Genomic DNA, 47,198 nt, shown 5'->3' with positions numbered 1-47,198 from the left:
TTCCCCCCCCCAGCGTTATTCAGGAATCTAAGGTTAAAAGCGGCGCGTTAAATTTTAAAAGGCCGCTTTCGAACGGGCCCACTTTTTTATTTTTAAACCCGCCACTTTTAACTGTCTCTAGTAAATCGGCGGAAACTGCTCCGGGTTTGCCTCGCCCATCAACTCATATACCGTGTCGAACACGTCCTCCACGTTGGGTTTGGAGAAATAGTCGCCGTCGGAGCCGTAGGGCGGGCGGTGGGCCTGGGCGGCGAGGCAGCGCGGGGCCGAATCGAGGAAGCGGTAGGCATTCTGCTCGTCGAGCACCTGCTGCATCATGTAGGCCGTGGCGCCGCCGGGCACATCTTCATCGATGAACACTACGCGGCTGGTTTTCTGCAGGCTGTCGGCGATGAGCTGCTCGGTGTCGAAGGGCAGCAGGGTTTGCACGTCCACTACTTCGACCGAAATGCCGACTTCGGCCAGCTGCTTGGCGGCATCCAGCACGATGCGGCACATCGAGCCGTAGGTTACTACGGTCACATCTTCGCCCGGGCGCAGCACCTCGGGGCGGCCCAGCGGCAGGGTAAACTCGCCGATGTTGGCGGGCACTTTCTCCTTGAGGCGGTAGCCATTGAGACATTCGATGACCAGCGCGGGCTCGTCGGAGCGCAGCAGGGTATTGTAGAAGCCGGCGGCCTGCGTCATGTCGCGCGGCACGCAGACGTGGATGCCGCGGATGCTGCCCAGAATCATCTGCATGGGCGAGCCCGAGTGCCACACGCCCTCCAGCCGGTGCCCGCGGGTGCGGATGATGAGCGGCGCCTTCTGCCCGCCCTTGGTGCGGTACTGCAGGCAGGCCAGGTCGTCGCTCAGAATCTGGATGGCGTAGAGCAGGTAGTCAAGGTACTGGATTTCCGTAATCGGGCGCAAACCACGAAGTGCGGCGCCGATTCCCTGCCCCACGATGGTGCATTCGCGGATGCCGGTGTCGGTGACGCGCAGCTCGCCAAACTTATCCTGCAGGCCGGCAAAGGCCTGGTTCACGTCGCCGATTTTACCCACGTCCTCGCCGATGGCGAAGATGGTGGGGTCGCGCCGGAAATTGGCCTCGAAGCAGGCCTGCAGCACCTCGCGGCCGTCCACCACGGGAGCGTCGGCGGCGTACTGGGCGGGCACTTCTTCGATGTTGCCCACAGCCCACTCGCTCTGACTAAACAAGGTGGAGTTGTAGCGGTCGGCGTTTTCGGCCAGCAGCTGCTCGAGGTGCTGCTGCACGGCACGACGGCCGCGGCTGCGGGTTTCGTGACGCAGCTCGCGCAACACCCGGCGCAGGGTGCGCACGATGTCGGCGCGGATGGGCGCGGGATTATTTTTGAGTTGCGCCACCAGCTCGTGCAAGCTGTTCTCGGCGCCGAGGCTGGCTACCAGCTTATCGAGCAGCGCCACGGCTTCGGCCTGCTCAGCTTTGATGGGGTCGAAGAAGGCCGCCCAGGCGGCGGTGCGGGCCGTTTTGATGGTGGCGGCAGCGTCCTTTTCGATGCCGTCGAGCTCGGCGGCTTCGGCGTGGCCTTCGGCCAGCAGCCACTCGCGCATTTTGTGGATGCAGTCGTGGGCTTCTTCCCAGTCGAGGCGCTCGCGGCTCTTGTAGCGCTCGTGCGAGCCGCTGGTACTATGGCCCTGCGGCTGCGTCACTTCCGTCACGTGGATGAGCACCGGCACGTGCTGCTCGCGGCAGAGGGCGGCGGCTTTCTGGTAGGTGTCGGTGAGGGCGGCATAATCCCAGCCGCGCACCACGAAAATCTCGAAGCCCTGCTCGCCTTCGCTTTCGCGCTGCAAACCCATCAGGATGGCCGAAATGCTTTGTTTGGTAGTCTGATATTCGGCCGGCACGGAGATGCCGTAGTGGTCGTCCCACACGCTCATCAGCATGGGCACCTGCAGCACGCCGGCCGCATTCAGGGCCTCGAAAAACATGCCTTCCGAAGTGCTGGCGTTGCCGATGGTGCCAAAGGCTACCTCGTTGCCGTTCACCGAGAAGTTCTTCAGCTCGTGCAGTTCGGGGTTCTGGCGGTAGAGCTTGCTGGCGTAGGCCAGGCCCAGCAGGCGGGGCATCTGGCCGGCGGTGGGCGAAATGTCGGCGGAGGAGTTTTTGCGGTCGGTCTGGGGCAGGAAATTCCCGTCGTCGTCGAGCAGGCGGGTGGCGAAGTGGCCGTTCATGGCGCGGCCGGCGGTAGCGGGCTCGGCCTCCACGTCGGTGTGGGCGTAGAGCTGGGCGAAATACTGCTGCCAGCTCAGCTCGCCGATGGCCACCATGAAGGTCTGGTCGCGGTAGTAGCCGGCGCGGAAATCACCGTTCTGAAAGGCGCGAGCCATGGCCAGCTGCGGCACTTCCTTGCCGTCGCCGAAGATGCCGAATTTAGCCTTGCCCATAAACACTTCCTTGCGCCCGGCCAGCGAGGCGTGGCGACTTTCCCAGGCCAGGCGGTAATCACGAAGCAGGTCGTCTTTGGTGAGCGGCGTGGCCAGGGTGGTCGCGGCGGTTTCGGCAGGAGACATAAACAGAAATTGGAAGTGGGTGGGGTCGGAGAAGAACGGGACCGGCACAAAACCGGTGGACAAAAATACGGAATCGGCACCGGGTGGGTGGTGTGACGAACCGACGGGCGTATATTTGGGTTGTTTTGGCAGCTATTGTTGCAAGTTGGCCAGATTTTGGAATACTTCACCGGCCGGCTCCAAACAACCGTTCCGACTCCAACCTGTTCTTATGAAACGTTTCCTTACCATCGGCCTGCTGGCTATTTCGGTGGCTGCCCGCGCTCAGGGCGTCATCCAGTTTGAGAAAGAAAACCACGAGTTCGGCAACGTGCCCGAAGGCACGGTGGCCACGCACGAATTCAAGTTCAAAAATACCGGCAACCAGCCGGTTATCATCTCCAACGTGCAGGCCAGCTGTGGCTGCACCACGCCCGACTGGACCAAAACGCCGGTAATGCCCGGCAAGTCGGGCATCGTGAAGGCGATGTACAACAGCGCCGGCCGCCCCGGCATGTTCACCAAAACGGTGACCGTGACCAGCAATGCCAGCACGCCCAGCACGGTGCTCACCATCAAGGGCGCAGTGCTCACGAAGGCCGAAATCAAGCCCACGCTCACCCCCGCACAGCTGGCCAAGTCGCCGCACCTCGAAGTAGACCGTACTACGCATGACTTCGGCAAAATGGAATCGGGCCAGCAACAGACGGCGCGTTTCACGGTGCGCAACACCGGCAAAACGCCCCTGGAGTTGGGCGGCCTCACCTCGGGCTGCTACTGCGTGGGCTACAAAAACCCGCCCAAGCCCATCGCGCCCGGCCAGAGCGCCGTTATCGAGCTGCTCTACAGCCAGCGCCAGATTGGCCAGATTTCCGACGCCGTCACCATTGCCTCAAACGATGTGAGCGGCGACACTAAAATCACCCTCAAGGCCAATATCGTGAAGGATTTGGCCGGCGGCAGCATGCTGAAGGAGAGTGGCACGGCGGTGCCGTTCAAGTAAGAATTACTGATTTTGCCTTGATTTAACTAATGCAAAGGCCCCGCTGATTTTTTCGGCGGGGCCTTTTTGTTGGGATTATTTGACCGGTCAGACGCCCTAGGCGTCCGACCGGTTGACGGTAGAACAAAGACAGCCGGATGAAAACCGGTCGGACGCCTAGGGCATCTGACCGGACCCGCGTCGTATCTTTGCCCCACGAATTTTCCACCCATTTCCAACTTCTTCATTTCACCCCTCCGCTCATGATTATCGGCGTTCCCAAGGAAATCAAAAACAACGAAAACCGCGTGGGCCTCACGCCCGCTGGCGTAGCCGAGCTGCGCAAGCATGGTCACGAGCTGTATGTGCAAGCCACGGCCGGCGAGGGCAGCGGCTTCAGCGACGCTGAGTATCAGGAGGCCGGGGCCACTATGCTGGGCACTATCGCCGAGGTGTATGAAACGGCCGAGATGATTGTGAAAGTGAAGGAGCCGATTGCCGAGGAGTATCCGCTCATCAAGGAAAACCAACTGCTGTTCACCTACTTCCACTTTGCCAGCGGCGAGGAGCTCACCCACGCCATGATTGAGCGGAAGGCCGTATGCCTGTCGTACGAAACTGTGGAACTGCCCAACCGTGCTCTGCCCCTGCTCATCCCGATGAGCGAAGTGGCCGGTCGTATGGCCCCGCAGGAAGGCGCTAAGTACTTGGAGAAACCCCTGAAAGGCCGCGGCATCCTGCTGGGCGGCGTGCCTGGCGTGAAACCGGCGCACGTGCTGGTGCTGGGTGCGGGCATCGTGGGCACGCAGGCTGCCAAGGTAGCCGCCGGCCTCGGCGCGCAGGTGACGGTGATGGACATCAATCTCAACCGCTTGCGTGAGCTGGACGACTTCATGCCCAAGAACGTGGTGACGCAGTACTCGAACGAGTATAACATCCGCGAAGCCATCAAAACCGCCGACCTCATCGTGGGCGCGGTGCTGATTCCGGGCGCCAAGGCCCCTCACCTCATCACCCGCGACATGCTGAAAACCATGCGTCCCGGCACCGTACTGGTAGACGTGGCCGTGGACCAGGGCGGCTGCATCGAAACCTGCCGCCCCACCACGCACGAAAACCCCACGTTCATCATCGACGACATCGTGCATTATTGCGTGGCCAACATGCCCGGCGCGGTGCCCTACACCTCCACCCTGGCCCTGACCAACGCCACGCTGCCCTACGCCGTGAAGCTGGCCAACCTGGGCTGGCAGGAAGCCTGCCGCCGCGACGAAGCCCTACGCCTGGGCCTCAACGTGGTGCACGGCGAAGTGGTGTACAAAGGCGTAGCCGACGCCTGGAACCTGCCGCTGGTAGACGTGCAGAACGTGCTGGAAACGGCCGCCGTTTAAGGCAAACGTTAGTAATTGAAAGTTAAAAGCCTTCCTGACGTAGTGTCGGGAAGGCTTTCTTCTTAAAGTCAATTGTCATGCTGAACGCAGTGAAGCATCTTATCAAGTTAGAGCGACGCAGTAACTTAATAAGATGCTTCACTGCGTTCAGCATGACAGCCTAAATAATACCAAACCTTGTTTCCCTCCCCTGCCCTACGCCTGTTGCTCCGTCGTTTCAGCCTGCTACTGGGGCTGTACCTACTACTGCGCCTGGGGTTTTATGCCTCCAATTACAACACCTTTCAAGGCATTGGCCTCGGTCCGGTGCTGCTGGCATTTTGGCACGGGTTCCGGTTTGATATTGCGGCGCTGCTGTGGCTGAATCTGTTGCTGGTGCTGGCCTCGCTGCTGGTACCGGTGGCAGCGCGGCGGGGGCAGCAGCTGTTGCGCGGGCTCTACGTGGCGTTCAATGTGCCGGGCATCGTCGTGAATGTTATTGATTGGGAGTATTTTAAATTTATTGGCCGGCGTACCAGCAGTGAGCTGACGACCATCGGCGACGACGTGCTGCGGCAGGCGGGCCAGATGCTGGCGCACTACTGGTACTTGCTGCTGCCGGTGCTGGGGCTGGCGGCACTGCTGTGGTGGCTTTGCCCCATGCCCGGCCCGCAAGGGCCTGACGAACTGCCCCGTGGCCGCCGTCTGACGCAGTGGGCTATTGAGTTTGCCATAGTGGCCGGATTGGTAGTGCTGGGCGTGCGTGGCGGCCTGCAATTGAAACCCTTACGCCCCGGCGCAGCTTTCGAGCAGCAGCCCGCCGTGCTCGGCCATCTCGCCCTGAATAGCACATTCACGCTACTCAAAACCTTTGACCTACCCGCCACCGAGCGGCTACATTATTTTGCCAGCGAAGCGGCGCTTCGACAGGCCTTGCAAGTGCCCACGCTGCCCCAGCGGCCTGCTCCCACCTCGCCGCCAGCCAACGTGGTCGTGCTACTGCTGGAAAGCTTCGGCTCGGAATATACGGGCGTGGAAAACGGCGGACGCGGCGGTTACACGCCATTTTTCGACTCGCTGGCTACGCACGGCGGCGTCTTATTTCGGGATAATTATGCCAATGGGCGGCGCTCCATTGAAGCACTGCCCGCTGTGCTGGCGGGCCTGCCCTCGCTGCTGGAGGAACCGTTTATCACCTCTACTTTTCAGACCAATGAAGTGCACGGGCTGGGCGAAATTCTGGCCCGCCACGGCTATACCACGGCTATGTACCACGGCGCCACCAACGGCACGATGGGCTTCGATATGTTTGCCGGACTGGCCGGCATGCAGCGCTACTACGGCCTCAACCAATACCCACAAGGTGATAAAAGCCCCGACTACGACGGACACTGGGGCATTTTTGACGAGCCTTATCTGCAATACTTTAACCGGCAACTGTCGGCCACGCACCAGCCTTTTTTTGCCACGCTGTTCACCCTTAGCGCCCACGACCCTTTCACCGTGCCCGCGCAGTACCGGGGCAAATTTCCGAAGGGAACGGAACCCATTCACCCCACCATTGCCTACACCGATATGGCCTTGCGGCGCTTTTTCGCCGCCGCCAGCCAGCAGCCGTGGTATGCCAATACCGTGTTTATTCTCACTGCCGACCACACGTCGCAAAGTGACCAACCTGACTACCAGAATACCCTCGGCCACTACAAAACGCCGCTGCTGATTTTCCGGTCCGGCCAGCCATTGCCTGCCTCTAAAGGGCACCGCATCACCTCACAAACCGACGTGCCCGCTACCGTGCTCGATGTGCTAGGCCTGCGGCAGGACCAACGTTACTTGTTGCCTTTCAGCCATTCGGCGTTCGATACCACTAGCACGGGTCGGGCAGTTTTCAGCGCTGGCGGCTCCTATTTCCTAGTGCATTCCGATTTCGTGACTGAGCTGCGAACCGACGATTCGGTAATACTCTATCCTTATCGAACGCATTTTATTCCTGCTGAAGCTCTGGCCCATCCTAACCCGGCTTTGGTCAAAAAATATGGCGACGAGCTGCGGGCGCTGCTGCAGTTCTACGTCAATGGCTTGGTAGACAATCGACTGTATAAGTAACTTACCGCGCAATGGCTTCCGCAAAAGCTGGAATTTCGGCCAGCCGCTGGTTGCTGCGGGTTGTAAAATCGACTTGCCAGCAGTAGTGCACCATTCCATTGGTAATGAGCAAATACGGTGCACCAATCGTTTGATTATAAACGCTGGCCTGCTGGGCTACTTCGGCGGTAATTGCCACGGTAGGCGCTTTGCACTCCACTAGCAGCAGCGGTTGCCCATTAGGGTCGAGGGCCAGCAGGTCGGAGCGCTTCTGGCGCTGGTTGTAGCGCAGGCCGCGCTCTAGTGAGAGCAGGCCGCGGGGGTAGCCAAGATGGTTGGCCAGGTAGTGCACGACGTGCTGCCGCACCCACTCTTCGGGCGTGAGCACGACGTGTTTACGCCGCAGCGCATCCCAGATAAGCGGCTGATTCGTGGCCGATGTTGTAAGTTTGGCCTCGAAAGGCGGCAGGTCCAGAGCTTGCATCACCTCCAAAGGTACGGGTTGCGCCAATGAGCGAATTGGTGTCTGAGTGAATGAGTGAAGTGGCCAGCGGGCCGCTTTTTCCCAGTCGCTTAGCTCTCCTATTACCCCAACCGCTCAACCCATCACTCATTTAATCAATCACTAACCCATTCATTGAATATGAAAACCAAGGAGGAAATCGTCGAAAATTGGTTGCCGCGCTACACCGGCGTGCCGCTGGGCGACTTCGGGCAGTACATCCTGCTCACCAACTTCAGCAACTACGTGTACATGTTTGCCGAGCAGTTTGGCGTGGAGGTGCGCGGCACCGACAAGCCCATGCAAACCGCTACGGCTAACGGCATTACCATCGTCAACTTCGGCATGGGCTCGCCGATGGCCGCCACGGTGATGGACTTGCTGTCGGCCATCAAGCCCAAGGCGGCCCTGTTTCTGGGTAAGTGCGGCGGGCTGAAAAAAACCAAGCTCGGCGACCTCGTGCTCCCCATCGCGGCCATTCGCGGCGAAGGAACTTCCGACGATTATCTGCCGAAGGAAATCCCGGCCCTGCCGTCGTTCCGCTTGCAGCGCGCTGTTTCTTCGATGATTAAGAAGCACGAGCTCGACTACTTCACCGGCACCGTGTACACCACCAACCGCCGCGTGTGGGAGCACGACTCGGAGTTCAAGGACTACCTGCGCCGCGTGCGCGCCCTGGCCGTGGACATGGAAACGGCCACCATTTTCGTGGTCGGCTTCATGAACGATATTCCCCACGGCGCCCTGCTGCTGGTGAGCGACAACCCGATGACGCCCGAAGGCGTGAAAACCTCAGAATCAGACTCCCGTGTGACGGCCAACTTCGTGAAGCAGCATCTGCAAATCGGCATCGAGTCGCTGCAGGAGCTGCAGAACTCGGGCGAGTCGGTGAAGCACATGCGCTTTGAATAAGCACCGTAGATGCAAACGGATTGAACGAATACGCCGCTACGCGGCTGGCTGATTTTGGTACATGCTGCATGTGAAGGCCACATTGATTGTTGCTTGGGCTTTTTGCTTGGGTGTGTTATTGAGCAGCTGCTCGACTCGTCGCGAAGCGATTGATTTGGTGGTGTATAACACCACTGTTTACACCGTTGATTCGGCTTTTTCCAAAGCAGAGGCTTTTGCGGTGCGCGATGGGCGCATTGCTTTTGTGGGTAGTGCAGCCGAGGTGCGTGGAAAGTATCGTGGTGCTCAGGAAGTGGATGCTGGGGGCAAGTTTATTTACCCCGGTTTTTACGACGCGCATTGCCATTTCTACCGTTATGCACTAGGGCTGCGCGAGGCTAATCTGGTGGCGGCCAAGTCGTGGGCCGAGGTGCTGGCGCGGCTGCGGGCGCACCGCCAGCAGCGGCCGCAGGATGCCTGGCTGCTCGGCCACGGCTGGGACCAGAATGACTGGCCCGGCCGCCAATTTCCGACCAAAGATTCATTAGACCGGCTGTTTCCTGATGTGCCGGTGTACCTAACGCGCATCGACGGCCACGCCGCTCTGGCCAATCAGAAAGCGTTGGATTTGGTAGGAATTACGGCAAAAACCGTAGTACCCGGCGGTAGTCTCGGGCACGATGCACAAGGTCGGCCCACCGGACTGCTGGTTGATAACGCGAAAGGTCTGGTAATCCGTCTCATCCCCGAGCCTAGTGCCGCCGAAGCAACCACGCTACTCAAGCAGGCCGAACAGGAATGCTTGGCGCTGGGCCTCACCAGTCTGGCCGACGCCGGCCTCGACCGACGCGATATCGAGCGCATCGACTCGCTGCAAAAGGCCCGGCAGCTACGCCTGCGGCTGAACTGCATGGTGAGCGCCACGCCTGCCAACCTTGACCACTACCTGAAGCGCGGGCCATATCGCAGCGATTATCTGAAGGTTAATTCTTTCAAAGTGTACGCCGATGGGGCATTGGGCTCGCGCGGTGCCTGCCTGCTGGCCCCCTACTCCGATAGTCCGCACGAGCGCGGCTTCCTGCTGCAATCGGCCGCCACCTACCGCGAGCTGGCCCGGCGCGTTGCTGCCAGCCCGTTCCAGATGAATACCCACGCCATCGGCGACTCGGCCAATCGGCTGCTGCTCGACATTTGCGGCGCGGCCTTGCGCGGGCAGCGCAACCGGCGCTGGCGCATCGAACACGCGCAGGTAGTAACGGCCGCTGACGTGGCCAAATTCGGTCGCTTTGGGCTGGTGCCATCCATCCAGCCCGCTCATGCTACGTCCGATATGTACTGGGCCGGCGGGCGGCTGGGCACGGCGCGGCTAAAAACCGCTTACGCTTATAAAGCCTTGTTGAATAGCGCCGGCCGCGTGGCGCTGGGCTCTGATTTTCCGGTCGAATATCTCAATCCGCTGTTCGGCTTCCACGCCGCTGTGGCCCGGCAGGATGGCAAGAACTATCCGGCGGGCGGCTTTCAGATGGAAAATGCGCTTAGCCGCGAGCAAGCCCTGCGCGGCATGACTCAGTGGGCTGCTTGGGCGGGCTTCGAGGAAAAAGAAAAAGGCCAACTGGTAGCTGGCCAATGGGCTGATTTTGTGGTGCTGGACAAGGACTTAATGACGGCTCCGAAGCAGGAACTACGCGGCACTAAGGTGCTGCAAACCTGGATTGCGGGGCGGCGGGTGTTTAGTTCGCCAGCAAAATAGAACTGTCATGCTGAGCAAAGCGAAGCATCCTCTCACGCCTGAATAAATCGTTCAAATGTGAGAGGGTGCTTCGCTTTGCTCAGTATGACAGCCGCGAGGGCGTGACAAAAACCTCTATTTCTCGTCCGCACTTGGCCCATAGAGGCCGGGCACCGGAATATCGAGCAGGCGTAGGTACACCGTGAGTTGGCCGCGGTGGTGGATACTGTGGTTGAGGCCCATAATGCGAATGGCTGTGCCTTTGGGTCGGTCAAAAATCACGTCTTCACCGCGGTGCAGCTTAAATTTATGCGTCATTGCCTCGTCGCTGCTGGCTTCCAGTTCTCGGCGCAGCACGGCACTGTACTCGTCAAAGCGCGCTAATAGCTCCTCCAAACTGGTGGGCGTGGGGCCGGGCTTGGGTGCGTTAGGGTCGAGAAAGTCGCGTGAGTTGTGGGTAACGAATAGCGTATTGAAGGCCAGCAGATTTACGACGTGAGTAGCCAGTTGCCACAGTGACATGCTCTTGGGGTGAGGCTTATAATCGGCCTGCTCATAAGGCACGCGCTCCAGTACGCGGCGGGTTTGGGCCAGCTCGTGGTGAAGCTCGGCAAGGATGTTTTGTTGGACGGAAGAGGTGTACATAGGAGATTGGTGGACAGAATGCAAAATCACGGCACAAAGAAAGGGCGGCAACTGCGATAGTTGCCGCCCTTTGGTGGGCTTAGCCCAGCTTGCTATTATTGGTCAGGCCATTATTCTTTGTGAGTAGCCGGAGTGCTGGCCACGGCCGAAGCTGGCAGCGGGCCGGGGATGGTGGCATCAGACGGGCCAACATCTTCCCGTAGTTTACGGCCCCGCAGCTGGAACAGGAAATACAGGCCCAGAATGAAAAACACAATCAGTGATAAAATGCTGTTACGCATCGAGCCGGTGAGTTGGGCAATGACGCCGAACACGGCGGTTCCAATCACAATCGAGAGCTTTTCGGTCACGTCGAAGAAGCTAAAAAAGGCGGCCGTATTGGGCGTATTTTCGGGAATAATCTTAGAATACGTACTCCGTGAGAGGCTTTGTACGGCGCCCATGGTGAGGCCGATAACGGAAGCCAGGGCGTAGAAGCTCCAGCCAGCCTGCACAAAATAGCCGCCCACGCAAATCAGCATCCAGATGAATACGGCCCAGCTCAGGGCGCGCGTATTGCCGATGCGCTCCGAGAGCTTGGCGAATAGGTAAGCGCCCAGAATACCCACAATTTGCAGCAGTAGAATGGTAATGATGAGGGCCGTACTTTCGAGTTTCAATACCTTGTCGCCGAAGATGGTGGCCACGTACATCACCGTTTGCACGCCCATGTTGTAGGTGAAATAGGCCAGCAGGAAGCGCTTGAGATTGGGCAGGTCCTTGAGTTGCGCCCACACCTTGCCCAGTTCGCGAAAGCCGTTCAGCACCCAGCCGTCGGAGCTCACCGGCGCGTCGGCCGGGCGGCCGGTATCGGCGGGCAGGGTAAAGAAGGGAATCTGCGCGAAGCCCACCCACCACAAGCCGGTGAGCAGAAAGCTTAACCGGGTGGCCTGTCCGGTGCTCATGCCAAACAGCGCCACACCTTCCGGCCCGCCCATGATGGCCGGCCCCTGAATGATTACCAGGCAGATAATCAGCAGCAACACTGAGCCAATGTAGCCCATTGAGAAACCACGGGCCGAAAGCGAATCGAATTTTTCCTCACTGCTGATTTCGGGTAGGTAGGAGTTATAGAACACAATACTACCACTAAAGCCAACCGTGGCGGCAATGAAAATAAAGGTTGACAGCGTGAGGGTGTCCTTGGTAAAGAAGTACAGGGCCGCGCAGCTAGCGGCACCAATGTAGCAGAAAATCTGCAGGAACAGCTTTTTGCGGCCCGAATAATCGGCCAACGACGTTAGAAACGGGCTGACCAGCGCGATAATGAGAAAGGCCGCCGAAATGGCGTAGGTCAGCAGCGACGAGCCGGGCACGTCGAAGCCCAGGAAATTGACGGTATTGCCCTCGGCCGGATTGATATCGGCGGTGACAGCACCCCAATAAATAGGGAAGATGGAGCTGGTGATTACCAGCGGATAAACCGAGTTGGCCCAGTCGTAGAACGTCCAGCCGGTGGTGATGCGCTTGTTGTCTTTTTCGACGCCGGGCGCGGCGGCAACAGGGGTTTGGGGCGAAGCCATGAACGATGGGCGCGGAAGGGTTGAAGAAGCGCCGGGCAAGATAACGGCTTTTGCGCCGCCGCGTTGCCGGCCGGGGTAGCTACGGCTGCGCCAGCAACTGCTGATACTGCGCCACCGTGTCGACATCCACCGCGCCACCAGGAAAATCGACCGCCGGCAAATCAGCGTACTGGCGCAGCAATTCCCGCGCTCCCGCCGGGCCCTGCAACGCATGCAGGGCCAGAAACAGCGTCTGGCCGAACAGCGCCGGTACGCCGCGGGTACCGCCATATTCACAGGCCACCAACGGCTGGCCGGTGGCTTGAAACTGTGTTACCAACTGACGCAGAATGCCGGGCGTGAGCAGCGGCTGGTCACAGAGCATCACGATGGCGGCATCGAGCGGCGCGGCTTTAGTCTGCATTTCGAGCACGTCGAGCCCGGCTTGGATGGAGGTGCTCATGCCCTGCGCCCAGTCCTCGTTGCGCACTACGTAGAACGGTAGACCCGCCACCTCCGGCAGCAGCTCGTCATGTAACGCTCCGGTCACCAGCACCAGCGGCGCACAACCTGATGTCGCCGCTACTTCGGCCGCTTGGCGCAACAGCGTACGCTGCTGGTAGGGCAGCAGCTGCTTGGGCTGCCCCAGCCGCGACGAGCTGCCCGCCGCTAACAATATCAGGCCGATACGCTGCATACGGCGGCTACGGGATTGGTGGCTTCAAACTCCTCGCCCACCCGATGCAACGGCGCGTGAATGGGCCGCCCCGACTCGCGCATAAAGCCCGCCGAACGCCCCGCTACCACCGCCTGAATTTCAGCCACGATGGCCAGCGCAATTTCCTCCGGCGTTTCGCCGCCCAGGTTCAGGCCGATGGGGCTGTGCAGGCAGGGTTGCAACCGGGCAGCGGCATCGGGGGCGTCTTTTTCTAAATCCTGGAGCAGCCGCTCGTACTTCTTGCGCGGGCCCAACAGCCCCACGTAGGCCGGCAGCTGGGGCAGCAGCCAACGTAGCGCGGCTAGGTCGTAGTGGTAGTTGTGCGTCATCAGCAGCACGAAGCGGCCGTCGTGCGGCAAGGCGGCAACCTGCGCCAGCGGCACTACCCGCACATCTTCAGCTTCAGGGAAGCGGGTGAGCTGGGCCTGGGCCGGACGCCCATCGATGACCTGCACGCGCCAGCCCAGCCCGGCGGCCAGATGCACCAGCGGCTGCACGTCGTTGCCGGCCCCGAAGATGGTGAGCCGCACCGGCGGCCGCAGAATTTCGAGGCTCACGCGCACCGTGCCGAGGCCGGCCGGGTAGCTATAGGTAGCAGGTCGGTTGACCACCAGCGCCTCGCGGGCATCGGCCACAATCTGCTCGTACAAAGCCGAGGCCTGCGTGAGCGTGCCTTGGACGCTGCCATCAGCTTTCAATAGCAGCCGCTCGCCCATGCGGGCGGGCGCGCTGGCCCCGGCCATGCTGAACACCGTGGCTACTACGGCGGGCGCTTCGGCGGCTTCGGCCCAGCTACGCAACAGCTCCAGGGCATTGTCAGCTTGCTGAAAATCCAGCGGTTCCAGCAGAATCTGCACCACGCCCTGGCAGCCCAGGGCGGCGCCGAACTGCAGGTCGTCGTCGGGGTCGGTCGAGTCGTAGGTGATGATGGTGGGGCGGCCCTGGGACAGACACTGCTGGGCGCGGCGGCGGGCGTCGCCCTCCAGGCAGCCCCCGCTGATGGAGCCGGCCAGCTGCCCGTCGGCCGTCACGAGCATGCGGGCACCGGGGCGACGGTAGGCCGAGCCCGCCACGTCCACTACCGTGGCCAGGGCGCAGGCGCGGCCCGCGGCGCGGTAGGCATCGTAGGCGCGGAGCAGGCGTTGGAGTTCGGTCATGAGCAAATCTTTGGAGGAAGTACGCCCGGGAGCGGGGCAGGGTTGAGCGCGGGCCGTCGTAGCTTGGCAACTTAATCCGTCGACCGGTTATGCCTAATTCTATCCCCACGTATCAGCTAAATGTTTTTACTGAGCCCGATGGGCAGCCAGCCGAGTTCTTTTTTTTAGGCCCGGAGTCGGAGCGCCCACACCTGCCCCTTGCGGCACCCTACCGCAGTGGTTACTATAAAATCGGGCTGTTTCTGCAGGGCCGCGCCCAGCTCAGTGTCAACCTCGACACCTACGACCTTGGGCCCGGCAGCCTGATGGCGCTGCCGCCATCAGCCATCAAGCAGTGGCAGTTTATGGCCGACGACCACGAGTCGCTGAGCGTCTTTTTCACCCGCGATTTCGTGGCCGCCAACGGCGGGCCCGACCCGGCCCGATTTGCGTTTTTCGACAACGATGCCCGGCATGTATGGGCCGTTTCGCCGGCCCAGGCTGCGACGCTGACCGCACTATTGCACAACATTCAGGAAAAAGCCGCGATGCCGCACGCCTACCGCACCGAGATTTTACGCAGTCTGCTACACATTCTGCTACACGAAACGGCGGCTATTTATTCCCAATCGGCCGACAGCACGCCGGCTGCATCCACTCGCAGCCAAGCCCTGGCTACGCAGTTTAAGCAACTGGTCAACCGCCACGCCGCCCGCGAGCGCGGCCTGGCTTTCTATGCTACCCATCTGTGTATCACGCCCAAACACCTCGCTGAAACGGTGAAAGAAGCCACCGGCAAGCGGGCCGTGGAGTGGATTGCTGAATCAGTAATTCTGGAAGCCAAAGTATTGCTGCACAATCCCGCGTTGACCGTGGCGCAGACGGCTGACTTGTTGCACTTTGCTGACCAGTCGGGCTTCGGGCGGTTTTTCAAGAATAATACGGGCGTGTCGCCGGCGGCGTACCGGCAGCGGCGTACCGGCAGCGGAAGTAAGTGGTAGGCCGAATTCCCCGCAGGGGTTCGTCCTACCACTTTGTCGTTAGCGTAGTTATAACAACGCCAGAGTGGTAGGACGAACCCCTGCGGGGAATTCGGCCTACCACTCGGTATCCGCCCTTTTGCCCAATTCCTCCGCTCATTGGCTCTTCCAGGCCCCCAACGTCAGCCGGAATTTTGCAGCATGAAAATCATCCTCACCGGTTCCCTCGGGAACATCAGCCTCCCGCTGGCCCAACAGCTCGTACAGCAGGGCCACACCGTCACCGTCATCAGCAGCAAGCCGGACAAGCAGCAGGCCATCGAAGCCCTCGGCGCCACCGCCGCCATCGGCTCGGTCGATGATGCCGCCTTTCTGGCCGCCACCTTCGCCGGGGCCGATGCCGTGTACCTGATGGTGCCGCCCAATTTCACCGTCGCCGATTCGCGGGCCTACCACCGCCGCCTCGGGTACATCTACGCCCAGGCCGTGCAGCAGGCCGGCGTGCGGCGCGTGGTGCAGCTCAGCAGTTGGGGCGCGCACCTGACCGAAGGCAGCGGCGGTATCATCGGCACGCACGACGTTGAGGAAATCCTGGCCCAGGTGCCCGGCCTCGACCTTACGCGCCTGCGCCCCACTTCCTTTTACAGCAACATGTTCAGCTTCATCGGCATGATTAAAGCTGTCGGCGCCATCGGCGTAAACTACCCTGGCAGCACCCGGGTGGCCTTCGTACACCAGCGCGACATTGCCACTGCCGCCGCCGAAGAGCTGACCCGCCCTGCCACCGCCCCCGGCCTGCGCGTGCGCTACGTGGCCAGCGACGAGCGCACCGCCGACGAAGTAGCCGCCGCGCTGGGCGCCGCCATCGGCCGCCCCACCCTCCCCTGGCGCGCCCTCACCGACGAGCAGATGCAGCACAACCTGACCCAGCACGGCCTGCCCGCCGACCGCGCCCAGGAAATCGTGGACATCTACGCCAGCATCCGCACCGGCAGGCTGTCTGAAGACTACAAGCAGCACAAGCCCACCCTGGGCCAGGTGAAGCTGGAAGACTTCGCCCAGGAGTTTGCGGCTGCGTTTTAGCGGCCCGGCGCGTCTCGTCAGCCGCGCAGCGAAACGCCCCGAAGCCTTGCGGTTTCGGGGCGTTTTTGGGTGGATGGGCAACTGACGTCGCTTGTCAATTGTTATCCGTTTAGCTAACTTCGCACGGTGGTTGATTTCAAAGGCCAGGTTTGCAGTCTGAAAGTTTACGGTATTTCAGAATAAAACCCAGAAAACACCCGCCAACGAAATCGAACGCGCCGAACGGCTCAGAAAACAATACCATGCATACAAAGCCCAACAAGCTGGTTGCCCTTGACGAATTTGTGGAACAGCACTATGGAGCCCGGCGCACCACCGCCCGCGAAACCTTTGAGGAAGGATACGAAGTTTTCAAGCTAGGCGCCATGCTACAGGAGATGCGCAAGGAAAACAACATGACCCAGGAGCAGCTAGCGGCCAAATGTGGTACAACCAAAACGTACATCTCCCGCATTGAGAACAACGCCAGCGACATCCGCCTTTCGACATTGATGCGGATTGTGCGGGAGGGTTTTGGGAAGCACTTGAAGCTGTCGGTGGACTGACATTTTTCGCTTTAATAGTTTGTTTAGCCTCGCTTAGTATCTGTATTATGAGTAAGCTCACTAAATACTCCAGCTTCAACGCTTTGAAGCGGGCCGAGAATATTGCTACGGCCGAACCAACAGAGCGAGAGAAATTAAGTTTGGAAGTTCAGCAAGCCGCCAGCATCCTTCACGCGCTTCGACAGCAAAAACAAAAGAATGCTCGCAAGCAATAAGCTAATCGAAAGCATAGTCAACGTTAGTCGGACGTTAAATAGCCGCCACGTTGACTACCTAATTGTAGGTGGTACTGCGGTTGCTTATTATGGTTACTTCCGGCATTCAATTACAATGGCTGGAGTGCCTACCGACAGGCCCGATTTGGATATCTGGTACAGTCCAACTTATTCAAACTATTTCAAGCTGCTGGAGGCACTAGCTGATTTAGGCCAGGACATTTCGAAATACAAAAACGAGCAGTCGCCTAACCCTCGCAAATCCTTTTTCAAATACGAGTTTGAGCACTTTACCCTTGACCTGTTGCCAGAGATAAAAGCCGACCTCCGCTTTGGGCCAGCTTTTTCGAGAAGAGAAATAATAGAGTTAGGCGGCGTGTCGATTCCCTTTATTGATTTCGAGGATTTAATAGCCGATAAAGAAGCTGCCGCACGTCCCAAGGATTTAACTGACATCGAGCAATTGCGGCGCAGAATAAACGACGACGCAGAATAATATACCAAGCAGAAGCGCCCCGAAACTACAGAGTCTCGGGGCGCTTCTGTTTCCAGCCAGTTACTACCTTACAACAGCTTATCAATCATCACCGGCATATCGCGCACCCGCTTACCGGTAGCATGGTACACCGCATTGGAAATAGCTGCGGCCACGCCCAGCAGGCCGACTTCGCCGATGCCTTTCACGCCTAGCTCGTTCACTTTGTCGTCTTCCTCATGCACGAAGATGACGTCGATGTCGTGGATGTCGGCGTTGACGGGGATGTGGTACTCGGCGTAGTTGTGGTTCATGTAGCGGCCGAAGCGGTGGTCCATCACCGATTCTTCCATCAGGGCCATGCTGATGCCCCACACCACGGAGCCCAGCACCTGGCTGCGGGCGGTTTTGGGGTTGAGGATGCGTCCTGCCGCCACGGCGTTCACCACGCGGGTGACGTGGATGGTGCCCAGTTCCTCATCCACCTGCACTTCCACGAACACGGCGTTGTGGGCGTGCATGGAGTATTGGGCGGGTTTCAGCATGCCCAGCATCCCGGGCAGCTTCGAGTTTTCGGCTTCGAGGCGGGGCTCGCCGCTGGCCTGCACGAGGTCGCGCAACACTACGGCCTGGTCGGGGTCGGTGCGCAGGCGCAGCTGGCCGTTCACGAACTGCACGTCGTCGATGGTGGCGTCGGCGAAAGCGGATTCGTCCATTTTCTGGGCCTGTTTCAGGAGTTTTTCGCCCAATGCCTGGCAGGCTTTGCGCACGGCGGTGCCGACGGATGAGGCCGTCCAGGAGCCGCCTTGCACGGGGGCCTCGGGCATGAGCGTGTCGCCGAGCTCGAAGGTAACGGCCTCGATGGGCAGGCCCAGCGTCTCAGCCGCGATTTGCGTCATGATGGTGTAGGTGCCGGTGCCGATGTCGTTCGAGCCGCTTTGCACGCGCAGGTGACCGTCGGCGTCGAGGCTGGCTTTGGCCTGGGCGGGCTGGGTGGCCGAGTCCCAGATGCCGCCGGCCATGCCCCAACCGATGAGGCGGTTGCCCTGGCGCATAGAGCGGGGGGCGGGGTTGCGGTTGGCCCAGCCAAATTTGGTAGCGCCCTCGTGGTAGCAGTCGCGCAGCTTCTTGCTGCTGAAGGGCAGGTTCTGCTCCTGGTCGTAGTCGGCATAGTTGCGCAGGCGGAATTCTACCGGGTCGAGGCCGGCGGCTTCAGCCATTTCGTCCATCGCAATTTCGAGGGCGATGGAGCCCGAGGCCGCGCCGGGGGCGCGCATGTCGAGGGGCGTGTACACGTCGAGTTTGCTCAGGCGGTAGCCCAGCTTCACGTTTTTGCAGTCGTAGATCATGCCCGACCAGCCCACCACGTTCTCGGTAAAATCCTCGAACTGCGAGGTTTCGGCCACGGCGAAGTGATTGATGCCTGAGAGTGAGCCGTCGGCGTTGGTGGCTAGCGCCACGTGCTGCAACGTGTGGGGCCGGTGACCGAAGCTGAACATCTGCTGCCGCGTGAGCGACACCCGCACCGAGCGCTCCAGCTCCAGCGAGGCCAGCACGGCCAGAAACAGCTGGTATTGCGGCCGCAGCCCCGAGCCGAAGCCGCCGCCGGTGTACTTTGAAATAACGCGGGCCTGGTCCTTGCTCAGCCCGAACACCTTCATGATGTACTGCTGCGAATTGAAGGCACCCTGCGTTTTGTCGTACACGTTCAGGCTCTTATCACCCAGCCACTCCACCGTGGTGGCGAAGTTTTCCATGGGGTTGTGGTGCTGGGCGCCGTGCTGGAAGTTAGCTTCCACCTTCGCCACGCCCTGCTCCCAGCCGCGGCCGAAGTTGCCGCGCGACTTGGGCGGCTTATAGCCGGTTTTGCCGCCGCCGGGCTCGCGGGCGTCGTCGATATGCTTGCTGAGGTCGGTTTCGTGAGCAGTCTGCTCATACTCGATTTCGAGCACCGAGGCGGCGTAGCGGGCCAGTTCGAAGGTGTCGGCTACCACCAGTGCCACCGGCTGCTGGCTGTACTTCACCTCGGCCGAGTGCAGCGGGCGGAAGGGCGAGCCGCCGGGAGCCACGTCGTCCTTGTAGCTGCGGTCAAACCAGGCCAGCGAGGGCACGTTTTCGTGGGAGAAAACTTTATGCACGCCGGGCAGCGCCAACACTTCTTCGGCGTTGATTTTCGTGATTTTACCCTTGGCAATGGGGCTGCTTACCACGTAGCCGTAGAGCAGGTTTGGCACGTTGAACTCGGCGGCGTACTTGGCCGTGCCGGCCACCTTGGCCGGGCCGTCGACGCGGTTGGTGGGTTTGCCGATGTAGTCGGTGGTCATCATAATAGCTGCTTGCGGGGCAACCTCCCCCGGCCCCCTCTCCCGCGGAGAGGGGGAGCCAAACGACGCGATAATGCGCAGAACTGGCTCCCCTCTCCGCAGGAGAGGGGCCGGGGGTGAGGTTTACGGGTTAGAGTTTTGAAAAACGTTCACATTCACTTCCTCCGACATCTCAGCCGCCTGCTTCAGCGCCCGCACGATAGCGCGCTTGGCCAGCTCAATCTTGAAGTCGTTGCTACCCTGACCTTGTGCGCCCTCCACCACTTTGGCGGCGGCGCGGCGGAAAGTGTCGGACGTGGCGGGCTGGCCTATCAGCAGGGCCTCGGCTTCCTGGTCGCGCCAGGGCTTGTGGGCCACGCCGCCGAGTGCTAGGCGGGCGTCGGTGATGCGGTCGCCGTCCAGCTCCAGCGCGGCGGCTACCGAGATGAGGGCGAAGGCGTAGGAGCTGCGGTCGCGTAGCTTGAGGTATGAGAAATTCTTCTCGAAGCCTTTGGCGGGCAGGTCGATGCTGGTGATGAGCTCACCGGGCGTCAGGTTGTTGTCGAGGTGGGGGGTGTTGCCGGGCAGGCGGTGGAAGTCCTCGAACGGAATGCTGCGCTCGCCGGTGGGGTGGCTCACCTGCACGGTGGCGCCCAGCGCGGCCAGGGCCACGCACATATCCGACGGGTGGGTGGCAATGCACTCGGCGCTGGCGCCCAGGATGGCATGGATACGGTTGTAGCCGCCGATGGCCGAGCATCCAGTCCCGGGCTCGCGCTTGTTGCAGGGCGTGGCGAGGTCGTAGAAGTAGTAGCAGCGGGTGCGTTGCAGCAGGTTGCCGCCGTCGGTAGCCATGTTGCGCAGCTGCGGGCTGGCCCCAGCCAGAATAGCCTGGTTGAGCAGCGGATAGCGGCTTTGCACCTCGGGGTGGTAGGCCGTATCGGCGTTCGTGGCGAGGGCGCCGAGGCGCAGGCTGCCGTCGGGTAGCTCCTCGATTTGGCTTAGCGGCAGGCGGTTGAGGTCGATGAGGCGGGTGGGGCGCTCCACGTTTTCCTTCATCAGGTCGAGCAGGTTGGTGCCGCCGGCAATGAACTTCGTGGTTTCCACCTGAATGGACTTTTCGCGCAGGGCCTCGGTGATATCGTCGGGGCGGGCGTAGGTGAAGCTGTTCATAAGCTCAGTTACTAATTACGAGTTATGAATTATGAGTTGATGGGGTCCATTTCAGGCTTGGCGCCGCCAGCCGACCACTCTTTGGTGTCCATTATCAGCCCGTCTTTATCCATCACTTCCATGATGGCCGACAGGATGTTGGGGTAAGCGCCGCAGCGGCAGAGGTTGCCGCTCATCAGCTCACGCACTTCGGCTTCGGTTTTGGCCTTGCCTTCGTTAAGAAGGCCCTGGGCCGAGCAAATCTGGCCCGGCGTGCAGTAGCCGCACTGGAAGGCGTCGTGGTCAATGAAAGCTTGTTGCAGCGGGCTCAGGTTTTCGGGCGTACCCAGGCCCTCAATAGTGGTGATGTCGGCCCCGTCGCGCATCACGGCCAGAGTGAGGCAGGAGTTAATGCGCTTGCCATCAATGAGCACCGTGCAGGCCCCGCACTGACCGTGGTCGCAGCCTTTTTTGGTGCCGGTGAGGTCGAGGTGCTCGCGCAGGGCGTCGAGCAGAGTGGTCCAGGGGGCTACGGTGAAGTGGCTTTCCTGGCTGTTGATGGTGAGCCGGACGGACTGGGTGGGCGGCAGGCTCGGCGGCTGGTGGTCGAGCGGTTTTTGGATAACGGTGCTCATGCAGGCAGTAGATGAGTTGAAAGGACAGCCAACCAATGAAGCTTGGTGAGGACTGTTATTTGCTACGACCAGCCGAAATTTTTGATGTTTTTAAAGATTCTAAATAAGCCGGATAGTTTTGCCACTCGCCGACTAGCTTGCTGATGGCCAAACAATCAACGACTAAGCTCAGCAAGAGAAACAAATCAGAAAAAAGCACAGATTTCCCCTAATAGCACAGCGCTGTATTTTATTGTATACAACGCTGTGCACGAAGTCGATACTGACCCGCTGCAAGGAGCAGCGGCTGGCGGCTTAGGCCAGCAGGTCAGCGTACTCGTCGTGGTGGCGCTTGACGAAGCCGGCCATAAACTTGCAGGTAGTGCGCACTTTCAGGTGATGCTCGCGGGCGTAGGCCAGCGCGGTGCGGGCCAGCTCTTCAGCTACGCCCTGGCCACGCAGATTTTCATCTACGTAGGTGTGGGTGAAGTCGATGACACCATCGGCGGGCCGGGCGTAGGCCAGCTCGGCGTCGTATCTGTCGCGGGTGGTGGTGAATTCCTGGTCGGTGGGGTTGTGTTGGATAGCCATGGGATTGAAGAGAAATAAACCGGGCAGCGCGGCCCGAACAACCGGCCGCGCCTAACTGCGTAAGCACAAAACCGGGCAGCGCCCGAATGTTTTTTCTTTCATTTCCCTTCCTCATGAGCACCACCCAATCATCTGACCAGCGCCCGGCCGACCAGCAGGCCCGCGCCGAGCAAGCTCACCCGACGTCCAAAACGACCGATACGCCGCAGTACGGCGACTTCGGCCACGCCCAGCCCACCAATGCGGCCCCGGCCAACAACAGCGGCCACAACGACAATCCCGACGAATTCAGCGAGTTTCGCAAGCCTACCCGCACCGGCACCGAGGACTACTCGCCCGAAGCCGAAGCCGCCGACCCCCAGGAGCAGCCCGGCCACGTAGAGCAAAACCAGGACCCCGCCGCCGTGCGCGCCGCCCAGGATAAAGACGCCGACGTGCAGCGCGCCGCCTGGGCCGACGACGACCCGCGCTACGGCAGCGGCCACGACCCGGCCGCCCCCGGCGTCGACATCGACAAAACCAACCCGTAACCTTTTTTCTATCCGATTCTTATGGCTACCCAACAGCCCGACCCCGCCGCCGAAAACAACCGCGAAGACGGGGCCTCGACGCCCATGCTCGACGCCACCACCCACGGCCAGACGCTCGACCCTGAAAACGACGGCCAGCAGGACGCCGACCAAATGGACGACTCCCTGCGCATGGACACCGAGGCCATGACTAAAACCGGCCCCGCCCCCGCCAGCGACGAAAACCTGCCCCGCGAGCTTACCGACCCGAGCGACAATAACTACACGCTGCCGGAACTGCAGTAATACATTCAGATAGTACGCAAAAGGCCCTCCGCTGCACAGCGGAGGGCCTTTTGCGTAAAGGAAAATCCGCGTTTAGAACTTCACCGACAGGCCCACTTTGAGCAGCGCCTGGTCGTAGCCCAGCTCGCCGAAGGCGCCGATTTTGTCTGTGAAGAAATAGCGGCCACCGATGAAGTAGCCGGAGTAGAAGCCTTTGTAGTCGGCCACGGCAATCAACGACGAGCTGCCTTCCACCTCGTAGGAAATAGAGCGAAAACCCAGCCCGAGCCCCGCATAGGCATCAAAAGCGTCGGTGACGGGGTAGTGATAGGCGCCACGCACCGCAATGGCCAGGTCCGACGACTTGAATTTGGTGCCGTACCCCAGGTCGGAGCTGGTGCTCTGGTAGCCCACCAGGCCGCCAATACCGATTACGCCGGGGCCTACCTGTTTGAAACCGTGCTCAAACGAAGCGCTGAACGCCGGCGAGGCATCGACCGTGCCGGCGTAGCTATACACTGCCCCGAAGCCGATGCCCAGGTTTAGCACGTTGGTGCCTTCACCGAAAGGACCATCGGCAACCGATTTGGCCTTAATGGTTTTGGGAGCCGTGAGGCCCACCGAGCCGCCTTCGCTCCCAGAGCCGGAAGCCTGCGAAGCGAGCGGAATACCAGCCAGCACGGCCAGCGAGAGGAGAGTTGGGAAAACGTGTTTCATGACGGAGTTGGAAAAAAATGGTGTTGAAGACTGCGCACTCAGCAAACTATTGGCATCCGACTATCCGAAGCTTTAAGTCTGCCTTGGGAACACGACAAAGGTATTTGCCCGGCTTACCCGCCGTCAATCCGTGCCACCCCGTATTTTCATCTCCGGGCTAGCCCGGAAGCACCTGCCAAACCTGTAATAAAACTTTAACTATCATTATTTTACCAATCAAACCCGAACAGTAACGGCACAATTATCGTTTGCCGGAGTACCGTTGCTGGCTGAGCCAGGCAAGCGGCCTTTCTTCCCACTGACCCTTATTCTATTGCTGGATTCCATCATCGGCCTGGTCGCCGCTACGCTTTCTACTATTGCCTACGCCCCGCAGGTGTGGCAAACCTGGAAGTCAAAATCAGCTGCTGGCTTGGCGCTGCCCATGCTGCTACTCATCTCGTCGGCGGCCCTGCTGTGGCTTATTTACGGCCTGCGGCGGCACGACCTGCCGGTCATTATTGCCAACTCCACTACGCTGGCGCTAAGCGGCATGCTGGTGTTCTTCAAGTTTTGGTTTAAAGCTCCGCTCGCTGTGGCGGCTGGAGTGGAGGAGCCCGCAGCCCAAGCCAGTCCGAACGACGCTGCTTAGCGCCAACCCAGGCTCAGCCCCCCGTAGTAATTGCGGCCCGGCGCGGGCTGGAAGTAGCGTCCGCCGAAGGCATTGAGGTCATTACCGAGGCTGTAGCGGCGGTCGGTGGCGTTTTCGATACCGGCAAATACGTCCAGCGTCAGGTGGTGCAGAGTATGGCGCCAGCCCGCCCGCGTGGCGAAGGTCCAGTAGCCGGCGGCGTAGGCGGTGTTGGCGTCGTTGAGCGGCAACCGGGCCTGGTGAGCCAGCGCGGGGTTGAGGTAGAAGCCTGGAGCGGTGTTGAAATCGAGCCCGGCGCTGAGCGTGTGCGGTGCGGTGCCAGTGAGGCGGTTGCCGCTGTAATCGGTGTCGCCCGGCTGGTAGGTGCGAAAGCGGTAATGGTTATAGGCGTAGCTAGCCCAAGCGCGCAGGCCGGGGGCGTTCGTTGCACTGGCATCGACCGCATGGGGCTGCCACAGCCAGCCGCTGACGGCCGCCTCGGCCCCGAGCTGCCGCGTGGCGCCGGTGTTGTAAAACAGCGCTGTGCCCTGCGCATTGCTACGCGTGACGATGGTATTGCGCAGCTCCAAATCGTAGATTGCCACGTCGAAACGCAGGCGCTGGCCCAGCAGCTGGCCCCGGGTTCCCAGCTCGTAGCTGATGCCGCGCTCGGCCTGCAAATCGGGGTTGAGGCTGCCATCGGAGGGGCGGATTTCCTCCTCGGTGGGCGGGGAGAAGCCGGTGCTCACGCTAGCGTAAGCCGAAACATTGGGCGTAATTTCCTTGAGCACGGCCAGCCGGGGCGATACTTCGGGCCGGAACTCCCGGGTGAGGCGGTAGCCCCCGGGCTGGGTGGCATCGGCCACGCGGTTGATGCGGTAGGCCAGGCGGTTGTAGCTGGCGCCAGCGGTGAGCAGCCACCCGGCGGGCAGCTCCCAGTCGGCCTGCGCGAAGCCGAAACCGGTGCCGGTTTGGATTTCGTCGTCGTAGCGCAGGGGGCCGGGCGTGCCGGCTTGGTTGGTGTAGTTGCGGGCGCTTTCGAAGCTGCTTTGCAGCTCCACGCCGGCGGCCAGCCGTAGCACCCGGCCCGCCAGCATGGTTTGGTAGTTGAACACACTGCGCCCGCCTAGGCCCAGCAGCGCGTTACGCTCAAAATCGACCAGGTAAGGCGTGCGCACGATGCTGCCGGAAGTGTACACGGTGGTTTTGTTGCTGAAGCGCGGTGTGAAGCGGTACTCGTGGCTGCCGCCCAGCAGGACGGTGCGCGAGCGGTAGGCCGCCCGCTGGGCCACGGTGCCGGGCGCGGCGGCGGTGCCCGGCCGCGCCTGCCGCGGGTCCTGCTCAAACTGCGGGCGGGTGAGGCCGCCGGGCAGCTGGTAGTCGAGGTCGGTGTAGAGCAGGTGCAGGCTGAACGTCTGCTTGTCGCTGGGGTTCAGCTCGCCGTCGAGAATGGCAGTTTCGCGGCGCAGGGCGCTTTGCTGGCGGTAGCCGTCGAGGTCCTGGCGCACGTACTGGGCGCGCCAGCTGCTGTGGGCGCCCCCGCTTTCGGCCGCCACCGAGTAGCGCCGCAGCCCAAAGCTGCCCACCGTGAAGCCGGCCTGGGCCCCGGTCTGGCCCGGCGCGGGGCGGCGGGTGCTGAGCAGCACGGCCCCGCCGGTGCCCGCGCCGTACACGCTGGCCGCCGGGCCTTTAATGACTTCGAGGCGGCCGATGGTAGCGGGGTCGAGCAGGTTGAGCGGGGTGCTGCCGCTGGCTTCGGTGAAGGGTAAATCATTGTAGTACACCTTCACATTGCGCACCCCGAAGGGTGAGCGCAATGTGCTGCCGCGCACGCTGAGGCGGTAGCTGGCCGTGGCCCGCTCCTCCAGCCGCACCCCGGGCAGGGTGTTCACGGCCTGGGTGAGCGAGGCTTGGTTGAAGCCTTCGATGACGCGGGCATCAAGGACGCCCACGGCGGCGGCGGTGCGGCGCAGAGGCAACTGCTGGCCGTAGCCCACTACGGTGGCATCGGCTAGCTTTACGCTACGAACAGTATCGGCAACGGGCCGCGTTTGGGCCGAAAGGCGCAACGACAGCCCCAGGTTCAGCCCTAAAATCAGGTAACGAAATGGCATTAGCACAAACTACAAACAGCACGGATTGGCTCAACGGCAAAGGCCGGGCAGATGTTAGAATCCCCGCACGGAATTGGCGTAGGCCGAACTTCGGTTCGCCCCACCACTTCGCGCTGGCCCTATTCTTTTTCCTCATCCTGAGCTTCAGCGCCCGCGCTCAAACGTCCCGGCCCATCGTGTCCGATTTTAATTCCATCGGCTGGTTTGTATACCAGGGCGACCATAAGCTGGGCTCGCAGTGGGAAGTGCATACCGAGTACCAGGCCCGGCGCACGCGCTTCGTGGCCGACTGGCAGCAGTGGCTGCTGCGCGGTGGCTTGTACTTCAAACCTATGCCGCGCCTGAAAATCGGGGGCGGCTACGCCTACTGCGTAACCGACCCCTATGGCGACCACCCCATCGCCGCCCAGGGCACCTTTCCCGAGCACCGCTTTTATGAGGACGTCATTCTGAGCGACGCCGTGGGCTACCTGCTGCTCAGCCACCGCCTGCGCCTCGAGCAGCGCTACGTGGGCATCCCGGGGGCCAGCGGCCCGCTCGGCAACGAGGCCGTGTGGAGCCGACAAAACCGGATTCGCTACCAGCTCGGGTTCACGTTCCCGCTGCAGGGCCCCACGCTGGATGACAATGAGTGGTTTGCCTCGGCTTTCGAGGAGGTGTTTCTCAATTTCGGCCGCAACGTGGGCGCCAATTCCTTCAACCAGAACCGCGTGGCGGTGGGCCTGGGCTACCAGTTCGACCGCGACTTCAAGGTAGAGCTGCAGTACCTCAACCAGATTTGGCTGCATGGCGGCGCCGATAAGGTTACCGGCCTGCCGGTGTACGAGTTCAACAACGGCTTCCGCCTGGCCCTGACGTACAACCTGACGTTTATCGAGCCCAGCGAGCGGCCTGCCGAGCGCCGTGAAGACGAGGAATAGAATGACCAACTCCCCTCCTTTTCAAGGAGGAGACGCCGGGCCGCAGGCCCGGCTGGGGTGGTTAGGCGTCGGCAGGACTTGCGAAGAAGCTACTGCGTCGTGCTGACGGCGCGGGCGGCCTAACCACCCCCGTTTCAGCTGCGCTGAAACATCCCCTCCTTGGCAGGAGGGGAGTTGGTCGTTCTGCAACCCTGCTGGCCCGCTTCCGGTAGAACAGGCTCCTCTTTTCCAGCCTTTATGTTCCTCCGCGCTACTCTCCTTGCCGCTCTCCTCCCCTGCCTCGCCCACGCCCAGAACGTGCCGCCCGAGGCCACGCCCTTTCACATGCAGGGCAACATTTATTTACCCAAAAAGCTGCCCGCTACGCCCGAGCGCATCGCCAGCCTGAAGGTGCCGGCCGGCTTCACCATCAGCCCCTTCGCCGAGGGCCTCGATATGCCCCGCATGCTGGCCCTGGCCCCCAACGGCGACCTCTACGTGAGCAACCGCGTGAAGGGAACCGTGACGCTGCTGCGCGATGCCAACAAGGACGGTAAAGCCGAGCTCATCAAGCAGGTAACCCAGCGCCCGCACCTCCACGGCCTGGCCCTGAAGGATGGCAAGCTCTACCTAGCCGCCATCCGCGAAGTGTACGTGGCCGACGTGAAGCCCGACGGCACGCTGGGCGAGCTCAAAACCCTTTACAAAGACCTGCCCGACGCCGGCCAGCACGCCAACCGGACCCTGCAGTTTGGCCCCGACGGGCTGCTCTACCTCTCGGTGGGCAGCACCTGCAACGCCTGCGACGAAGACAACCCCGAAAACGCCACCCTCTTGCAGCTCAAGCCCGACGGCTCCGGTCGGCGCGTGTTTGCCCGCGGCCTGCGCAACACCATCGGCTTCGACTGGCACCCGGCCACGGGCCAGCTGTTCGGCCTCGACCACGGCATCGACTGGCTCGGCGACGAGGCCCAGATGGAGGAACTGAACCAGATTCGCGAGGGCGCCAATTACGGCTGGCCCTCCATCATCGCCGACGGCCAGCCCTACCCCGCCAACAAGCCCAAGAGCGGCGAAAGCTACGCCGAGTTCGACGCCAAGTGCGTGCGCCCGCTGCTGCTCTACAAAGCCCACTCGGCCCCGCTGGGGCTGGTGTTCAACCGCTCGGCCGCCCTGCCTGCCGACTACCGCAACGATGCCTTCGCCACCATGCACGGCTCCTGGAACCGCGCCCAGCCGGCGGGCTACAAAATCGTGCGCATTCACTGCAACGCCCAGGGCCAGCCCGAGCGGTTCGAGGATTTTGTGACCGGCTTCCTGGTGGAGGGCGACAAGTCGGAGTTCGGTCGCCCCTGCAGCATCGTGCAGCACCCCGACGGCTCGCTGCTGGTGAGCGACGACGATAACGGGGTGATTTACCGCATTGCTTATGCTGGCAGCAAGCCCGCGCCGAAAAAGCGCAATTAAAGCGGGCCGTAGCTTGGGCAGCGCTGCCCGACTTATTCCATGGCAATAAGCAGTCTCGGGCAGCGTTGTCTGCTACCATCCATCCTGCTCTCCTATGGCTACTCTCACCGCCGCTTTGTACCTGCCGCGCCGGCACCGGCGGCGGTTGTTGTTGCCGCCGGGGCTGCTGGCGCTGGCGGGAGGCGTGCTGGTGAGCTGCCTGGGACTGTTGGCTTCGCCGCATGTCTTGCGTCTCCAATCAGTGCTGCAACTAAAGATGCCCTTACTGCACCCTGACGATGAATGGGACTTTCGCGCGCCTTCGCAGCTGCTCAGCCGTTATCAGCTGGAACGGTTTCGGCCCTGGCACAACAGCTACTTCAGCAGCGACCCGGCGGCTAACCGTCGCGAACAGCTGCGATTGACGACAGCCGTTCGTAACATGGTGGCCGACACCTGGCACAGCGGCGGGGTACGCGTGCATTTCACGCCCCGGGCTCGTTACGAACAGCTTATATTTACGCTGGACCTGATGAACCGCGAGAACGTAAAAAAATATTGGATTGACCATCGGAAAGGCAATACAACATTTTACGCCATCACCATTGCCCCCAACGATTACAGCCGCACTCCCTTCTACCGGCGTCGGCACCACCCAGCTTACTCCGAGTAATTTGCTTTCATGCCCGCCCTCTCCCCCGACCTGCGCCGCGCCCTGCTCCAGCTGCCGCCAAAGGAAAAAGACCAGCTCCTGACCCGCCTCGTAGCCCAGGATGCCGTGCTGGTGGAACAACTCGCCTACCGCCTGCTCGAAGGCCCCGAGGCCCTGGCCACCCGCCGCCACGCGCTGCGCACTCTCGTGGATGACCCCGTGCGCGGTTACCACCAGTCGCCCAACGACCTGCTGGTTATTCTGCGCCAGCTCCAGGCCCGGCTGACCTATCACGCTAAAATCACGGATGATGCCTTCGGCGAAGTCGAACTAAGTTTGCGCCTGCTGCACAACGTCTTTCAGCACCAGCCCGCCCTGGTAGCCCGCCTGCACGGCCCCAGCCAGCCCCTGCTCCAACACCTCACCAGGCGCACCCACGAGGCCCTGAAACAAGCCGCCAAGCTGCACGAAGACTACCACCTGGAGCTGGCCGACACGGCCAATACGGTGCTCGCGGCGCTGTGGCAGTCAGGCGCCGCGCCGCTGGCCCGGGAGGCAGGGCTGCCGCAGCGTTGGCGCGAGTAGGTGTTAGGTGTTAGGTGTTAGGTGTTAGGTGTTAGGTGTTAGGTAACGTACTAATCTCAATACCAAAAACCCAACACCTGACACCTTTTTACAATGCCCGGAACACAATCGGCATCGTCACCTGCACCCAGGCGGCGCGGCCCTGCTGCTTGCCGGGCTTCCACCAGGGCATAAGGCGCACTAGGCGAATGGCCTCCTCATCGAGGCCGTAGCCGAGGCCTTTGAGCACGCGCGGGTCGTGCAGGTGTCCTTCGGCATCGACGGTGAAGGTGACGTGGACTTTGCCGGAAATGCTGTGATTGAGGGCCGCCTCGGGGTAGTTGAGGCGGCTGCTGAGGAACTTGAGCATCGCCGCGTCGCCGCCGGGGAAGGTGGGCATCTCGTCGGCGGTGAGCAGCACGGTGGGGGCAGTGGGTGTTTCGCCGGTTTGCGGCGGGGCGCTTTCCGGGCTGCCCAGGTCGATTTCGCTCGTTAGGGCGGCCGTTTGGGCCTGGGTAGTAGTGGCCAGCATAGCTACCAGCCAGTACGTGAGAAGTAGATAGCGCAACATGGTAGTTTCTGAGGATAATTCAACTACACAAAGCTATTGAGGGCATTCCTGGGGCAGGCTTACTTGAAATTATCCTTTTGTTTCGCTTGTGTTGGTAACATTGCACTGGCCCGACAGGAACCTCCCTCCCGGTCCCGCGTAAACCCAAAGCACGGGCCATTCCCCCGGCTTTCCTCACCCATCCTCCTTGTTTTCGCTATGGCCAGCACCCCCACCCCCGACCATCAACGCGCGCCCCAATTATCTGAAACCGCCCTCCGTCAGGCGCTGGACGAGCTGGATGCCAAGATAAAAACCCTGCACAACCGCGCCCAGGCCACCGCCGCCGGCTCGCCCAGCACCCACGAGCAGCACGCCGCCTCGCTCGAAGCCAAGCGCGCCCTGCTGGTGCAGCAGCTCGGCCAAGCCCCCGCTCCCACCGATGGCAGCGAGCCCAGCGTGTGGAGCCAGATTAGCAAGGGCATTACCATGCTGCGCGACGACCTGCGAAATATTTTATAATATTTTGCACTTTCAGCCGCCAAACGGCAACCCCCGGGCGGGCGCCTGCGTTTGATGAGTATTCGCTGTGAAGCGGTTGAGCTGCCTCGCTCCGCTTATTTCACCTACTCATTTCTCGCCATGAAAAAGATATTTTCCCTGCTGCTGATGGTGTTTTTCCTAACGGCAGCCGCCGGCCTCTCCGAAGCCCGCGATACCAAACCCGGCAAAGCTTCCAAAGCCAGCCGCAAATCGTTCCGCCACACCTCTGAGTCGAGCAAAGGCAAAAATTCTAAAGCCCAGTTCCGTAAAGAAAACAAGGGCGGCGGCATAGTAGACCTGAACCCGCGCAGCCCGGAAAAATTCAAAACGGCCCGCGCCAACCCGGGCTACAAGTACCTGAAGCCTCACTAGAAACCACCCGGTTTGCCATGAGGCATATAAAGCCCGTTACTATTCGTAGCGGGCTTTTTTGTGGTTGGGTCACCAATATCCCGCAGAGGCGTTTCTGCGTTTCAGCCAGAGATTTGAAGCCTTCACCGAGGCCACCGGGCCGGCGTGGGTGGCTCCGGTATATTTACTGTCCTTTTTGCTTTTCCATTTATTTCGATGAAAAATCTGCTACGCTTGCCGTTGCTGTTGTGGGTGCTGTTGATAAGTTTGCCGTTTCGGGTAGTGGCGGCACCGCCCACCGTGCCCGGCCGGCTGGCCCTGAAGCTCAAGCCCGGTCATCAGCCCGCGGCTATCGAGCCGGCCTTGCAGAAGCTCGGCGCCAGTGCCTTGCAGCAGAAATTCCCCCGCGCCCAGGCCCCCGACCGAAAGCAGCCGGGCAGCGTTGATTTGCGGGCCGTTTACCAGCTTACGGTGCCCAATACACTGGAAGTGAGCCGGGCTCGCGCCGTGCTGCTGGCCACCGGCGCCGTCGAGTATGTGGAGCCGCTCTACATCCGCAAACCGATGTATCAGCCCAACGACCCGCTGGCCGACTCCACCGTTGCCAGCCTTACGGCGGGGCAATACTACCTCAAGCAAATCAAGGCCTACCGCGCCTGGGACGTGAACAAGGGCGACAGTAGCATCGTCATCGGCATCACCGACGGCGGGGTGCGCCTCACCCACCTCGACCTCAAAACCCAGCTCAAGCACAATTACGCTGACCCCATCGACGGCATCGACAACGACGGCGATGGCTTCGTGGACAATTTCACCGGCTGGGACCTGGCCAACAACGATAACGACGCCGGCTACGACCCGGCCATCGTGCACGGTACGCTGGTGGCCGGCGTGGCCGCTGCCGCCGTCAACAATGGCCCCGGCATTGCCGGCGCCGGCCACAACAGCCGCTTCCTGCCACTCAATATTTACCCCAACACCAGCAACGGACACTTCGCCGGCATCGAGGCCATTGTGTATGCCGCCGACCACGGCTGCCAGGTAATTGTGATGGCCTGGGGCGCTGTGGGCGGCTACTCGGCCCTGGAGCAGGACGTGATGACCTACGCCGCCGTGAACCGCGACGCCGTGCTGGTGGCCGCTGCCGGCAACACCAACGCCAACCTGCTGTTTTACCCGGCCTCCTACGACCACGTGCTGTCGGTGTCGGGCGTGACCAGCACCGACCAGAAAACCACCGCCGCCACCTACAGCCCCCGCGTTGATTTGGTGGCCCCGGGCACCAGTATCCTCACCACTTACGGCTACCACGCCGCCAACGGCGGCGGGCCGGCCGACGACGACTACACCACCGTGGGCGGCACCTCGTTCTCGGCCCCGATGGTGGCGGGCGCGGCGGCGCTGCTGCGCCGGCAGTTTCCCACCTACACCGCCGCCCAGATTCGCGCCCAGCTGCGCCAGACCACCGACAACATCTACGGTGTGCCCGCCAACGCACCCTTTGCGGGCCGTCTTGGCACCGGTCGCCTTAACATGGCAAAGGCCCTGACGGCCACCAACGTGACCGAGGCTCGCGTAGTGAGTAGCACCTTTACCCCCGCCCGTCCCACCTACAACCTCGGCGACGCCGTGAGCCTGACGGCTACCATGCAAAACCTGCTGCAGCCCGTGAGCGGACTCATGGTGACGCTGACTTCGCTCTCGCCCTACGTAACGGTGACGCAGGGCACATTTGCCATCGGCAGTATGGGCACGCTGGGCCAGGCCGATAATGCGGCCAGCCCCTTCCGCTTCACCGTGGCCACCAGCGGCGTACCGCTCAACAGCGTAGCAACGCTGCGCTACCGAATTACCGCCAGCGGCGGCTACCAGCTCGACCAGCTATTTGAGGTTCGCCTCAATCCTGACTATGTAGTGCTCAATGCCGGCGACCTGAGCGTGGCCCTCACCAGCCGCGGCAACATTGGCTACGACGACCTGTATGCCAGCGTGGGTACGGGCGTCATGTACCGCGGCAGCACCGGCCTGCTCAGCGAAGGCGGGCTGCTGCTGGCCACCTCGCCCAACCGGGTGTCGGACCGCCTGCGCTCCAGCGGCGGCAGTTCGCGGCAGTCGTTTTTCCGCCTCACGCAAGCCACCCACCAGCAGCCCGGCCCCCGCGCCGACCAGGAGATGCGCGCTGCTTTTCAGGACACCGTGCCCCCTTCGGCTCACTCGGTGGGGGTGCGCGTAGGGCAGCGCGGCTACGCCTGGGCCCGGGCTGGGCGGCGCGATTTTGTGCTGCTGGAATATTCGCTTAAAAACCTGACGGCTGACACTTTGCGCCCACTCTACGCCGGCTTGTTTATGGATTGGGACCTGCCCAATGCCGACGAATCGGGCCGCAATGCGGCCGACTGGGATGCCACCCGCCACCTGGGCTATACCTATGCCCTGCTGCAGAGCAACAGCTACGCCGGCGTGCGGCTGCTGCGCGGCGGCGAGCCCGCCACTTATGCCATCAACAACGCTGCCGGGGCGGGCACACCCGTGCGGCTGGCCGATGGCTTCTCGCTGGCCGAGAAGTTTTTGACCTTGAGCAGCGGCACCGCCCACAGTAGCGTGGTGCTACCCAGCGGTGCCGACGTTTCGCAGGTAGTAGGCACGCAGTTGACTCGTCTGGCCCCCGGCGACTCCACGACCATCGCCTTCGCCGTGCTGGCCGCTACCAGCCTGGGCCAGCTGCAGCAAGCCGCCGACTCGGCCCAGGCGGCTTACAATGCTCTTTTGCCTAACCTGGTCGTATCGAGCGCCCAAACAATCTCCGGCGAGTACAACAACGTTACCATCACCAACAGCGGTTTGGCTTCACTGAGCGGGCCGCTGTCGGTAGCCGGCACACTCACGGTGCAGGCCGGCGGGGTGTTAAATACTAACTGCCAGCCACTAAGCGGCGCCGGCAACTTCGTACTGCAACCTGGCGCCGAGCTGGGAATCTGTCACCCGACGGGCCTGAGTGCCAGCGGCAACACCGGGGCTATTCAGCTGACGGGCACCCGCAGCTTCAGTTCTGACGCTTCCTATACTTACAACGGTACCGTGGCCCAGACTACCGGCCCGGGCCTGCCCGCCACCGTGCGCAACCTGACCGTGAGCAATGCCAGCGGCCTCAGCCTGAGCCAGGCAGTAAGTGTGGCCCAGGTGCTCCGCCTGCGCACCGGCAACCTCAGCCCGGCCAGCCAGACACTGACGCTGCTGTCTTCAGCCGCTGGCACGGCGCTGGTAGATAACACCGGCGGCGCGGTAAATGGCACGGCCACCGTCCAACGCTGGATTGACCCCAGCCTGAACGCCGGGCTTGGCTACCGCCACCTCACCGCCCCCACGCGCAACGCCACGGTTGCCAGCCTGACCTATGCGGGTAGCGCGCCGGTGGTAAACCCAGCCTACAACACCTCGGCCACGCCGGGTGATGTACTGCCGTTTCCTTCGGTTTATCAGTATGATGACCGGCGCATCGCCACCTCGCCCGCTACCACTTACTCGCCCTTCGACCGGGGCTGGGAGTCGCCCCAGAGCCTGGCTACGCCGCTCGAAACCGGCCGCGGCTACACCGTCAACATCGCCGCTGGCGGCACGCTGAATTTCACCGGCGCGCTGCACAACGGTGCCATCAACCGCAGCCTGACGGCGGCCGCCAGCCCGGCCCTCGAAACCGGCTGGAACCTGGTGGGCAACCCCTACCCCAGTCCGCTCGACTGGCGCACCGTGAGTTTGCCAGCCGGGGTGGGCAGCGCCATCTACGTATTCCAGAGCACCGGGCCCTACGCCGGGCAATACCGCAGCTACCAGAATGGCATCGGCGGCAGCCCGATTGTGCCGCTGGGCCAGGGCTTTTTCGTGCGCACCTCGGCCCCGGCCACGCTGGCTTTTGACAATACAAACCGCGTCATCACCTTCGATGCCGCTACACCCAACGTGCTGCGCAGCACCGACCAGCGCCCACAAATTCACCTGGCGCTTACCAGCCAGGCGGGCCTTACCCCCGACCAGGCCGTCATCTATTTTGAGTCCGGCGCCACGCCCGGCGCCGATGCCCGCTTCGATGCCTTCAAACTGACAAACCCAGGCGTATCGCTCCAACTGGCTTCGCTGGCGGGAACCGAGGCGCTTGCCATCAATGGCTTACCCCCAATGGGCAGCACTCTCCAGAGTGTCCCCCTGGCCGTAACCGTGCCGCAGTCCGGCGCTTATGCCCTGCGCGTCGAGCAGCTCAGCAACTTTGCGGCGGGCACTACGGTGTGGTTCCGCGATGCCCTCACCGGCAGCCAGCAGCAGCTGGTGGCAGAGGCCAGCTACTCATTCACACTGCCTACTACCACCGCCCCCGGCCGTTTCAGCCTGGAGTTTCGGCCGGGCACCGCTACGGCTACCGCCGCAGCTGTTATGGCTACTAACTTGTCGGTTTATCCTAACCCAGCGCATCGCTCGTTTACGGTCAGCCTGCCACTAGATGCACCTCAATCCGCCGAGCTTGTACTGATTGATGCCCTGGGACGGCCCGTGCGGCGACAGTCGCTGCTGCTACCGGCAGCCGGCGCCAGCGCCTCCGTCGATGTGCGCGGCTTGCCCGTGGGCGTATACATCCTCAAGCTGCAGACCGGCCATCAGGCGCTTACCCAGCGCCTGGTTATTGAATAACCCGCGGCAGAACCACTATTTCAGCTGCCACAGATTCTCCCAATCGGTAGTGTAAGCCGGCGACTGATAGGCCCGCCGCCCCGCCCAACCCGGGTTTGGGCCGGCGGCAGCGGCCAGGCGCACCGTGTGGCGGCCAAATTGGTTGTTCAGCCGGTCCAGCACGGTCATTAGCTGCAGCCGGGCGGGTGGCAGCGGGGCTAAGGAGGTAAATAAATCCAATTGCCCCTGCCCTGCCGTTTCCAAGCCGCTCAGCAGCACGCCGGCCCGATGGTAGGCCACGCCGGGCCGGTGCAGCTGCCGCAGCCCACGCAGCGCCGCCTGAGTCAGCAGCGGTGTGTCGTGGGTGGCAATAGGCAGATGCACCACGGCGGTGCGCGTGGCGGGCTCGATGCCCGGAGCATAGCGGTCGGTGCCCAGTAGCACCGTCACCAAATGCGCTGCCAGCCCGTGGCGGCGCAGCTTCTCGGCAGTGCGGGCGGCGAACGTGGCCACGGCTTCGCTTAGCGCCGCCAGCTCCTGCTGCGGACAGCCAAAGGAGCGCGTATGCGTGACGCTGTGCCGCCCGATACCGGGGGTAAGATGCTCGTCATCATCCTCATGTTCCGACGGGTTCCACTCCAGGCAAGGTTGGCCGTGCAGCTCTCGCCACAGCCGTCCGCCCACCACGCCGCCCAGGTAGCGGCGCACCCAGCTTTCGGGCTGCGCCGCCAGGTCGGCGGCGGTCATAATACCCTGTTCTCGCAATTTGCGAGCATAGCGGCGGCCGATGCCCCACACATCCCCCACCAGCGTTTGGGCCAGAGCGGCCTGGCATTCCGCCTTACTGTTCAGCATCTTAACCGGGTTAAGCTGTTTGCGGGCCAGCCGGTTGGCCAGCTTAGCCAGGGTTTTGGTGGGGGCAATACCCACGCAGGTCGGGATGCCGGTAGCGCGCCACACCCGCTCCCGCAGCTGCTCGCCGTAGCGCTGCAGGTCGGGTGCCAGCCAGTTCATTCCCCGAAAATCCAGAAAGGCCTCGTCGATGGAATACACCTCCACCCCGGCCGCAAACTCGCTCAGCACCTGCACTACGCGCCGGCTCATGTCGCCGTACAGCGCGTAGTTTGAGGAGAATACTTTCACCTGACTTAGCTCCAGCAGCGGGCGCACCTGGTGATAAGGCTCCCCCATTTTGAAACCCAGCACTTTGGCTTCATCAGAGCGCGAAATCAGGCAGCCATCGTTGTTCGACAGCACCACCACCGGCCGCCCCTGCCACTGCGGCGCAAATACCCGCTCGCAAGACACGTAAAAGTTATTACAATCGACCAGCGCGTACATGGTAAGCGTCATGTTGAGTACAGCGAAGCATCTCGCCTGTGGTAGTACTATCTAAAAGATTGCTGCTACATGCGAGATGCCTCGCTATGCTCAGCTTGACATTCTTAACCTCAAAACTCGTGTACCACGTGCGTCACCACACCCCACACCACTAATCCAACTTCGGCGGGTACTGGCAGCGGCGGGTAGCGGCTGTTTTCGGCCTCCAGCCAGGTGCGGCCTTCGCGCTGCCGCAGGCGCTTGATGGTGTGCTCGCCCTCCACCACGGCCACCACAATGCTGCCATCGGCCGGGCGACGGGCGCGGTCCACCGCCACGAGGTCGCCGGGATGAATGCCGGCGCCAACCATCGAGTCGCCGCTGACGCGGGCCAGAAACGTGGAGGCTGAGTGCCGGAATAGCAGCCGCGTCAGGTCGAGCGGCGCGTCGGCGTGGTCATCGGCCGGCGAGGGAAAACCTGCCGGCAACAGGCAACCAAACTGCGGCAGCGGCCGAGCTACCAGCTGGGCGGCCGAAAAAAAATCAGATAGTAAAGCATCCATTTGCTAGCCGCACCGGTCACTATTCCGATTTGGCACCGCTAATTACTAATTTTTTTAGTCAAAAGATTTATCAAACCGCTTCAATCCAATTAAAACCCGAACTCGTATGTCACTCCACTACGCGGGATAATTATACTGAGAAGGGCCATTAGGCCAACAACTCCCCGAAAAGGCCAAAAAAAATTATTCGCCAATCTTTTTAGTTTGCCAGAAAATTAGTATCTTTGGTCATGTCAAAAGTGAAGCTCCCCGTGCCGCTGCCCGTGCAGCAATTTGCCCGTTGTGTGAACGATGCCCAGCGCCCTGCCGACTACATCGGCGACTGGCCCGAGGCCGGTCGCGTGTACCCCGTGCGGGTGCTGCGCCACGCTCGCACGCACCAGCCCCAGGTGAAAGTCCTGGGTTTTTACGCCGAACGCCCCTACGGAACCTTTGCCCCTCACCGCTTCGAGCACGTCGCGGAGCTGTGGATGAACTAAGGCGTCCGCCCTACTCATTTCAAACAGATTGGCCCCGTCGGCATACTGCCGGTGGGGCCGTTTTTTTGCTGTCAGCCAATTGGGGTATATCTTGCGGCTGGTTATGCTAAAACCCTGATTACATGCTCCGTTTTTTACTGTCCTTATTGCTTTGCATAAGTAGTGTCGTTGTGGCTACGGCCCAGCTGCTGGATGCTTCTTTTGCGCCCACGCGCCTCACTAGCCCGTCGGGCTTCACTATGTGGACAATGCTGCCGCAGGCAGATGGGAAAATAGTCACCGGCGGCGGCTACGACATGATAGACGGGCAGCTCAGCAGCAAAGTCCGTCGGCTGCAGGCCGATGGAAGCGTCGACCTCGCCTTTATGGCCCAAACCGGTACCGGCCCCGACATGGGGACTGTATTTGCGCTGGCCCAGCAGGCCGACGGCAAGCTGCTGGTGGGCTGCTCATCAATGACGTATTACAACGGACACTATGCTTCGGGGCTGGCGCGGCTTAATGTAGACGGCAGCTTTGACACGACGTTTAACGTTGGCGGCGTGGGCCTGAGCGACAACGCGGCATTTGCGGCCCGGCCCGATGTGCGCAGTATCGCCGTGCAGCCCGACGGCAAAATCCTGGTGGGCGGCGGCTATACCACTGACCAGTTTTATAACGGGCAGCGCTTTAATGGCATTATCCGACTGCTGTCGGACGGCCGCATCGACCCAAGCTTTAATGCGAACAACACCATTCAAGCCGGCTTCACCAACACGACCCAGATGGTAGTGAATGATATTGTGCTGCAGCCCAATGGCAAAATCCTGGTGGGCGGCAACTTTACCGTGGCCGGCACCCCTGCCAACAACCTGGTGCGCCTGAACGCCGATGGCAGCCTCGACCCCAGCTTTGACGTGGGCAGCGGCACTTCCTCGATAGTGCGCAGCATTGTTGTGCAGCCCGATGGCAACGTGCTGGTGGGCGGCTATTTTAACATCTACAATGGGACTAATGTACAGAATCCTATTCGCCTGCAAGCCAACGGCAGCCTTGACCCGACGTTTACCGGCCGCATGGTACTTAGCTCGTCCAGCAATGGCGTGGCTAAACTGCGCCTGCAGGCCGACGGCAGCCTGCTGATGGCGGGCAATTTCACCCGCTACGGCACTACTAACGTAGGCAGTATTGCCCACCTCAGTAGCACCGGCGTGCTCGATGCTACCTTCATAAGTGGCACCGGGGCCACGGGCGGCTACGTGCAGGACCTGGTGCCTATTACCAATGGGCAGTACCTGGCCTGCGGCCGGTTTACGGCCTACAACGGCAGCCCACGCACCGGGCTGGCCCGCCTCAGCAGCACTGCCGTACTCGACGCAACGTATAATCAGGTACACGAGTTTAAGGGCACGATTTCGGCGCTGGCACCGCTGCCCAACGGCCAGCTACTGGTGCAGGGCTACCTCGACTCCTTCAACAACAATGCTGTAGCTACTCCCACTACCATTCTGCGCGTCAATGCCGACGGCAGCTATGGCGGGCCGCTTTTTACGGCTCCCCCCACCTACTCGCGGCTGAGCTTGCAGCCCACTGGCCACATCTACGCCATCACGTATGGGACTGCTTCGACGGTTATCAACCGGTTACTGCCCACGGGGGCTGTCGATGGCAGCTTTGCCGCAGTCACCGTCGCTGCTCCAGCCGGAACGCCGCCCGAGCCAATTCTGCAACCTACCCTGACGGGCGACTTGCTGTTGGTCGGCAATTTCACCAGCGTCAATAGCAGCCCGCGCGATGGCCTGGCTCGCCTGCTGCCCGATGGCTCGCTGGACGCTGCCTTTACGCCAAGCCGCCCTTGGACGGCGTCTATTTACTTTGGCACTTATAATGTGAAGGCCCAGCGGCGGCCCAGCGGCGAAGTTCTTGTTAGCTGGGAAGATGCAGCCCACAGCAGCCTCATACAGCTGCTGCCCGACGGCCGCCCCGACCCGACTTTCAGTGTGGGGAGTGCAGCCGGCCCCACGGGCTTTTTCAACGCGCAACTCCAAATCGACGGAAACATTCTTATATCGAGCATCCATACGGCAGCTTTCCGTCTCACCAGTTTCAACGGTCAGCTTACCCCCAATGGCTGTCTGCGCCTGCTACCCACTGGTAGCTACGACCCCTCATTTAGTCCGGCGCTGGAGTTTGACCGCCCCTTAGTACAGCCCGACGGCCGCATTTTGGGCTTCACCAATGGCTATTCGCCCAACGCGCAGCTGCGCCGGCTCAATGCCGATGGCTCGGTAGATACTTCCTTCGGGGGAGTGGCAGTTCCGCAGCCCATCTATACCGACCTGGGCGTGCTGGGCTACCTTCTCCAACCCAGCGATAACAAGATTTTGCTTTACGGCAACTTTGGCAGAGTAGCCGGGCAGCAGCGCATCGGCCTGGCCCGGCTGACAAATACTCTGCTGGCTACTCGCCCGGCCCTGATGGCCGCCCCAGCGCTGGACGTTTTCCCGAACCCTACCCGGCAGCAGTTGACGTTGCGCCTGACCACCAGCCTGCCTGTTGCTCAGCTCGCCACCTTGCTCGATGTGCAGGGCCGTGTAGTGCGCCGCTTCACGCTACCGGCCCATCGCAGCGAGGTACAGCTTTCGCTGGACGGCGTAGCTGCAGGCATGTATGTGCTGCAAGCTACCACAACGCAAGGCCCGCAACGCCAGCGTATCACTATCACACAATAGAACACCCAGTTATTATCCCAACGGGTTCGTGCGGATAGCCAGGAAAATACTTGTACCCTTACGCAGAAGCCTGTGCTACTTGCCGATATACCCAGTACGAGTACCCGTACGCCAGCACCGCCCCTCCCAGCACCAGCCCCATAAAAACCGGCATAAACCAGCTTACCGGTGCGAACAAACCAACCATCGCTGCCACCATCCCTCCACCAAAAAACACCCGTCCCGTCAGCCGGTGCGTTTTTGTCCACACCAGGTCACTCTCCAGGGCCCAGGGTGTGCGTACACCCATAAAGTAGTTGGGCGGCACGGTGGTGAGGTAATTGCCCAAGGCCACGAAAAACAGCGCCATACCCACGTTCATCCCCCGCCCGGGCTGCATACCCGGGTGCAGGGCCAGGTAAATGGAATAGCACGCCAGTGCCCCGATGCTGCCCACCAGCAGCAAACCCATTTTGTGGTAGCTCCGGCTGTCGGCCGCTACCCGGCGACGCGGGTCAAAGCGCGGCAGAAACAGCAACAATAAGTACACGCCCAGCGGCATAGCCGTCGTTAGCACCCAGGCTTCATCGCGGGGCATGTAGCCGTCGATGCCATCGGGGCCAAAGTGGGAGGGAATGGCATCGGGCAGCGCGGGCCAGGCCCAGAGCAGGTAGGCGGTGGGCAATAGCAGGGCCAGCAGCGTCAGCCCCTGCCACAGCGAGAAAGAACTTTTCATAACAAACCAGGAAAAAAGTCAGGGTTTGAACTGCAGCAGCCAGCCCAGTAGCTCATCCAGCACCGTGGTATTGAGGGTGTAGGTAACGAACAGGCCTTGCTTACTGCTCGTCACCAGGTCGGCCTGCCGTAGCAGGTCGAGGTGGTGGCTGATGGTGGGCTTCGAGAACTGAAACTGCTCCGCGATTTCGCCCGCCGTGCGCGGCCCCGCGCGCAAGGCCTCCAGGATGGCGCGGCGCGTAGGGTCGTTCAGGGCTTTAAAAAGGGCGTTCACGATGCAAGTATACGGACTATTTCGACGAATGTCTAATTACTGCGCTGCCCGACGTTTTTCCCGCTGCGCCACGCCCCCATTTGTACCCGTAAAAAGGCCATTTCGGTGGTCGGAATGGCCTGTTGGCAAATACAGAAAGCTACTGGAAGGTCCAGTAGCTGTGCCGACATTCCCTTCCACGCTTGTGGGAGCTCCACAAGGCCGGAGGGGAATTCCGGCATGGCTTGTGGAGCTCCCACAAGCGTGGAAGGGAATGCCGGCACAGCTACTGGGAGCTCCACAAGCCCGGAAGGGAAAATTTCTGCGCTTGTGGAGTTGCGGGGGGTTATGCAGGCGGGCTCTGCTGGCTGTCGCGGGTGTTCTTCTGCACCGCAATGGCGCCGAACAGCGCCAGCATAAAGGCCATCACGTAGAAACCCTTCTCGCTCAGCAGCAGTGTGGCATTCCACAGGCCCACCGCCAGCAGCCCCACGGCTAGCAAGGTCGAAAACCAGCTCAGCCCGTAGTAAATATTCGTTACCGGGATGCCTTCCTGCTGGTCGCGCACGCTTTTCTGCACCGAGATGGCCGCAAACAGCCCGTACATGAGCACCGTGAAGTAGTAACCCTTCTCATTGAGCGGCATCTGGGCATTCCAGAGGCCGATGATGTAGGCGGCGACGCCCGCCAGCAGGGCCACCCAAGAGGCGGCGATGAAGGCGGCGGAAGGTTTTTGAGTCATTAGTAAAAGATTGAATAAAAACCAGCTTGGTCGATGGGATTTTGTAACGCTTAATAATTTACATCAAACCAGCCATCACGAACGGTTTGATGGGAGCCGTCACTTCCCTTTGCTACAAACTCAAACGTACCTGCAATGCGGGAAGCCCCAGCCGTACCGGAGGAATCGTAATGGCTGACGATGATACGGCCTGAACCGCCATAATAAGTGGCCCGCATGCGCCCAATACGGTTATTTACCCAACTCAGCGTCTCCACAAATTCCTGATTAGAGGAATCCAGCACAAAGGTGCCCGTGTGGCGGGGAACCGTGAGTTGCACCGAATTTGTATCTGCGCCAGTAGTCATAAGGCCAACCACATACATATTCCTTGCGCCGTTATTATAGTAGGCTGCCATGGTCCGGTAAGCAGTTATCGTGCTGCCGTTTTCCGTCCAGTGCATTCCGCGCACCGGTTCCGGGTCGCTGGTAGTGTTATTGGTACAAGCGGTGGCTAGCAGCAACAGCGTAGCGAATCGGGCAGTAGCAGGGGTTTTCATGCTGCAAGTAAATCATAATTATACAAACAGAAACGGCCGCCTCAGATTCCTCCAAGGCGGCCGTTTCAGCAGTTATTCAAACTCTATTTCTGCGACAGTTGCGCGCCGCCGCTCTCCTTCAAACGAATCAGGTTCAGCGCCGAGCCGGCCTTGAACCACTCGATTTGGCCTTCGTTGTAGGTGTGATTCAACGTAATCAAGTCGGTGTCGCCGTCGGCGTGGTGCAGGCGGGCTTCCAGGGGCTTGCCGGGCTGGAAGGTGTCGAGGCCCAGGATGTCGATGGTGTCGCCTTCCTCGATGAGGTCGTAGTCGGCCTTGTTGGCGAAGGTGAGGCCGAGCATGCCCTGCTTCTTGAGGTTGGTTTCGTGGATGCGGGCGAAGCTCTTCACAATCACGGCGCGCACGCCGAGGTGACGGGGCTCCATGGCGGCGTGCTCGCGCGAGGAGCCTTCGCCGTAGTTTTCATCGCCTACTACCACCGTGCCGATGCCCATGGCCTTGTAGTTGCGGGCCGTCTGGGGCACGGTGTCGTAGCCCTCGCCTTGGGTGGCGAAGTCGCGCACCTTGTTGGCCTCGCCGTTGAAGGCGTTGGTGGCCCCGATGAGCATGTTGTTGGAGATGTTGTCCAAGTGGCCGCGGTATTTCAGCCAGGGGCCGGCCATCGAGATGTGGTCGGTGGTGCACTTGCCTTGGGCCTTGATGAGCAGACGCAGACCTTTCAGGTCGGTGCCTTCCCAGGGTTTGAAGGCTTCGAGCAGCTGCAGGCGGTCGGAAGCGGGGTTTACCAGCACCTGAACGCCCGAGCCATCGGCGGCGGGGGCCTGGAAGCCGGCATCCTCTACGGCGAAACCTTGGGGGGGCATCTCCACGCCCACGGGCTCGTCGAGCTTCACGGGGCCGTTTTTGCCGGGCAGGGTGTCGGTGAGGGGGTTGAAGGTGAGGTCGCCGGCGATGGCGAAGGCCGTCACGATTTCGGGCGAGGCCACGAAGGCGTGGGTGTTGGGGTTGCCGTCGTTGCGCTTGGCGAAGTTGCGGTTGAAGCTCGTGATGATGGAGTTGCGGCGCTTGGGGTCGTCGGTATGGCGGGCCCACTGGCCGATGCAGGGGCCGCAAGCGTTAGCCAGCACCACACCGCCCATTTCGGCGAAGGTGTCGAGCAGGCCGTCGCGCTGCACGGTGTAGCGCACCAGCTCCGAGCCGGGCGTGATGGTGAACTCGGCGGCCACGTTCAGGCCCTTGTCCACGGCCTGGGCGGCGATGGAGGCGGCGCGGGTAATGTCCTCGTAGCTCGAGTTGGTGCAGGAGCCGATGAGGCCGACTTCCAGCTTCTCGGGCCAGCCGTGCTCTTTCACGGCGGCGGCAAACTGCGAGATGGGCCAGGCGGCGTCCGGGGTGAAGGGGCCGTTTACGTAGGGCTCCAGTTCGTTGAGGTTGATTTCGATGAGCTGGTCGTAGTAGCGCTCGGGCTGGGTGTACACTTCTTCATCGGCCCGCAGGTGCTGGGCGATGGCGGCGGCCGCCTCAGCGATTTCGGCGCGGCCGGTGCCGCGCAGGTAGTCGCCCATCTTCTCGTCGTAGGCGAATACCGAGGTGGTGGCCCCGATTTCGGCGCCCATGTTGCAGATGGTGCCTTTGCCGGTGCAGCTCAGGCTTTCGGCGCCTTCGCCGAAGTACTCCACGATGGCGCCAGTGCCGCCCTTCACGGTCAGGATGCCGGCTACTTTCAGGATTACGTCTTTGGCCGAGGTCCAGCCGCTCATTTTGCCAGTCAGCTTCACGCCGATGACTTTCGGGAACTTCAGCTCCCAGGCCATGCCGGCCATCACGTCCACCGCATCGGCCCCACCAACGCCGATGGCCACCATGCCCAGGCCGCCCGCGTTGGGGGTGTGCGAGTCGGTGCCAATCATCATGCCGCCGGGGAAGGCGTAGTTTTCGAGCACCACCTGGTGGATGATACCGGCGCCCGGCTTCCAGAAGCCGATGCCGTATTTGTTCGACACCGAAGCCAGGAAGTCATACACTTCGCGGTTTTCGGCGTTGGCCTCGGCGAGGTCTTCGGTAGCACCGTCCTTGGCCTGGATGAGGTGGTCGCAGTGCACGGTGCTGGGCACGGCGGCCGTGGGCTTGCCAGCCTGCATGAACTGGAGCAGGGCCATCTGGGCGGTAGCATCCTGCATGGCCACGCGGTCGGGGGCGAAATCGACGTAGGAAACGCCGCGCTCATACGCTTGGCCCACTGCGCCGCCGTAGAGGTGGGCGTAGAGGATTTTTTCGGTGAGGGTAAGCGGACGGCCCACTGCGGTGCGGGCTGCCTCGATGCGGGAGCCCATGCCAGCGTACACGGCACGTATCATTTCCAGGTCGAAAGCCATAGGAGATTGAGTAATGAGGGTAATTGGGTGCAAATGTAGCACTCCGGGAAAGTTGAAACCTAGCCGAAACGTGCATCTTCGATTAAGATGACATTAATCGGAGGGGTGCGCGCGCGGCCACCTCTTGTAACCTATTTACTAAGGAACTGGTTTGGGGGTTCTCAATTCTTTTCGTGCGTCCTATGATTTTGCGTTTTTCTACCTCGCTGGCGGCGGCTGCGCTGGGCCTTAGCCTGGCGGGCTGCTCCTCCGATGGTTCTTCTACTACTGGCTCTTCCAGCAATCGGGAGCTACTGTCCGAGCCCGACGCCAGCGGCCTGCCCCCGGGCCTGAAGCCGGGCATCTGGCGTGGGGTGCTCACGGCTCAGGGCCAGGAAATCCCGTTTCTGTTTGAGGTAAATACCCTCGACAACGGCCAAAAGCCCACCGTTACGCTGCGGAACGGGGCGGAGCGGCTCAAGCTCGATGAAATCACGACCGCCGGCGACTCGACCACTATTCGGTTGGGCGTATTCGATGCGGCGCTGGTGGTGCGCGCCGACGGCGCCGGAAAGATGAAAGGCACCTGGGTGAAGTATGATGGCAAAGAGCCCTACCGGGTACCGTTCACGGCTACGCGGGGGGAGGAGAAATTATTTGCCGTTTCGGCGGCCAAGCCTACCTCGTTCGACGGCACGTGGAATGTCACATTTAAGGGCGACGACGGCGACAGCTACCCGGCCGTGGGGGTCTTTGAGCAAACCGGCAATGACGTAACCGGCACGTTTCTGACCACCACCGGCGACTACCGCTACCTGGCTGGTCAGGTTGATGGCAACACGCTTAAGCTGTCGACCTTCGACGGCAGCCACGCTTTTCTGTTCACGGCCCACAACGGGCCGAAGGAGCCCATCGACATTACGAAGGAATATGCTCCGAATACCTTGTTCGGCGACTTCTACGCCGGCAAATCGGGCCACGAAACCTGGACGGCCGTGCCCGACTCCAACGCCAAACTGCCCGACGCCAACACCCTCACCGGCCTCAAGCCCGGGCAGACGCGGCTCGACTTCAAGTTCCCCAGCATCTTCGAGGGCGGCAGCATCTCCCCTGCCGACCCGAAGTATAAGGGCAAGGTGGTGGTGGTGCAGGTGCTGGGCTCGTGGTGCCCCAACTGCATGGACGAAACCAACTTTCTGGCCCCGTGGTACGAAAAGAACAAACAGCGCGGCGTCGAAATCATCGGGCTGGGCTACGAGCGCACACCCGACGTGGCGAAGGCTTCGGAGAAGCTGCGGCGGATGCGCGAGCGGCTGAAGGTGGGCTACGACGTGGCGGTGGCGGGGCAGGCTTCGGCGGCGGAGGCGAGTAAATCCTTGCCGCAGCTAAAGGGTGTGCTGGCGTTTCCGACCACGATTTTTCTGGATAAGAAGGGTAACGTGCGGAAGGTGCATACTGGGTTTTCGGGGCCGGGCACGGGGAAGTACTATCAGGAGGAGACGGCGGAGTTTGAGCGGACCGTGGACGCGCTGCTGAAGGAGTAGAGCCGC

At 61.5% G+C, this 47,198-nt stretch carries 43 protein-coding genes; 23 read left to right on the top strand and 20 right to left on the bottom strand.

The window, feature by feature from the left end; translation table 11 throughout:
- Window positions 1-117: 117 nt before the first annotated feature.
- A complete protein-coding gene (locus Q5H93_RS23845; protein WP_305009249.1) occupies window positions 118-2,538 on the bottom strand; it encodes an alpha-ketoacid dehydrogenase subunit alpha/beta in 2,421 nt (806 codons plus the stop codon).
- A 211-nt stretch (window positions 2,539-2,749) separates the two neighbouring features.
- Here Q5H93_RS23845 and Q5H93_RS23840 point away from each other — a divergent pair, with 211 nt between their 5' ends.
- The 3 genes from Q5H93_RS23840 to Q5H93_RS23830 all read left to right on the top strand — a co-directional run bounded on the left by Q5H93_RS23840 (window position 2,750) and on the right by Q5H93_RS23830 (window position 6,975).
- Entirely contained in the window at window positions 2,750-3,520 is a 771-nt protein-coding gene (locus Q5H93_RS23840; protein WP_305009248.1) for a DUF1573 domain-containing protein, read from the top strand.
- A gap of 242 nt (window positions 3,521-3,762) precedes the next feature.
- Window positions 3,763-4,890: an alanine dehydrogenase gene (gene ald, locus Q5H93_RS23835; protein ID WP_305009247.1), complete on the top strand. Its 1,128-nt coding sequence runs from the start codon at window positions 3,763-3,765 to the stop codon at window positions 4,888-4,890.
- 177 nt (window positions 4,891-5,067) lie between these two features.
- A complete protein-coding gene (locus Q5H93_RS23830) occupies window positions 5,068-6,975 on the top strand; it encodes an LTA synthase family protein (protein ID WP_305009246.1) in 1,908 nt (635 codons plus the stop codon).
- A gap of 1 nt (window position 6,976) precedes the next feature.
- Here the strand turns inward: Q5H93_RS23830 and Q5H93_RS23825 are convergent, their stop codons facing one another.
- Window positions 6,977-7,438: a type I restriction enzyme HsdR N-terminal domain-containing protein gene (locus Q5H93_RS23825; RefSeq protein ID WP_305009245.1), complete on the bottom strand. Its 462-nt coding sequence runs from the start codon at window positions 7,436-7,438 to the stop codon at window positions 6,977-6,979.
- A 159-nt stretch (window positions 7,439-7,597) separates the two neighbouring features.
- On the opposite strand from Q5H93_RS23825, the gene Q5H93_RS23820 reads away from it, so the two are divergent.
- Complete coding sequence (locus Q5H93_RS23820) at window positions 7,598-8,368, top strand: AMP nucleosidase (RefSeq protein ID WP_305009244.1); 771 nt, start codon at window positions 7,598-7,600, stop codon at window positions 8,366-8,368.
- A 112-nt stretch (window positions 8,369-8,480) separates the two neighbouring features.
- Window positions 8,481-10,097 (top strand): amidohydrolase, encoded by a 1,617-nt coding sequence (locus Q5H93_RS23815; protein WP_369811100.1) that lies wholly within the window; start codon window positions 8,481-8,483, stop codon window positions 10,095-10,097.
- A 114-nt stretch (window positions 10,098-10,211) separates the two neighbouring features.
- Here the strand turns inward: Q5H93_RS23815 and Q5H93_RS23810 are convergent, their stop codons facing one another.
- The 4 genes from Q5H93_RS23810 to Q5H93_RS23795 form a co-directional block, all read right to left on the bottom strand.
- Window positions 10,212-10,721 carry a DinB family protein gene (locus Q5H93_RS23810; protein ID WP_305009242.1) on the bottom strand — a complete coding sequence of 170 codons (510 nt, stop codon included), beginning with the start codon at window positions 10,719-10,721 and terminating at the stop codon, window positions 10,212-10,214.
- Window positions 10,722-10,831: 110 nt separating this feature from the next.
- Window positions 10,832-12,283: an MFS transporter gene (locus Q5H93_RS23805; RefSeq protein ID WP_305009241.1), complete on the bottom strand. Its 1,452-nt coding sequence runs from the start codon at window positions 12,281-12,283 to the stop codon at window positions 10,832-10,834.
- Between the two features lie 79 nt (window positions 12,284-12,362).
- Window positions 12,363-12,959, bottom strand: coding sequence for a nucleotidyltransferase family protein (locus tag Q5H93_RS23800; RefSeq protein ID WP_305009240.1), 597 nt, complete (start codon window positions 12,957-12,959; stop codon window positions 12,363-12,365).
- Window positions 12,941-14,137, bottom strand: coding sequence for an XdhC family protein (locus tag Q5H93_RS23795; protein WP_305009239.1), 1,197 nt, complete (start codon window positions 14,135-14,137; stop codon window positions 12,941-12,943). Before Q5H93_RS23795 ends, Q5H93_RS23800 begins: the two co-directional genes overlap by 19 nt.
- Before the next feature lie 89 nt (window positions 14,138-14,226).
- On the opposite strand from Q5H93_RS23795, the gene Q5H93_RS23790 reads away from it, so the two are divergent.
- From Q5H93_RS23790 to Q5H93_RS23770, 5 genes are all read left to right on the top strand, one after another.
- Window positions 14,227-15,117, top strand: a complete 891-nt coding sequence (locus tag Q5H93_RS23790; protein ID WP_305009238.1) for a helix-turn-helix domain-containing protein — start codon at window positions 14,227-14,229, stop codon at window positions 15,115-15,117.
- A gap of 180 nt (window positions 15,118-15,297) precedes the next feature.
- Complete coding sequence (locus tag Q5H93_RS23785) at window positions 15,298-16,179, top strand: NAD(P)H-binding protein (protein WP_305009237.1); 882 nt, start codon at window positions 15,298-15,300, stop codon at window positions 16,177-16,179.
- 242 nt (window positions 16,180-16,421) lie between these two features.
- Window positions 16,422-16,724 (top strand): helix-turn-helix domain-containing protein, encoded by a 303-nt coding sequence (locus Q5H93_RS23780; protein WP_305009236.1) that lies wholly within the window; start codon window positions 16,422-16,424, stop codon window positions 16,722-16,724.
- Between the two features lie 47 nt (window positions 16,725-16,771).
- A complete protein-coding gene (locus Q5H93_RS23775) occupies window positions 16,772-16,939 on the top strand; it encodes a hypothetical protein (RefSeq protein ID WP_305009235.1) in 168 nt (55 codons plus the stop codon).
- Window positions 16,923-17,435 (top strand): hypothetical protein, encoded by a 513-nt coding sequence (locus Q5H93_RS23770; RefSeq protein WP_305009234.1) that lies wholly within the window; start codon window positions 16,923-16,925, stop codon window positions 17,433-17,435. The genes Q5H93_RS23775 and Q5H93_RS23770 overlap by 17 nt, the downstream gene beginning before the upstream one ends.
- A gap of 68 nt (window positions 17,436-17,503) precedes the next feature.
- Here Q5H93_RS23770 and Q5H93_RS23765 read toward each other — a convergent pair whose 3' ends face one another.
- From Q5H93_RS23765 to Q5H93_RS23750, 4 genes are all read right to left on the bottom strand, one after another.
- Window positions 17,504-19,741, bottom strand: a complete 2,238-nt coding sequence (locus Q5H93_RS23765; protein WP_305009233.1) for a xanthine dehydrogenase family protein molybdopterin-binding subunit — start codon at window positions 19,739-19,741, stop codon at window positions 17,504-17,506.
- A gap of 120 nt (window positions 19,742-19,861) precedes the next feature.
- Window positions 19,862-20,890, bottom strand: a complete 1,029-nt coding sequence (locus Q5H93_RS23760) for an FAD binding domain-containing protein (RefSeq protein WP_305009232.1) — start codon at window positions 20,888-20,890, stop codon at window positions 19,862-19,864.
- A gap of 29 nt (window positions 20,891-20,919) precedes the next feature.
- Window positions 20,920-21,504: a (2Fe-2S)-binding protein gene (locus Q5H93_RS23755; RefSeq protein ID WP_305009231.1), complete on the bottom strand. Its 585-nt coding sequence runs from the start codon at window positions 21,502-21,504 to the stop codon at window positions 20,920-20,922.
- Between the two features lie 294 nt (window positions 21,505-21,798).
- Window positions 21,799-22,074, bottom strand: a complete 276-nt coding sequence (locus tag Q5H93_RS23750) for a GNAT family N-acetyltransferase (RefSeq protein ID WP_305009230.1) — start codon at window positions 22,072-22,074, stop codon at window positions 21,799-21,801.
- A gap of 113 nt (window positions 22,075-22,187) precedes the next feature.
- On the opposite strand from Q5H93_RS23750, the gene Q5H93_RS23745 reads away from it, so the two are divergent.
- Both Q5H93_RS23745 and Q5H93_RS23740 read left to right on the top strand, forming a co-directional pair.
- A complete protein-coding gene (locus Q5H93_RS23745) occupies window positions 22,188-22,604 on the top strand; it encodes a hypothetical protein (RefSeq protein WP_305009229.1) in 417 nt (138 codons plus the stop codon).
- Window positions 22,605-22,625: 21 nt separating this feature from the next.
- Window positions 22,626-22,889 (top strand): hypothetical protein, encoded by a 264-nt coding sequence (locus Q5H93_RS23740; RefSeq protein WP_305009228.1) that lies wholly within the window; start codon window positions 22,626-22,628, stop codon window positions 22,887-22,889.
- Window positions 22,890-22,961: 72 nt separating this feature from the next.
- Here the strand turns inward: Q5H93_RS23740 and Q5H93_RS23735 are convergent, their stop codons facing one another.
- Complete coding sequence (locus Q5H93_RS23735) at window positions 22,962-23,585, bottom strand: hypothetical protein (RefSeq protein WP_305009227.1); 624 nt, start codon at window positions 23,583-23,585, stop codon at window positions 22,962-22,964.
- 313 nt (window positions 23,586-23,898) lie between these two features.
- Here Q5H93_RS23735 and Q5H93_RS23730 point away from each other — a divergent pair, with 313 nt between their 5' ends.
- The gene (locus tag Q5H93_RS23730) at window positions 23,899-24,216 is read left to right on the top strand and encodes a SemiSWEET family sugar transporter (protein WP_305009226.1); all 318 of its coding nucleotides are present in this window, start codon (window positions 23,899-23,901) and stop codon (window positions 24,214-24,216) included.
- On the opposite strand, the gene Q5H93_RS23725 is transcribed toward Q5H93_RS23730, so the two are convergent.
- Window positions 24,213-26,309, bottom strand: coding sequence for a TonB-dependent receptor family protein (locus Q5H93_RS23725; protein ID WP_305009225.1), 2,097 nt, complete (start codon window positions 26,307-26,309; stop codon window positions 24,213-24,215). The genes Q5H93_RS23730 and Q5H93_RS23725 overlap by 4 nt on opposite strands.
- A 176-nt stretch (window positions 26,310-26,485) precedes the next feature.
- Here Q5H93_RS23725 and Q5H93_RS23720 point away from each other — a divergent pair, with 176 nt between their 5' ends.
- The 4 genes from Q5H93_RS23720 to Q5H93_RS23705 all read left to right on the top strand — a co-directional run bounded on the left by Q5H93_RS23720 (window position 26,486) and on the right by Q5H93_RS23705 (window position 29,891).
- Entirely contained in the window at window positions 26,486-27,229 is a 744-nt protein-coding gene (locus Q5H93_RS23720; RefSeq protein WP_305009224.1) for a DUF2490 domain-containing protein, read from the top strand.
- A 237-nt stretch (window positions 27,230-27,466) separates the two neighbouring features.
- Window positions 27,467-28,675 (top strand): PQQ-dependent sugar dehydrogenase, encoded by a 1,209-nt coding sequence (locus Q5H93_RS23715; RefSeq protein WP_305009223.1) that lies wholly within the window; start codon window positions 27,467-27,469, stop codon window positions 28,673-28,675.
- A 94-nt stretch (window positions 28,676-28,769) separates the two neighbouring features.
- The gene (locus Q5H93_RS23710) at window positions 28,770-29,327 is read left to right on the top strand and encodes a hypothetical protein (RefSeq protein WP_305009222.1); all 558 of its coding nucleotides are present in this window, start codon (window positions 28,770-28,772) and stop codon (window positions 29,325-29,327) included.
- A 9-nt stretch (window positions 29,328-29,336) separates the two neighbouring features.
- Entirely contained in the window at window positions 29,337-29,891 is a 555-nt protein-coding gene (locus tag Q5H93_RS23705) for a hypothetical protein (RefSeq protein ID WP_305009221.1), read from the top strand.
- Between the two features lie 88 nt (window positions 29,892-29,979).
- On the opposite strand, the gene Q5H93_RS23700 is transcribed toward Q5H93_RS23705, so the two are convergent.
- Window positions 29,980-30,441: an energy transducer TonB gene (locus Q5H93_RS23700; RefSeq protein WP_305009220.1), complete on the bottom strand. Its 462-nt coding sequence runs from the start codon at window positions 30,439-30,441 to the stop codon at window positions 29,980-29,982.
- A gap of 198 nt (window positions 30,442-30,639) precedes the next feature.
- Here Q5H93_RS23700 and Q5H93_RS23695 point away from each other — a divergent pair, with 198 nt between their 5' ends.
- The 3 genes from Q5H93_RS23695 (at window position 30,640) to Q5H93_RS23685 (ending at window position 35,994) form a co-directional block, all read left to right on the top strand.
- Window positions 30,640-30,942 (top strand): hypothetical protein, encoded by a 303-nt coding sequence (locus tag Q5H93_RS23695; protein ID WP_305009219.1) that lies wholly within the window; start codon window positions 30,640-30,642, stop codon window positions 30,940-30,942.
- A gap of 120 nt (window positions 30,943-31,062) precedes the next feature.
- The gene (locus Q5H93_RS23690) at window positions 31,063-31,335 is read left to right on the top strand and encodes a hypothetical protein (protein ID WP_305009218.1); all 273 of its coding nucleotides are present in this window, start codon (window positions 31,063-31,065) and stop codon (window positions 31,333-31,335) included.
- 195 nt (window positions 31,336-31,530) lie between these two features.
- On the top strand, window positions 31,531-35,994 hold the full coding sequence (locus tag Q5H93_RS23685) for a S8/S53 family peptidase (protein WP_305009217.1): 4,464 nt from the start codon (window positions 31,531-31,533) through the stop codon (window positions 35,992-35,994).
- Between the two features lie 15 nt (window positions 35,995-36,009).
- On the opposite strand, the gene Q5H93_RS23680 is transcribed toward Q5H93_RS23685, so the two are convergent.
- Complete coding sequence (locus tag Q5H93_RS23680; protein WP_305009216.1) at window positions 36,010-37,326, bottom strand: Y-family DNA polymerase; 1,317 nt, start codon at window positions 37,324-37,326, stop codon at window positions 36,010-36,012.
- A gap of 98 nt (window positions 37,327-37,424) precedes the next feature.
- The gene (locus Q5H93_RS23675) at window positions 37,425-37,856 is read right to left on the bottom strand and encodes a LexA family protein (protein ID WP_305009214.1); all 432 of its coding nucleotides are present in this window, start codon (window positions 37,854-37,856) and stop codon (window positions 37,425-37,427) included.
- A gap of 230 nt (window positions 37,857-38,086) precedes the next feature.
- Between Q5H93_RS23675 and Q5H93_RS23670 the strand changes: the two genes are divergently transcribed.
- Both Q5H93_RS23670 and Q5H93_RS23665 read left to right on the top strand, forming a co-directional pair.
- A complete protein-coding gene (locus Q5H93_RS23670; protein ID WP_305009213.1) occupies window positions 38,087-38,335 on the top strand; it encodes a hypothetical protein in 249 nt (82 codons plus the stop codon).
- A gap of 122 nt (window positions 38,336-38,457) precedes the next feature.
- On the top strand, window positions 38,458-41,046 hold the full coding sequence (locus tag Q5H93_RS23665; protein ID WP_305009212.1) for a T9SS type A sorting domain-containing protein: 2,589 nt from the start codon (window positions 38,458-38,460) through the stop codon (window positions 41,044-41,046).
- 58 nt (window positions 41,047-41,104) lie between these two features.
- Here Q5H93_RS23665 and Q5H93_RS23660 read toward each other — a convergent pair whose 3' ends face one another.
- From Q5H93_RS23660 to Q5H93_RS23640, 5 genes are all read right to left on the bottom strand, one after another.
- The gene (locus Q5H93_RS23660; RefSeq protein WP_305009211.1) at window positions 41,105-41,761 is read right to left on the bottom strand and encodes an SdpI family protein; all 657 of its coding nucleotides are present in this window, start codon (window positions 41,759-41,761) and stop codon (window positions 41,105-41,107) included.
- An 18-nt stretch (window positions 41,762-41,779) separates the two neighbouring features.
- Window positions 41,780-42,034, bottom strand: a complete 255-nt coding sequence (locus Q5H93_RS23655) for an autorepressor SdpR family transcription factor (RefSeq protein ID WP_305009210.1) — start codon at window positions 42,032-42,034, stop codon at window positions 41,780-41,782.
- Between the two features lie 325 nt (window positions 42,035-42,359).
- A complete protein-coding gene (yiaA, locus tag Q5H93_RS23650; RefSeq protein WP_305009209.1) occupies window positions 42,360-42,755 on the bottom strand; it encodes an inner membrane protein YiaA in 396 nt (131 codons plus the stop codon).
- Between the two features lie 50 nt (window positions 42,756-42,805).
- Window positions 42,806-43,294, bottom strand: a complete 489-nt coding sequence (locus Q5H93_RS23645; protein ID WP_305009208.1) for a DUF6252 domain-containing protein — start codon at window positions 43,292-43,294, stop codon at window positions 42,806-42,808.
- An 83-nt stretch (window positions 43,295-43,377) separates the two neighbouring features.
- Window positions 43,378-45,669, bottom strand: coding sequence for an aconitate hydratase (locus Q5H93_RS23640; protein ID WP_305009207.1), 2,292 nt, complete (start codon window positions 45,667-45,669; stop codon window positions 43,378-43,380).
- Window positions 45,670-45,851: 182 nt separating this feature from the next.
- On the opposite strand from Q5H93_RS23640, the gene Q5H93_RS23635 reads away from it, so the two are divergent.
- Window positions 45,852-47,192, top strand: coding sequence for a peroxiredoxin family protein (locus Q5H93_RS23635; protein ID WP_305009205.1), 1,341 nt, complete (start codon window positions 45,852-45,854; stop codon window positions 47,190-47,192).
- Window positions 47,193-47,198 lie beyond the last annotated feature (6 nt).

This window comes from Hymenobacter aranciens, assembly GCF_030580865.1.
Lineage (GTDB): Bacteria > Bacteroidota > Bacteroidia > Cytophagales > Hymenobacteraceae > Hymenobacter > Hymenobacter aranciens.
Note: the sequence above shows the minus strand (reverse complement) of the source record. Positions and strands in the feature narration are given on the sequence as shown.

Excerpts from the sequence above, each read along its gene's own strand:
- Q5H93_RS23845 (WP_305009249.1), bottom strand. The coding sequence starts at position 2,538 with ATGTCTCCTGCCGAAACCGCCGCGACCACCCTGGCCACGCCGCTCACC.
- Q5H93_RS23840 (WP_305009248.1), top strand. The coding sequence starts at position 2,750 with ATGAAACGTTTCCTTACCATCGGCCTGCTGGCTATTTCGGTGGCTGCC.
- ald (WP_305009247.1), top strand. The coding sequence starts at position 3,763 with ATGATTATCGGCGTTCCCAAGGAAATCAAAAACAACGAAAACCGCGTG.
- Q5H93_RS23825 (WP_305009245.1), bottom strand. The coding sequence starts at position 7,438 with ATGCAAGCTCTGGACCTGCCGCCTTTCGAGGCCAAACTTACAACATCG.
- Q5H93_RS23820 (WP_305009244.1), top strand. The coding sequence starts at position 7,598 with ATGAAAACCAAGGAGGAAATCGTCGAAAATTGGTTGCCGCGCTACACC.
- Q5H93_RS23810 (WP_305009242.1), bottom strand. The coding sequence starts at position 10,721 with ATGTACACCTCTTCCGTCCAACAAAACATCCTTGCCGAGCTTCACCAC.
- Q5H93_RS23805 (WP_305009241.1), bottom strand. The coding sequence starts at position 12,283 with ATGGCTTCGCCCCAAACCCCTGTTGCCGCCGCGCCCGGCGTCGAAAAA.
- Q5H93_RS23800 (WP_305009240.1), bottom strand. The coding sequence starts at position 12,959 with ATGCAGCGTATCGGCCTGATATTGTTAGCGGCGGGCAGCTCGTCGCGG.
- Q5H93_RS23795 (WP_305009239.1), bottom strand. The coding sequence starts at position 14,137 with ATGACCGAACTCCAACGCCTGCTCCGCGCCTACGATGCCTACCGCGCC.
- Q5H93_RS23790 (WP_305009238.1), top strand. The coding sequence starts at position 14,227 with ATGCCTAATTCTATCCCCACGTATCAGCTAAATGTTTTTACTGAGCCC.
- Q5H93_RS23785 (WP_305009237.1), top strand. The coding sequence starts at position 15,298 with ATGAAAATCATCCTCACCGGTTCCCTCGGGAACATCAGCCTCCCGCTG.
- Q5H93_RS23780 (WP_305009236.1), top strand. The coding sequence starts at position 16,422 with ATGCATACAAAGCCCAACAAGCTGGTTGCCCTTGACGAATTTGTGGAA.
- Q5H93_RS23775 (WP_305009235.1), top strand. The coding sequence starts at position 16,772 with ATGAGTAAGCTCACTAAATACTCCAGCTTCAACGCTTTGAAGCGGGCC.
- Q5H93_RS23770 (WP_305009234.1), top strand. The coding sequence starts at position 16,923 with ATGCTCGCAAGCAATAAGCTAATCGAAAGCATAGTCAACGTTAGTCGG.
- Q5H93_RS23765 (WP_305009233.1), bottom strand. The coding sequence starts at position 19,741 with ATGATGACCACCGACTACATCGGCAAACCCACCAACCGCGTCGACGGC.
- Q5H93_RS23760 (WP_305009232.1), bottom strand. The coding sequence starts at position 20,890 with ATGAACAGCTTCACCTACGCCCGCCCCGACGATATCACCGAGGCCCTG.
- Q5H93_RS23755 (WP_305009231.1), bottom strand. The coding sequence starts at position 21,504 with ATGAGCACCGTTATCCAAAAACCGCTCGACCACCAGCCGCCGAGCCTG.
- Q5H93_RS23750 (WP_305009230.1), bottom strand. The coding sequence starts at position 22,074 with ATGGCTATCCAACACAACCCCACCGACCAGGAATTCACCACCACCCGC.
- Q5H93_RS23745 (WP_305009229.1), top strand. The coding sequence starts at position 22,188 with ATGAGCACCACCCAATCATCTGACCAGCGCCCGGCCGACCAGCAGGCC.
- Q5H93_RS23740 (WP_305009228.1), top strand. The coding sequence starts at position 22,626 with ATGGCTACCCAACAGCCCGACCCCGCCGCCGAAAACAACCGCGAAGAC.
- Q5H93_RS23735 (WP_305009227.1), bottom strand. The coding sequence starts at position 23,585 with ATGAAACACGTTTTCCCAACTCTCCTCTCGCTGGCCGTGCTGGCTGGT.
- Q5H93_RS23725 (WP_305009225.1), bottom strand. The coding sequence starts at position 26,309 with ATGCCATTTCGTTACCTGATTTTAGGGCTGAACCTGGGGCTGTCGTTG.
- Q5H93_RS23715 (WP_305009223.1), top strand. The coding sequence starts at position 27,467 with ATGTTCCTCCGCGCTACTCTCCTTGCCGCTCTCCTCCCCTGCCTCGCC.
- Q5H93_RS23710 (WP_305009222.1), top strand. The coding sequence starts at position 28,770 with ATGGCTACTCTCACCGCCGCTTTGTACCTGCCGCGCCGGCACCGGCGG.
- Q5H93_RS23705 (WP_305009221.1), top strand. The coding sequence starts at position 29,337 with ATGCCCGCCCTCTCCCCCGACCTGCGCCGCGCCCTGCTCCAGCTGCCG.
- Q5H93_RS23700 (WP_305009220.1), bottom strand. The coding sequence starts at position 30,441 with ATGTTGCGCTATCTACTTCTCACGTACTGGCTGGTAGCTATGCTGGCC.
- Q5H93_RS23695 (WP_305009219.1), top strand. The coding sequence starts at position 30,640 with ATGGCCAGCACCCCCACCCCCGACCATCAACGCGCGCCCCAATTATCT.
- Q5H93_RS23690 (WP_305009218.1), top strand. The coding sequence starts at position 31,063 with ATGAAAAAGATATTTTCCCTGCTGCTGATGGTGTTTTTCCTAACGGCA.
- Q5H93_RS23685 (WP_305009217.1), top strand. The coding sequence starts at position 31,531 with ATGAAAAATCTGCTACGCTTGCCGTTGCTGTTGTGGGTGCTGTTGATA.
- Q5H93_RS23680 (WP_305009216.1), bottom strand. The coding sequence starts at position 37,326 with ATGACGCTTACCATGTACGCGCTGGTCGATTGTAATAACTTTTACGTG.
- Q5H93_RS23675 (WP_305009214.1), bottom strand. The coding sequence starts at position 37,856 with ATGGATGCTTTACTATCTGATTTTTTTTCGGCCGCCCAGCTGGTAGCT.
- Q5H93_RS23670 (WP_305009213.1), top strand. The coding sequence starts at position 38,087 with ATGTCAAAAGTGAAGCTCCCCGTGCCGCTGCCCGTGCAGCAATTTGCC.
- Q5H93_RS23665 (WP_305009212.1), top strand. The coding sequence starts at position 38,458 with ATGCTCCGTTTTTTACTGTCCTTATTGCTTTGCATAAGTAGTGTCGTT.
- Q5H93_RS23660 (WP_305009211.1), bottom strand. The coding sequence starts at position 41,761 with ATGAAAAGTTCTTTCTCGCTGTGGCAGGGGCTGACGCTGCTGGCCCTG.
- yiaA (WP_305009209.1), bottom strand. The coding sequence starts at position 42,755 with ATGACTCAAAAACCTTCCGCCGCCTTCATCGCCGCCTCTTGGGTGGCC.
- Q5H93_RS23645 (WP_305009208.1), bottom strand. The coding sequence starts at position 43,294 with ATGAAAACCCCTGCTACTGCCCGATTCGCTACGCTGTTGCTGCTAGCC.
- Q5H93_RS23640 (WP_305009207.1), bottom strand. The coding sequence starts at position 45,669 with ATGGCTTTCGACCTGGAAATGATACGTGCCGTGTACGCTGGCATGGGC.
- Q5H93_RS23635 (WP_305009205.1), top strand. The coding sequence starts at position 45,852 with ATGATTTTGCGTTTTTCTACCTCGCTGGCGGCGGCTGCGCTGGGCCTT.